The sequence below is a fragment of the Flavobacterium sp. S87F.05.LMB.W.Kidney.N genome, from assembly GCF_004366435.1.
Lineage (GTDB): Bacteria > Bacteroidota > Bacteroidia > Flavobacteriales > Flavobacteriaceae > Flavobacterium.
Genome location: NZ_SODX01000004.1, coordinates 519,043 through 576,713, shown reverse-complemented (window position 1 = coordinate 576,713; position 57,671 = coordinate 519,043). Strand labels below are relative to the sequence as shown.

Below are 57,671 nucleotides of genomic sequence, written 5' to 3'. Positions count from 1 at the left end.
GATTCCGAGTGATAACAGAAGATTTTTTACCATGTTAGGAACTTTAGTTGGAGGAAGGATCGGAATTCCGCGTTCGGCTCTCGCTGCAGCTAAATCGGGGTTAACAATTGCCATTCGCTACAGCGACCAAAGAAGACAATTTGGACCAGAAGGCGGATCTGAAGTACCAATTTTAAATTATAGAATGCATCAACGCAGATTGTTACCCCATTTGGCTAAAACCTATGCAGTTCATTTTGCACTTCAATATCTGACCAATAGATTTTTAAATAGAACAGAAGCCGAAATGCAGGAAATTGAAGCTTTAGCAGCGGGAATGAAATCGTATTCTACTTGGAGTACAAGAGATATTCTGCAAGAATGTCGTGAAGCGTGCGGAGGAAAAGGCTATTTGTCTGAAAATCGAATTGATGCACTTAAAAATGATACCGAAATTTACACGACTTTTGAAGGAGATAATACGGTTTTAATGCAATTGGTTGCCAAAAATCGTTTGTCTGAATTCAGAAAATCGTTTGGAGAAATGGGTTCTTTAGGCATTATTAATTATGTGTATGAAAATGCTAAAACTGCAATTACAGAAAAGAATCCAATTGCAACAAGAAAAACAGACGACGAACATTTATTAGACAGCGAGTTTCATTTACAAGCTTTTGTTCACCGAGAAAAAACAATTCTAGCTTCGGCAGCGAGACGTATTAAAAAATTGGTTGATGGCGGATTAGAAGCGTATGATGCTTTTAATGTCGTACAGCATCAAATGATAGATGTTGCTCAAGCCTATTTAGAAAGAGTAGTTTTAGAACAATTTCAACTTGCAATAAAAGAAATTGAAGATGAGGAATCTAAAACAATTTTAACGAGATTGAATCAATTGTATGCACTTTCGCAGATTGAAAAAAATAAAGCTTGGTATTTAGAAGACGGTTATATGGAAGCGGTAAAAACCAAAGCAGTACGTAAAATGGTTAATCAGCTTTGCTGGGATATTCGTCCAGATGCAGTAGCTTTAGTAAATGCATTTGATATTCCTGAAAGCTGTTTAGCTGCGCCGATTGCAGTATAAAATAAAAAAAGCTTTGTCATGATTTAAATTCAGACAAAGCTTTTTAGTTATCTAAATGAAATCAATTTATTTATAGATAAAGCTAAATGTTATTTTATTTTTTATAGCAAATCTAAAACACCCCTCATATTGTACATTTTTTACTCTAGTAAATAATTCGCATTATATATTTTTGCTTTTCTATATTTGTAATTCCCTTTATATAAAGTCAGCTTGAAAAATTATTTTTTATTTCTCTTAATTCTTATAGTAAACTTTCCGGTTTTTGCATTGGAAAGTACCGATGTTATTTTAAAAGAATTAAATAATGCGATAAAAAATAAGCAGCAGTATGTAAAACTTAAAGAAGAAAGAATTCTGAATTTTAAGAAAATAAAATCGGATAATCTTACGCCCGAACAAGAATATAATTACAACAAAACCTTATATCTTGAATACCAAAAATTAAACTCAGATTCGGCTATTCGATACGTTAAAAAGAATCTTAGAATAGCAGAACAATTGCAAAACAAAGAACTTTTTAATTTAGCACAGCTGCAATTGGTAACGCTTTATTCTTCATCTGGAAAATACCGCGAGTCTGAAGCTCTTCTAAAGAGTATAAACAAAAAGAATCTGGCAGTTTCATTGCTTCCTAATTACTATATTTCGTATCGGGAGTTTTTTGAACATTATGCAGCGAATAGTGATAATCGAGAATACAGAAAACAAATAGGAAAATATCGAGATTCGCTATTAAGTATTTTAAAACCTAATACTCTTGATTATCAAATTAATAGAATTCAGCAAGATATCTTTATTCATAAAAAATTCGAAAAGCCAAAAAAGGAACTGCTTACTTTATTGAATAAAATAAAAGAAGAAGATCCGAAATATGCTATGATTACCTATTTGCTGGGGAAAATTTCAGAAGCAACCCATCAATTAGAAGAAAGAAAGAAATATTACGCGCTTTCTGCCACTTCGGATATTAAAAACGCCAATAAAGACAATGCTTCACTGCAGGAATTAGCATTGGTTTTTTATGAAATTGGTGATGTTGATATGGCGTACAAATTGACACAATCTGCCATTGAAGATGCGCTTTATTGTAATGTTCAATTTAGAACGCTCTTAATGTCAGAAGTATATTCGATCATCAATACTGTTTATTTAGAGCGTGAGGCACAGCGAAAAAGCGAATTACAAATCTATCTGCTTTGCATAAGTCTGCTTTCGTTATTTCTGTTGGTTGCTATTATTTATGTTTACAAACAAATGAAAAAAGTTTCGAGAATTCGAACAGAACTTTACGAAACCAGTCAAAAATTAGCAGAACTAAATAAAGATATTACAGAAACAAACAGTCAGCTTCAGGAAAGTAATCTGCAATTGTCTGAATCTAATTTAGTTAAGGAAGAATATATTGCACATTTCTTTAATCTTTGTTCGACTTACATCAATAAACTGGAAAACTATCGCATTATTCTCAACAAAAAAGCAACTGCGAAACAGTTTGATGAAATTTATAAAATTTTAAAGTCAACTACTTTGGTTGATAATGAGTTAGAAGAATTATACAAGAATTTCGATATTATTTTCCTAAACCTATATCCAACATTTGTAAAAGATTTTAATGCGTTATTAATTCCAGAAGAGCAGATTGTTCTCAAACAAAACGAATTATTAAATACAGAGCTTCGAATTTTTGCACTTATTAGACTCGGAATCACCGATAGTGTAAAAATTGCAGCATTTCTTCGTTACTCTTTAAGTACAATTTACAACTACAGAACCCGAGCTCGAAATAAAGCGGCAGTTTCGCGAAATGATTTCGAAGAAATGGTCATGAAAATTGGTTCAATATCATTGAAAGTATAGATATTTATTTTAAATCTACTACTTTTTTTGATGTGTATTTTTTATTAATATACTGCAAATCAATATTTTAATTTTTTAATTTACTACTTTTTTGTATCCAAAAATGTAACATGTACGATAACGTTTTAGTTTTACCATATGATAAATAAAGTACTTTTATATGAAGTTACTTTTATATTATAAACTAATGCTTTAATAAATACTGTTATGTTTAAAAACGTTAAAACAATTGTTGTTTTACTTTTACTTAGTTCTTTGGGTGTAAATGCCCAAAACAAAGTGCCAGTTTATCTTGATGATAAAAAGCCAATTAATGAGCGTGTAGAAGATGCACTTAAAAGAATGACAACTGAAGAGAAAATTGCCATGATTCATGCGCAGTCTAAATTTAGTTCTCCAGGTGTAAAAAGACTTGGAATTCCAGAAAACTGGATGACTGACGGACCACACGGAATTCGTACAGAAGTAAAATGGGACGAATGGGATCAGGCCGGATGGACAAACGATTCTTGTATTGCTTTCCCAGCTCTTACAGCACTTTCATCAACATGGAACAAAGAATTGGCTTCTTTATATGGAAAATCAATTGGAGAAGAAGCACGTTTCCGTAACAAAAATGTTTTATTAGGCCCAGGTGTAAATATCTACAGAAGCCCATTAAACGGTCGTAACTTCGAATATATGGGAGAAGATCCGTTTTTAGCTTCTAAAATGGTTGTTCCTTACATAAAAGGAGTTCAATCGAACGGAGTTGCCGCTTGTGTAAAACATTTCGCTTTAAATAATCAAGAAACAAATCGTAATTCTGTAAACGTAGTTGTAGACGATCGTGCATTATATGAAATCTATCTTCCAGCTTTTAAAGCGGCAGTTCAAGATGGTGATGCATGGGCAATTATGGGATCTTATAATAAATACAAAGGACAACAGTGCTGCCACAATGAATATCTATTAAATGATATTCTTCGCGGAGAATGGGGCTTCAAAGGAGTTGTAGTTTCAGACTGGGGAGGAGTTCATGATACCAAACAAGCAATTCATAATGGTTTAGACATGGAATTTGGTTCTTGGACAAATGGACTTTCTTGGGGAACTAGTAATGCTTATGACAATTATTATCTAGCAAAACCATATTCTGAAATGATCAGAAAAGGTGAAATTGGAACTAAAGAATTAGACGAAAAAGTACGTCGTATTCTTCGTTTGTCTTTCTTGACTACAATGGATAGAAATCGTCCTTTTGGATCTTTTGGAACAGAAGAACATGCTTTAGCGGGACGTAAAATCGCTGAGGAAGGAATTGTATTATTGCAAAACACAAATAACATTCTGCCAATTAATCTTTCTAAAACAAAAAAGATTGCTGTAATTGGAGAAAATGCCATCAAAATGATGACCGTTGGTGGAGGAAGTTCTTCACTTAAAGCAAGATATGAAATTACTCCTCTTGAAGGATTAAAGAAAAGAATTGGCAACCAAGCTGAAATTGTTTACGCAAGAGGTTATGTTGGTGATCCTACTAGTAATTATAACGGCGTTGTAGCTAAAGTTAGTTTAGAAGAAAAACGCCCGCAGGCAGAGCTAACAGCAGAGGCTTTAAAAGTTGCTAAAGATGCTGATATTGTTCTTTTTATTGGAGGTTTAAATAAAAGTGAAAATCAAGATGATGAAGGACACGATCGTAAACATTTAGAATTGCCTTATGGTCAAGATAAATTGATCAGCGAATTAGCGAAAGTCAATAAAAATATTGTTTTCGTAAATATCTCTGGAAATGCTGTTGCAATGCCTTGGATTAAAGAAGTTCCAGGAGTTGTTCAAGGTTGGTTTTTAGGAACTGAGGCTGGAAATGCCTTAGCAAATGTTTTGGTTGGAGATGTAAATCCGTCTGGAAAACTTTCTTTCACTTTTCCTGTAAAATTAGCTGACAATGGAGCGCACGCTTTAGGAGAATTTCCTGGCGGTGATGAGGTAAAATATAATGAAGGAATTTTTGTTGGATACCGCTGGGTGGATAAGAATAAAATTAAACCTTTATTCTCTTTTGGCCACGGTTTAAGCTACACCACTTTTGGTTACGGAAAAGTGACAGCTGACAAAAAGCAAGTTAACGCAGGAGACAAAATTACATTCTCTGTTAATGTGAAAAACACAGGAAGCAGAGAAGGAGCAGAAGTAGTACAATTGTACATTACAGACCTGAAATCTTCTTTACCGCGTCCGATAAAAGAATTAAAAGGTTTTGAAAAAGTTGCGCTTAAAGCAGGTGAAGAAAAAACAGTAACTTTTACAATTGATAAAACAGCTTTAAGTTTCTTCGACGATAAAAAACATGACTGGGTGGCTGAACCTGGTGATTTTGAGGCAATCATTGGAGCTTCATCAACAGACATAAAATCTAAAGTGAATTTCTCACTTAAATAAGTTTTTTATTTCTAAAAATTGGTTGGTTTGTAAAGCTGCAAGTGTCAAAATTTGCAGCTTTGCTTTTGTCTTAAAAAGTTAGATGTAAAAATGTTAAATGTGAAACGTTATAAGTTTTGCTTTTTTTTAAAAATAAATAATCAAATTATAAATGAAACGAATATTATTATTAACGATTGGTTTTGTATTGTTTCAGAACCTTTCAGCGCAGACTTTGAATAAAATGCAATGGTTTAATGAACCTGAAAAATGGGAAATTAAAAACAATGCATTAATAATGAACGTAACAGCAAACAGCGATTACTGGAGAATTTCGCATTACGGATTTACTGTTGACGATGCACCTTTTTACTATGCTAATTATGGAGGTGAATTTGAAGCCAAAGTAAAACTAACTGGAAATTACATTGCCCGTTTTGACCAAATGGGATTAATGATCCGAGTTGATGAAAAAAACTACATCAAAACTGGAGTTGAATTTGTCGACGGAAAATTTAATATCAGTACTGTGGTTACGCACGACAAAAGCGATTGGAGTGTAACAACTTTAGAAAAAGTGCCTCCTTTCATTTGGATTAAAGCCGTACGACGATTAGATGCTGTCGAAATATTCTATTCTTTTGATGATAAAAATTATATCATGACTAGAAATGCACCTTTGCAAGATAACACGCCAGTTATGGTTGGTTTAATGGCAGCTTCGCCAGACGGAAAAGGTTTTGAAGCCAAATTTGAGAACTTTACGGTAAAACATTTACCAGATCAAAGAAGAACAGAGTGGCTTAAAAATCACCAATAAATTAAATCACAATTTAAAAACTCCAAATTCCAAACTTAATTTTCAAATTTTCAGAGTGCAGAAAATCTAAAATCTGAAATCTAAAATCTTCAATTAAAACCTAACCTAACTGAAACCCAAAACAAATGAGTTCAATTTCATCTGATATAAAACCAAAAAAACATTATGAAATTCTTGATGGATTGCGTGGTGTAGCAGCAATTTTGGTAGTTGCTTTTCATATTTTTGAAGCTTTTAGCGGTGGAAACCGCTTCGTACAAATTATCAATCATGGTTATTTAGCTGTTGACTTCTTTTTTCTTTTATCGGGATTTGTTGTAGCGTATGCTTATGATGACCGCTGGGAAAAAATGGGACAATGGGAATTTTACAAACGCAGATTAATCCGTCTCCAGCCAATGGTAATTATGGGGATGATTATAGGCGCTATATTTTACTATTTTCAAGCATCTGATATACTGTTTCCAATGATTGGAGATATGGCCGTTTGGAAAGTTATTTTAACGATGATAATCGGTTTTACATTATTACCAATCCCGCCTTCATTAGAAATTAGAGGCTGGGGAGAAATGCATCCTTTAAATGGTCCGGCATGGTCACTTTTTTTCGAATATATTGCAAATATCTTGTACGCCTTAATCTTTCGTAAATTTTCGAATAAAGTACTATCAGTTTTTGTATTGATATTTGCCGGACTGTTAATTAATTATACTGTTTTCGGGCCAAAAGGCGACGTAATCGGTGGCTGGTCATTAAATCTGGAGCAGATGAATGTAGGTTTTACACGTTTGCTTTATCCGTTTTTTGCTGGAGTTTTGTTGTGCCGTTTAGGAAAATTAATTCATGTAAAAAATGCTTTTTGGGTTTGCAGTATTCTAATAACTATTGTTTTAGCTTTACCAAGATTTGGAGACGAAAACAGCCTTTGGATAAATGGGTTATATGAATCTTTCTGTATCATTTTAGTTTTTCCAATTATCGTTGCCATTGGCGCAGGAGGCGAAATTAAAAATGAGTTTTCGCTTAAAATCTGCAAACTTCTTGGTGATATTTCGTACCCAATTTACATTACACATTATCCGTTAATTTATTGGTTTACAGCATGGGTTGTAGATAACAAAGTTTCAATGGAAAATGGATATTTAGAGGGTATTGGAGTTTTAATCGCTAGTATTGTCATGGCATTTGTATGTTTGAAATTATATGACGAACCTGTTAGAATGTGGCTTCAGAATAAATTCCAAAAGAAAAAAGTTTTTTAGAGTGGCAAAGAGGCAATGGGATAAAGGCTCAAAGGAAAAACTTTGTCCCTTTGGACCTTTGTTTCTCTGAGCCTTAAATAAAAATATTGAATCTCTTAATTTTGTTAGTTATGATATTCAAAAAGGGGATGAACTTAATTGTTTATCCCTTTTGTCTTTATAAGGAAACAAAATAAAAAAAAGGCTCAAAGGGAAAACTCTGCCCCTTTGAACCTTTGTAACTATGTACCTTTAAAAAAAAAAAACTTATTCTAAAACCAATTGTCCCAAAGCTTCTTTACTAAAACCTTTTAGTTGATCTGTTTTTCCAGCTTTAATTTTAGCAACCCAATTCGGATCAGATAAAAGAGGTCTTCCAACAGCAACTAAATCAAAATCGCCTCTGTCGAAACGTCTGTTTAGTTCTTCTAAAGAAGTTGGCTGTGAACTTTCCCCGGCAAAAGCACCAAAGAAATCACCAGATAATCCAACAGAACCAACAGTAATAGTTGGTGCTCCAGTTACCTTTTTAGCCCATCCAGCAAAATTCAAATCAGATTCTTCGAATTCAGGTTCCCAGAAACGGCGTTGTGAAGCGTGAATAATATCAACACCAGCATCAACAAGAGGAGTAAGCCAAGCTTCTAATTCCTGTGGGTTTTTAGCCAGTTTATAATTGTAATCAGAAGGTTTAAATTGAGAAAAACGCATGATAACAGCAAAATCATTCCCAACTTGTTTTCTAATTTCTTTTACTACTTCAATAGCAAAACGGTTACGTTCCGGCAGTGTTTTTCCACCGTAAATATCTTCACGCAAATTCGTTTCAGCTCTAAAAAACTGGTCAATTAAATAACCGTGTGCACCGTGAATTTCGATAGTGTCAAAACCTAGTCTTTTAGCATCAGCAGCTGCTTTACCAAAAGCCAGGATAGTATCTTCAATGTCCTTTTCTGTCATAGAAACTCCGTTTCTAAAATCAGGACGATTTAATCCAGACGGACCTTCAAAAGGAACTGGAGGAACCCATCCTGATTGATGATTGTCCATAATTCCCATATGCCAGATCTGCGGTCCCATAGAACCTCCAGCTGCGTGAACTTCGTCTATAACTTTTTTCCATCCGTTTAAAGCTAAATCTCCGTAAAAATGCGGCACATTAGCATCGTTTGATGATGAAGGTCTGTCAATTACAGTTCCTTCAGATAATATTAAACCAACTTCGCCTTCAGCTCTTTTTTCATAGTAAGCTGCTACTTCGTCAGTTGGAACTCCGTTTGGAGAAAATGAGCGCGTCATTGGCGCCATTACGATTCGGTTTTTCAGATTTAACGTTTTTAAGTTAAATGGAGAAAACAGGTTGTTTGTACTCATAGTAATTTTACAAATTAGATTGAATTAATTTACTGAGTGCTTCAAAGGCACCTTCGTTGCGTTTATAGTAAGTCCATTGTCCAACACGTTTAGACTCGATAAAGCCGGCGCGCTGTAAAATAGACAAGTATTCAGATACTGTAGATTGTGTCAAACCAGCCTTGGCTTGAATCTGACCAACACAAACACCATGTTCAAATCCTGCATGCTGCAATTGATCAGGAAAATTGATTTCGGGTTCTTTAAGCCATTCCAGCATTTGCAGTCTGGACTTGTTTGACAAAGCTTTAAATATTTCTATCGTTTCCATGCTGCAAATATATCGACTTTTCCCGATATACCAATTAAGTATAATTTATTTTAGGATAATTTTATGATGGAGGAGAAGATTTATGAAGAAGTATTTATATTTGTTTGGAGATTAAAAAACAGCCACAAAAACAAAAACTTAATCAATTATGAAGAAAATATTACTTATTTTAGGATTATTATGTTGTGTTATAACCAGTACAAAAGCTCAGGTTGTTGGAGTTGATGTAGGCGATATTGCTCCAGAAATAGATCTTCCTGATACGAAAGGAAATAACATTGCACTTTCTTCCTTAAGAGGAGAATTGGTTTTAGTAGATTTTTGGGCTTCTTGGTGCGGACCCTGTATTAAAGAACAGCCAACATTACTAAAAATGTATAATGCTTATCCTGATAAATTTACAATCTACAGCGTTTCTATGGATACTAAAAAACCGCTTTGGCTGGGAGCAATTGCAAAAGGAAAATTACCGTGGACACAAGTAAGTGATCTAAAATATTGGACTTCTCCAGTTGTAGGAGATTATATGCTGCAATCTGTTCCCTTGAATTTTTTAGTAGATAAAAACGGAATTATTCTAGCCAAAAATATTCACGGAAAAGCCCTTGAAGATATGGTAAAAAGTATTGTTGAATAATAAAAGATTTTGTTTCAAGTTTCAGGTTTCAAGTTGTGAGGCTTTTAGTTTAACAGTACAGCATAAACTTGAAACTTGAAACAAAGAAAACCTGGGACAAAAAAACATATAAATTATGATTCAAAAAGCACTTGTAATATTGTTTGTTTTGATTGCAGTGAAATCTAATTCGCAAACATTAGAAACAGTTTCAAAACTGAAAGCAGAGTATCAGAAATGTTTAGATAAAGGCAGTGCGATGAGCAATTGTTCTTACGCCTATTACAACCAGTCAGATAGTTTGCTAAATGTTGTGTATAAGAATTTAAAAAATAAAATAAGTCCGAAAGAACAGTCTAAGTTAAAAAAAGAGCAGTTAGACTGGCTCAAAAAGCGCGATCAATATTTTCAGCAGTTATATACAGACACCAAAAAGCAAGGTATTTTTACCGAAGGAACCAGAGATTTTGATATGGTTATTTATGACGAAGAGGCCAATTATGTTTTTGCTCGGGTAAAGGAACTTATTCGAAAAATTTAAAAAAGTATTTTAAGCTAATAACAAAAAAGTTTGCCAATCAAACTTCAAATCGGAATTAATGGAATCAAAATTAAGTATCGCTGAATTCCGAACAAGATTAAAAGACAATACAGAAATTGGTTCTCCAAAAGAACTTTTAGGACAATCGAGAATATTTCCTTTATCTGGACCAATAAAGCCCTTTTATGGATTTTTTGATGATAGAAGTTTTTGTTTAACAGTAAATTCAGCAAAGTCTTCAGCAGTTTTTCTTGTAAAAGGAAACTACGGGAATATTAACAATAGACTTCAAGTAAATTACAATGTTGAACCCATCAGTAAGCTTCATTCCGCTTGGGTGAAATATGCTCCAATTGTTCTGATACTGACAATTAATATATTTTTTCTTTTTTTTGCAAAAGGACTCAGACGTGCCTCTACAATAGTTAATTTGTTTTTACTTTTTATGGCTTTCTATTCCAGATGGAAAGAAGAAAAGAAAAGGAAAAAATTAGAAGAAAAATTTATTCGGATATTTGAAATTAAATAAAACATGTGACGTTTCATTTTTTTTTAGGCGATTTTAAAAAGCAATTCCGAATTGAAAACCAATAGTTAAAGATGCGGGATGATCGTTGCCAAAACGAATAGGAACAGGAATAGCCGCAAAATAACTGCAATTCTCACTTTTTATAATCGTTTTGTTTATTACTGGAGTAATACCATATCGTCCGCTGCTTTCAAAAGCTGCTCTTCCTGCAAATGTATAGCCGTTTCCTAGTGCGACTAAAACACCTGGATGAAATAATAAGTTCGTCACTTTATCACTATTTCCCTGCACTCTAATATTAGGTACAACTTCAAAAGAAAAACCAATTTTCTGATTTTTCCAGATATTAATTCCAGTTGGAAATCCAACAGCATAATAATCTCTAAAATTTACGTTTGTTTGTTCACTGCTAAAGGTCACGATGGGGTGAAGAATTCCAAAATAACCTGTGATTTTTGGATAAGTAGTTTGAGAAAATATATTCAAACTTAAAGCGAATAAAGTGATTGCGAAAAGATGTCTCAATGAAATCATAATAGTTTTATTAATTAAAAAACAAAACTATTGACAATGAAAATCTATAAATAGAACACTATTTACCTTTTGTATCTGGATTACTTTTTAGTGCATTTTTTCTATAAGAAGAAGGGTTTTTTCCAGTTTGTAACTTGAATATTCTGGTGAAATGACTTTGGTCTGAAAATCCAGTCATGTAAGCTATTTCGGTTAAAGTATAAGTTGTATTTTGAATCAGGTTTATGGCTTTTTCAATTCGTAATTTTCGAACATATTCACCGAAATTTAAGTCTTCAAAATACTTAGAAAACTCTCTTGATAAATAAGATGGATTCAATTCTAAATCACTAGAAATTTTCTTTAAGTCAAAAGTAAACTGTGCATCTATTTGATCTTGAATAATATTTTTTAATTCTTTAACCCATGCAGGTGTTTTTTGATTCGATTTTTTCTCAATCAAAAATTTATTATAAACTTCGTGCAGTAAATTTTCGAACGGACTATTTTGCAGATGATTTTGTTTATACAGATATTTCGCCCAGCTGTATAGAGCATCGTAAAGTTTTAATCCAGTTTGGAGTAATTCAATATCATTAGTAATGTTATGCGAAAGTCCAGCTGAAATTGCCCAAAGTCCAGCTGCTTCTTTAGCAAGATCGTGACGATCTGTATCGGCGCCACGAACAATTTTTGCCATAATTAAAACCGCTGGATCAGCAATTTTATACTTTTTTATAATATAATCAAAAGTACATTCTTCATTATAATGCGTGAATTCTACATTCGGGATATCAAACGGAATGGCGTTTATTTCTTTTGCTTTATGCAAAACTTGATCAAACGGGACATAGATAAACTCGGCTTCTGAATCAACAAAATTCAAGATCAGCCAAGGACAGGCAATTCGGTCAATTTTAGGTCTTTCCCTAGTGATCCATTTCATTTAAAAAGTATAAAGCATTATTTTATAAAACAATTAATTTAGTCTGTCCATATGATGCCTCACTCCGCCATAATTCGTTTTCAAAAATTCTCTAATTTGAAATTGTGTCTTGTTACGCGTAACATTTTTCCATTCATTAAAATCAAAAATATGAATTTCGCGTGCATTCGGATTGGTAACAAAAGAAAGTCTTGAAATAGAATATTTATAATATTTTAGTTCGTGCGAAATATGTCTGTCTGGCACAACAACCAATATAGTTTCCCATTTTAGAAAATCCTTTGGTACGTCAGCTCTTTCAGTTAATCCAAGTGCATCAAAAAAAGCAATTATCTTTTGATCATTTAATTTATCTATCTTCTGATCGATGTTTTTAATGGTACTATGCAGCAATTTTTCATCTTTAATAACACTCATAATAGTACAGTTTTTATTGAATTCAAATATAAAATTACATCAAAAGAGAGAAATTTAACAGAGTAATGTCAATAGAATGATTCTAAATTTTTATGATCTACTTTTTAAGTAGAGTTAATTATCTGTAAGTAATTATAAACGATTATATTTTGATAAAATACTATTATTTTAATCGCTTTAAAAAGAATATTTTTATAGCTATTTGCTAACCATTCTTACTAACCACATTATTTATGAAAACTATTTCTATAAGAGGAATCCTGATTTATTGTATGTTTTTAATCTCTTTTCATGCTTTGGCACAAAATAAAACAGGAAGGGAATTAATTTTAATAGATAAAGAATGGAAGTTTTCGTTTGGACATTTATACGATACAAAAAAAGATTTCGGACATGCAGAAGGCTACTTTTCCTATTTAACCAAAACAGGATTTGGCGATGGTCCTGCTGCAAAAGATTTTGATGATCGTGCTTGGAGAAAACTTGATTTACCACACGATTGGGCGGTAGAACAATCCTTTAGCGAAAGTGCCAGTTTCAGTCACGGATTTAAAGCAGCGGGTAAAAACTTTCCCGACAAAAGTATCGGCTGGTACAGGAAAAAAATAACCATTCCAAATGAGGATCTTGGAAAAGTAATTTCATTAAAATTTGACGGTGTTTTTAGAAATTCAAAAGTATTTTTCAACGGGTTTTATTTAGGAACGGAACAAAGCGGTTACAATGGTTTTGAGTATGATGTAACGGCTTATGTTAATTATGGTGGAGAGAATACGATTGTGGTTCGAGCAGATGCTTCGATGGAAGAAGGCTGGTTTTATGAAGGTGCAGGGATCTATAGACACGTTTATCTGCAGAAAACAAATCCGATTCATGTTCTTACAAACGGAACTTATGTAACTTCTGAACTCAAAAATAGCGATGCCTCAGTTACTGCTGATGTAACAATTGAAAATAAAGGAAATTATAAAGGATCAATTGAGATTTCTCAAACCATTTTTAATAAAGAAAATAAACAGGCTGCTACTTTTTCTGAAACTATATTAGCTCCTGAATTTTATAAAACAATCACACATAGCACAAAACTTCATGTCGAAAATCCGCTTTTGTGGGATATTGATTCTCCCAATTTATATCGTTTGGTAACTCAAATCAAACAAGATGGAAAAATTATAGATAGTTATGAAACGCCTTTTGGAATCAGAACTATTGAATTTAATGCAGAAAGTGGATTTTTCTTAAATGGAAAACCATTAAAATTAAAAGGAACAAACAATCATCAAGATCATGCGGGAATAGGGACGGCGCTTCCAGATGAAATTCAGTATTATAGAATTAAAAAACTGAAAGAAATGGGATCTAATGCGTATCGTTGTTCGCATCATCTGCCAACTCCCGAATTACTGAAAGCTTGTGACGAATTGGGAATGCTGGTTATTGATGAAACTCGTTTAATGGGAATCAACGATTATCATTTGAATGATTTGCAGCGAATGATCGAACGTGACCGCAATCATCCGAGTATTTTTTGCTGGTCGGTTGGAAATGAAGAATGGAATATTGAAGGCGGTATAGTTGGGGAAAGAATAACAAATGTGATGCAGGATTTTGCCAAAAGCATCGATCCTACAAGACCTGTGACAGTGGGAATTAGCAGCGGTTTTAAAAGCGGTATTTCTTCTGTAGTAGAAATTATGGGATATAATTATCTCGGAAATGGAGATATTGACGGACACAGAAATCAGTTTAAGCAGCAGTCTGGAATGGGTACAGAGGAAGGTTCGACTTTTGCAACCCGAGGAATTTATTTTACAGATGATGCTAAACACTATCAAAGTGCTTACGATAAAAAACCGCGTCCGACTTTTTACAGTATTGAAGAAGGCTGGAAATTTTATGCCGAGCGACCTTATTTGGCTGGAGTATTTTTTTGGACGGGTTTTGATTACCGCGGAGAACCAACACCTTATGGCTGGCCGTCTGTAACTTCGTATTTCGGAATGATGGATGTCTGCGGTTTTCCAAAAGACAATGTTTTTTATCTGAAATCATGGTGGGGAAAAGAACCTGTTTTACATCTACTACCGCATTGGAATTGGACTGGGATGGAAGGAAAAGAAATTGATGTCTGGGCATATTCAAATTGCGATGAAGTAGAACTTTTTCTAAACAAAAAAAGTCTCGGCAAAAAGAAAATGGAGCAAAACGGACACTTAGAATGGAAGGTAAAATACATTCCCGGAACTCTAGAAGCAATTGGTTATAAAAACGGAAAAAAAATAATAACTGAAATTCAAAAAACTACTGGGAAGGCAGAAAATGTAAAATTGTCTTTAGATAAGGAAAACGTTTTGAAAGGAAATGTATCTGTTGTAACTGTTGAAGTTACAGATAAAAACGGCTTACATATTCCAACAGCAAATGATGAAATCAGCTTTTCTATAAAAGGTGGTAAAATTTTGGGTGTAGGAAACGGCGATCCCACTTCTTTAGAAAGCGATCAATTTATTGATGACATTTCTTTTTCTGCAATAACTAATTTTATGGAACAGAAAGGTGAAAGTTCATCTCTTCCTAAGCAAATGACCAACTATGACGAAAGTAAATGGACAGAAGCTTTTAAAGAACGTGATTATAAAAAACAGGCACCATCGTATATATATAAAGGAGAATTTGAATTGAAAAATAATGCATCTACAAATGTTGTGAGTTTCTTTTACAAGAAAATAGGAGTAGAGACAGTAGTTTTTATTAATGGAAAAAAAGTACAACCTAGCTCAGAAGATCCTCAAAAATATATTTTGAATACAGCTATTTTGAAAGAAGGAAAAAACACAATCCATATTGCTGTAACACCGTTACAAAAAGTAAAAGACTGGGACGTTATGAACACAGATCCTGGAATTATTCAAGTAATTACGCCAGCAGCATCTTGGAAAAGAAAGCTTTTCAACGGATATGCACAAATTATTATCCAGAAAGCCGAAAATGCAAAAGAAGTTGTTTTAACCGCTTCCGCGAAAGATTTACGAGCAGGGAGTTTGAATCTAAAATAAATTCTCTCGCAGATTTTGGAGATTGGCAGATATCAAAAAAATAATTGTAATCTCTTGAATCTGCAAAATCTGCGAGCAAAAAAAACTTAGCGAAACTCTGCATAAATTTTTAAACTTGAAATAAAGAAACCTGAAACCTGAAACAAAATAAATAAAAATATTGTTTGATTTTCATAACTTTGCAAAATGAATAATCAGACAGAAACTCAGAATTGCGATTTTACTTCAGATTTAAAACTAAAAGGTTTTAAAGTATATCAGATAAATGGAGATCAAAGTAAAATTCCCGTTTACAGTCGCAGGGATTTTTATAAAATCTGTATCAATACTAGTAAAAGTATCATACAATACGCTGACCGCGGTATAGAAACCGACGGAACAATTCTGTTTTTTGGAAATCCGATTATTCCATATTCATGGGAAACAGTTTCAGAGGGATATGAAGGTTACGCCTGCGTTTTTACAGAAGAATTTTTGAAAGCAAAAGACCGCTCAGAGACACTACACGAATCACCGTTATTTAAAATAGGAGGAACACCAATTTTTTCTTTAAATGCTGAACAAAAGCTTTTTATAGATTCTTTATTCCAAAAAATGATCAAAGAATATGAAACCGATTATGTTTTTAAAGACGATTTGATGCGCAGTTATATCAATTTGATTATTCACGAATCGATGAAAATGCAGCCTTCAGATAATTTCTTTAAACATAAAAATGCTTCTTCCAGAATTACCTCTTTGTTTTTAGAATTATTAGAAAGACAATTTCCTATAGAAACTAAAAACGAACCTTTAGCATTAAAAACACCGCAGGATTATGCGCAAAGCCTTGCTGTGCATGTTAATCATTTAAATCGTTCGGTAAAAGAAGTTACAGGAAAACCTACAACAGCTCATATTACCGAAAGAATTATAAACGAAGCAAAGGCATTATTACAGCATACGGACTGGAGTATTTCGGACATTGGCTACTCGCTGGGATTTGAATATCCGAGTTATTTTAATAATTACTTTAAAAGGCTTACAGGAACAGTTCCGAAATCTCTTCGAATGTAAATTGTTTCAATTTCATAATTTTTTGTTTGAATATTGTTATTTTCAAAAAGCATTGTTATCCTAATTTTGCCCTTGAAAATAACAGTATTAATCATTTATCAGTTTTAACGACTAAATAAATACTTCATAAAGCGCCTTCTAGCTTTCCAAAATTTAGTTTCCTGATTCTGATAATTCCAAAACAAAGAAATTTATGAAAACATCAGATAATCAATATAATGACGCCATTTTCCCTAAGGGAGATTTAGCACCTTCAGAATATTTTACAGGAAAAGCATGGGTTAAAATGCTCGTTCCAAACGATGAAGTTTTAAATACTGCCGTTGGAAATGTTGTCTTTGAAGCCGGTGCAAGAAACAATTGGCACACACATCCCGGCGGACAAATTCTTATTGTAACACACGGAACAGGATATTATCAGGAAATTGGAAAACCAATTCAGTTATTACAGGTTGGAGACGTTGTAAACATTCAGCCCGAAATAAAACACTGGCACGGCGCGTCTCCCGAAAGTGAATTTACACATATCGCCATCAGTACCAATACAGCAAAAGGAATTGTAGACTGGCTGGAACCCGTTACAGATGAAGAATATAACAGTTATCAATAAAATTAATCTCAAAAAATAACTAAATTTATGTCAACAAATTATTCAGCCGTTATCGAAGAAGGAAAAGTCCCTAGCACATATATGACGGGTGACGTTTCCTATAAAAAACAGAGCAGTGATATTCATCCTGAAAATACTGTTATTAAGGAAGTTACTTTTGAGCCTTGTGCTAGAAGTAATTGGCATAGTAATGCAGGTCTGCATATGCTAATTGCAAAAGAAGGAGCAGGTTATTATCAAGAAAGAGGAAGTGCCGTTCGTAAACTTCAAAAAGACGAAGTAGTTACAATTTTACCAGGAGTAGAACATTGGTACGGAGCAACTCCGTTTGAAAAGTTCTCTTATGTTGCGATTATCACAGAAGTGGATAAAGGCCACGGAGTATGGTTAGAAAAAGTAACTGATGGAGAGTATTTTCTATTAAGCAGTCACTAGGTTAAGGGGCTAAGGTTCTGAGATACTGAGAGTCTAAGTTTTTTATCTTAATAAAGAAAATTTCCCTTGTGTACTTTGCGTAAATCTTAGCGCTCTTTGCGTGTAAACCTGAAACCTGAAACTTCAAACTTGAAACAAAACAAACAAAAAAATATGGGAACAAAAAACATAAAAGCCTTTGGTACCGAAGCAGCCGAAGCACCATTGCATACACTTGATATTAAACGCCGTGAAGTACTTGCCCACGATGTAGAAATTGAAATTTTATACTGCGGAATCTGTCATTCAGACTTACATTCTGCTAGAAACGAATGGCACGGAACTATTTATCCAATTGTTCCAGGTCACGAAATTGTTGGTCGTGTAACTAAGGTTGGTGATCACGTAAAGAATTTTAAAGTTGGACAATTAGCTGGAGTTGGTTGTATGGTTGATTCTTGCAGAGAATGCGAACATTGTAAAGAAGGTTTAGAGCAATTTTGCGACCCAGGAAATACATTGACTTTTAATTCTCCTGACGTTCATTTAGGCGGACAAACTTTTGGAGGTTATTCTCAAAGTATTGTTGTTGATGAAAATTATGTATTGCATATTTCAGATAAATTAGATCTTGCTGGAGTTGCACCTTTACTATGCGCTGGAATCACAACTTATTCTCCCTTAAAACATTGGAAAGTTGGTCCAGGCCAAAAAGTAGGAATCGTTGGAATTGGAGGTTTAGGACATATGGGAATCAAATTGGCAAAAGCTATGGGCGCTCATGTGGTTGTTTTCACTACTTCATTATCTAAAACAGAAGATGCAAAACGTCTTGGAGCAGATGAGGTTGTTTTATCAACAGACGAAGAACAAATGGCACAACATGCTAAAAGCTTAAACTTTATTCTAGACTGCGTTTCTGCAGAACATAATATCGATGCTTACTTAAATTTACTTAAAGTTGACGGAACGCTTACTTTGGTTGGTGCGCCTATGGAGCCGCTTCCTGTAACTTCTTTCAGTCTTCTTTTAGGAAGAAGAAGCTTCGCAGGTTCAAATATTGGCGGTATCGCTGAAACTCAGGAAATGCTTGATTTCTGTGCAGAACATAATATTACTGCAGATATCGAATTAATTGGTGTAAACGAAGTAAATGACGCTTACGAAAGATTATTAAAAGGAGATATCAAATATCGTTTTGTGATTGATATGGCTTCTTTAAAATAAATAAGTTACTAAGATTCTAAGGCGCTAAGTTTTTTTCTTAGAACCTTAGAATCTTAGTCTCTTAGCAACTTAAATAAAATGCAAAACCCCTTAAGCAATTCAACTCTTAAGGGGTTTCTTAAAAATAAATAATAACCAATTAAATTTATTTTACTTTTTGTCTAGGTTTTGTTTCAACAATTTAGCATGTTCTAAATGTGCAGTTAAACCCGCAATATTGTTTGATGCCCAAGTTTTTACGTCTTCGTCGTGAGCATCTTTAGTAGCGTCTTGAAGTTTTTTAATCGCTTTTTCGTGACCATCGATCATCATGTCTGCGAATTTTTTGTCAAAGTCAACTCCTGTTTTTTCATTCAATTTATTGTATTCTTCTTGACCTTCTTCAGTCAAAGAAGTTGGTAATGTAAAGTTTTTAGCTTTTGCTAATGCACTTACTTCAGAAGCAGATTTAGTGTGCTCATCAACAAGCATTTTACCAAATTTTTTCACTTCTGCGTTAGTACTTTTAGTTTGTGCCAGTTTACCTATTTCGATTTCAGCTAGATTAATTTCCGCTTGATCTACTAAGAACTCAGAATCATCTTCTTTGCTGTCAATAGAATCAAATTTAGCCTCGTTTGCATCTTCAGCAACTTCTTTTGGATCTTCTTGTTTGGTTTCGTTTTTACAAGATTGAAGGAATAAAATAATTAATCCTGCTCCTAAAATGGCTTTTCCGGCTAATAGTAACTTTTTCATGATTTTAATAGTTTAATGTTATAATGTAAAATTATTGAGAAGTTACAGCAATGTCTTACAGGATTTTTAGAGATTGTTATATGATTTAAACCTAAAAATTTTCGTACCAAAATTTGGAATTTGTATGTTTGTCATTTTTCTAATAAAATTTAATATGAACATATTCAAAAGAATTTTCGGAACTACTAAAAATGAAGCTAATCTTCAGACGGATTCATCTGACGGAATTACAAATAAAGAGTCTTTGCAGTCAGTAAATCAATTTTTAAGTAAAAGTAATTTGGAACATAATACTCCTGAATTATTTAAACATGAATTATATGATTCATTAAATAGATATTATTCAACTCCAGATTTTAATCCTCACTTAAATTTGACAGACGAAAATGGAGTAACTTACAAAGAACATGAGGCGTTCAATAGCACCTTTGAAGAATGGAAAGAAATTAGATCTGTTTGGGATAGAAGAAGTGTATTATTTTCTCTTTGGGATACTTCAGAAATAACTAAAATTGGTAAGTGGCAAATTATAGAAAGATTCGTAAAAGATAGATACGGAATTAAAGGTATTAATTTTCATGAAAATCATATACAAAAAGAAGATTTTGAAAATATTAGATTAATGGTTTCATTATCTAAACTTTATCGAGTTATGGATTCTTATGAAAATTCTTTAAAATATATAAAATATGCGTATGAGGCAAGACCGGATATAGATATAATAAAAGTTGAATATGCCACAGTTTTACATTTATCAGATAAGGAAGAAGATAAAGTTAAGTCACATAATTTAATGAATGAAGTTATTGAGAATAAAATAAAGAATAGCGATGCTAAGGAAATTCCGCTTTTAAATTATTTCGTATTTTCAAAAGATTATATTGACTCTTCTGTATTTGCTACAATATATCTTAATATTGGGAATTGTGATCTGGAGACTTGGGATAATCTAGCAGAAGAATATTATTGGTGTCCAAATTTTAGATATGAACATGCCGTTTTCTTAAGTAAAGCAGGAGAATCATTTAGAGCAATTGCAAAATTAAATTCTTTAGCAAATGAGTTTCCTTGGTTTGCTAAGGGAGTATTAGCAAATATTGATGCGATAAAACAATTTAGAGATTTAAACGGTGATCCTAGTTTTATGAGTGAAGAGATGAATCAAATGAAAAAATATCTTTCAATGATAAAAAATAATCGTTAGTGATCAATAAACTATATTTTTTTAATTTTTGTGAGTTTATCATAATATGAAGAAAAATATAGTTTCTTGTTTTAAAACCTGAATTAATAGTGGCAATTAAAAAACTAAATCCCAATTCTCCAAGAATTGGGATTTTTTTTTTGAAAATTAAATCAAATCCAACAATTAACAGCTTATAATTAATAATTCACAATTATCCATAACCTTAATTATGAAATTTCTAACGAAAATTCTATAACGAATTTCTTTCACTTTTAAAAGAACTTTGAATTATGAGATTTAGAAAATGTTAAACCTTAAAAATATATAGTCATGCCAGATCCAAGAATTAAAAATGAAGAACAATATGAGGCGCTTGTAAAAAAGGGATATAGCAAAGAAAAATCTGCTAGAATTGCCAATACGCCTCATGCAGGAAAAAAAGGCGGAGAAGCGAAACCTTATGAAGAATGGACGAAAGAAGAACTTCAAAAACAAGCCAGCAAAGTTGGTATAGAAGGAAGATCTTATATGAATAAAAAAAGTCTGATTGATTCTTTAAGAAATAACTAAAAATTGATTAAAACTATCCCAGTGATAAATAATTAAATACCATGAATGCAGCGGCCAAAAAAGAAGTTTTAATGAATCAGTTAATTAAGACTCCACATTTAGTGATTGAAAAATTAGATTTGGAATATATTAATGATCATCAGCTGACAATTGTTCGATGTCGCGAAGGAGAAAATTTCGTTTATAAAAAAAATGGAAGATCTCTAAAAAATAAAAACGAAATAAAAAGAATTAATAGTTTGGTGCTTCCGCCGGCATGGGAAAATGTTCGAATTACAGATGTTACAAACGGACATTTACAGGCTGTTGGAATAGACCTTAAAAATAGAAAGCAATATCGCTATCATCCAAAATGGAATCTGCTTAGAAACCAGACCAAATTTTACAAAATTGCTGAGTTTGGAGCTAAACTTCCAGCTATTAGAAAACAAGTTGATATTGATTTAGAAAATAAAGAATGGTCGAAAGAAAAAGTTATTGCTTTGGTTATTCGTTTGATGGAAGAGACTCATATTAGAATTGGAAATGAAAAATATGCCAAAGACAATAAATCATACGGACTTTCAACTTTAAGAAAACGTCATATTAACATCAATAGAAATTCGCTTCGATTTGAATTTGTCGGCAAAAAAGGCAAGCAGCATACGATTACAACCAGAAACAAACAATTGATAAAACTGGTAAGCCGATGCGAAGAAATTCCAGGCTGGGAAGTTTTTAAATATTACGATAAAAACGGAGAAAGAAAAGTACTTGACAGCCATATGGTAAACGAATATCTGCATAATATTTCAGGTGAATATTTTAGTGCAAAAGACTTTAGAACATGGGCAGCGTCAATTATTTTCTTTGAAAGCTTAATGGAAATTGGAGTTACTTCTGATGAAAAAGAAGCTAAAAAAAATGTGGTTACCGCATTTGATTTAACGGCAGAAGCATTAGGAAACACTAGAAAAGTCTGTAAAGATTATTACGTTCATCCGCTTTTAATTTCGACTTATGAAGACGGTTCAATTCAAAAATATTTTGATTTAGCTAAAAAAAGCCGAAGTACGAGAAAGTATTTTACGAAATCAGAAATTGCATTTTCTGAGTTAATCCAAAATTATGAGATTAATTTAGAATCGTCGTGCAGTTAAAAAATAGAGTTTCAGCATCTCTTAAAAGCTGAAAAGTTTGAAAAACAAACAAAATCATTATTAACTAAAAAACTATTATTATGTTACGTTGGACAGTCACATTTATTATTCTAGCCATAGTGGCGGGAATATTTGGTTTTGGTGGAATCGCCGCTGGAGCCGCAAGTATCGCTAAAATTTTATTCTTTATATTTTTAGTCTTATTCGTTATTTCATTAATCAGCGGAAGAACGAGAGTTTAATAAAAATATCAGTAAATAAAAGAACAAAAAAACGACACAGTTATTTTTATAATGTGTCGTTTTTTGCAGTTTCAATAAAAAAAAATAACAGTCATGGGAACAAAAAGCGGTGCTTACCAAGATGTCTTCATTAAAAGAGATGACGAAATGGTGAGCTTGAAAAATGATGTTACAGATTTTTGTGAAAAATATATAAAACCGGTTCATCCTGAAAATTGGGATTGGTCGGTTCGAGATTTTGATAATCCGGAAAATGATCCTACGGTTGCAGAGGCCAGAGCAATTGCAAATGTAGTTTATAAAGATTTAAGTGACAGCACACAAACTGACGTAGATCTTTCGACTATGAATAATGTGCATGCTATAAAAGCCTATTTGGATCCGAATAGCAAACACGAAGCTTTTAACATGGAAGAATTTGCTTTTGCCTTAAAAGTAGAATTGGAACATGGCAAAATTAAAGATGTCAATGTTACCAATAATCATCCTTTTTTAACGGCCATGATTGCACTTGCACACATGACCGAAAGTCTCACTTATTACAAAAGATTAAAAGTGATGGAAGCAGAGGGAGAAATCTATGAAATCTTAAGAAAATTGGAACATTCGACAATTGAAAAAGAAAAATGGTATAAAGAATTGGGTAAAGCTGAAGAAGAACTCAATGAAGCAAGAGCTGGACTAGCAGAACGTCTGGCTAAAATGGATGATATTCCAGTATTGAAAATTATTGGAGATTAGTTGAATTTTAAACTCAAAAAAAACCGTTAAGTAATTAACGGTTTTTTATTTTTTAGAAGCAGAGAAATTTACAATCGGCGTGGATCGTTTTGCGGATATTCTGGTTCTTCTTCCTGAACATCATCTTCAATATAATCGTTGTCTTCATCGTCTTCGTCTTCGTCGTCAATATCTTCCAAATCGTCTTCGGTTTCATTAAAGTCGTTTTCAAAAGTATCGGCAGGATTATCGAATTCGTCATTTTCTACTTCTTCATCAAGATCTTCTTCAACATATTCGTCCTCATCTTCTTCATCTTCTAAATCATTTTCATCTTCTAAAACAACTTCAAAGACATCGTCATTGTCTTCAAGATCTCTATCGGTATGAAAATCATCATTAAGATCATCTAAATCGTCATCATATGCTTGATCTGGATTTGGTCGGTCTGGATTATATCCATCTCTAACTGTATAACCGCGTTCTGCATCTTCTGCTCGGCTTTTCTGAGTTTCTTTTGTATTTAAGTCATAAAGTTCCTCATTCATTACAGTATTTCTGTCTGAACTATTTGGATTTCCTGGATCTCTAGGAAAAGTACCGTTTGTTTTATCTGTAGTATTCATGATATTTAATTTTAGTAATTTATATATACAAATCTAACCCCTAATGCTCTGCCGTATTTTATAGGATTATTTAATGTAATTGCATAATTAACAGATGCTTAGAATGAAATTTATATTTAAAATAGTATAACCAGTCTGATTCTGCAGGCAGTACTTTTATGATGTTATTAATTATAAAAAATCATTACCATGAAAACTACAGATAGTAAAAACAATACGTCTAAAAAAGAGACAATCGAAAGAGGAGTAACAAAACCAAAATCAAACGCAGCTTCTGGATTAACTGAATTATTTGAAGACAGTTTAAAAGACATTTATTGGGCTGAAAAAGCTTTAACTAAAGCCTTGCCAGTTATGCTTAAAAATGCATCGTCTGTTGAATTGAAATATGCTCTTGACAACCATTTAACAGAGACAGAAGAACAAATTTCACGTTTAGAAGAAGTTTTTAAAATTATAGGTAAAAAAGCCACAGCAAAAAAATGCGACGCGATGGAAGGTTTGATCGAAGAAGCAAAAGGATTGCTTGAAGAAACCGAAATTGGAGTAGTGCGAGATGCGGCAATTATTGCTGCAAGTCAAAAAATTGAGCATTACGAAATTGCAACTTATGGTACTTTAAGACAGTTTGCAGAAACACTTGGTCTGCCAGAAGCGGCAACTTTGCTGGAACAAACTCTTGATGAAGAAAAAGGTGCAGATAAAATACTAACGGAAGTTGCTGTAAATGCTGTAAATCTTGAAGCAGCAGAAATTGAATAAGCCACAAGAATGTACTCAAAGTGCAGTTTTCGGACTGCACTTTTTAGTTTAATTAAAAATAAATTTTATGCCCGAAGGTCCGTCTATAGTAATTTTAAAAGAAGAGGTACAGCAATTTACAGGAAAAAAAGTAATTTCTGTTTCTGGAAATACCAGTATAGATATTTCTCGCCTAAAGGATAAAACCATTCATGATTTTAAAACTTGGGGAAAGCATTTTTTAATATGTTTTGACTCTTTTACGGTCAAGATTCATTTACTGATGTTCGGAACATACAGAATAAACGAACGTAAAATATCACAACCGAGATTGAGTTTAGGTTTTGATGATGGTGAAATAAATTTTTATACCTGTTCCGTAAAAATATTAGAAGGAAATATCAACTCTCATTACGATTGGAGTGTAGATGTGATGAATGATGACTGGAATCCGAAGAAGGCACAAATTAGTCTAGAAAAAATGTCAGACAAAATGATCTGCGATGTTATTCTAGACCAAGACATTTTTTCTGGAGTTGGTAATATTATAAAAAATGAAGTTTTATATCGCTGCTACATTCATCCAGAATCAATTGTTGGAAAAATTCCACCAGAAGAAATGAGTCAGATTATTGCTGAATGCTCAACATACAGCTTTGAATTTTTATACTGGAAAAAGAAATTTGAGCTCAAAAAACATTGGGAAGCTTATACAAAATCAGTTTGTTTAAGATGTAATCTTCCATTTCATAAAAAACAGACAGGAGAACGAAAACGAAGAAGTTTTTTCTGCACTAATTGTCAAAAAAAATATACATGAAAAATAAAGTATTAATAGGATGTTCCAGTTTTTATAACAGCTTTTGGAAGAACATTTTTTATCCGCAAAATCTGCCATCCAAAAATTGGTTTGATTTTTATTGCCAGCATTTTAACACATACGAATTTAATGGTAGTTTTTATAAATTTCCTACTCTTAGAATTTTTCAAAACTGGTACGATAAAACCCCAGAATCTTTTTTGTTTTCTATTAAAGTTCCAAAAGAAATTACGCACATCAAAAAGTTACAGGATTGTGAAGGTCTTTTAAATGATTTTTACAATGTTTGTAAATCTGGTATGAAAGAGAAACTCGCTGTTATTTTATTCCAATTTCCTCCCAGTTATGCTTATAGCAAAGAGAAATTAGAAAATATAATAGGCAGTCTAAATTATGAATTTGAAAATGTGATCGAATTTCGTCACGAAAGCTGGTGGAATGAAGAAGTATGGAATTCGTTCAAAGAAAACAAAATTACGTTTTGCAGCGTTAGTCATCCGGATCTTCCTAAAACAATTTTCAAGGATTTTCCATTGGTTTATGTACGATTTCATGGTGTTCCTAAAATGTTTTATTCCAGTTATTCGACAGAAGAATTAGAAGCAGTAAGCAATAAATTAGATTCGAAAAAAGGATTTGTTTATTTTAATAATACTGCGAGTGAAGCAGGTATATTAAATGCATTAGAATTAAAACGAATGAATACTTAGATATTAATTATAAAAAAATTAGCCACAGAGTAAAGAATCATAGATTTTGAAATCATAGTAATCTTTGCTCTGTGGCTAAATTTTTTTTGTATGAAATAGAATAGAAAACTATAGTTTCAAAGTTCCTTCAATTCCATCATCCATTGTTTTTCCAGTTACAAATGCGGCAGTCATTTTAGCAATAGCTACGATTTTACCGTTTTTATTGTTCCAGTAATATCCATCTTCAGGAACTACTTTAATTACACTTAAATTCGGATCATCTTCGCCGCCTGGCATCCAAACTTTAACAATTGGGTCGTACAATTCTTTAATAGTTTCTCTATCATACTGGATAGTTGCTGTTCCATGAAGGGTTAAAAACTTGTCATGCGGTTCAGCAAAAAATAATTCCACCATTGGATTTAAAGAAATTTCAGCATTATGACTGCTGTTTCTATCTGATAAAAACCAAAGGTTTCCTAAATCATCAATTTTTTGAACAGACATAGGTCTCGACTGCAGTCGGTATTCATTGTAAGTACAAAACATACATGTTTTAATATTCTCTGCAAGATCTTTTATTTTATCTACTGCAAATTCATCTGTAAGGTCTTTATGATCGCCCATAACGTTATATTTTAAGTTTGTATTTGTTTAATTTCATACTAGTAAAATTGGTTATTTTTATCTTTTTAGGCTTATATAATTAAACTTATAAATTATGAGATTTCAATTTATATTTTTGTAAGAATAAATACTCATATTGATTGTTTTGCAAAAATGCTTTATATTTGAGTATTAAAATCATACTCGAAAAATAATGACAAACTATACTATCTTTTATGCTGATGATGACGAAGATGATTTAAGTATTTTTGCTGATGCAGTAGAGTCAATAAATCAAAAAATCACACTTCAGACTTATACTGGAGGAGAAAAATTATTGGATGCTATTTTTAATCCGCCGCCAACACCGCACGTTGTTTTTCTGGATTTAAATATGCCTGGAAAAAACGGTTTTGAAGTTTTAGAAGAAATTAGAAGTTCCGAGGATAAAAAAGATATCCCAGTAGTAATTTATTCTACATCAAGTGAGCCCAGCATTATCGAGAAATGCCGAAATCTTGGAGCGAATTGTTTTATAACCAAGCCCGTTTTAATGAGTGATATTATAAAATCAATAGAGCACGCGATAAGTATAAATTGGAAGCAGTTTGTGCCAAATAAAAGCAATTTTGTTTTCAAATATTGATTTTTAAGACATATCAGGAATATAAATATTAAACACAGAACCTTTGTCTTTTTCGCTGGAAACGGTAATGATACCTTTATGGTTTTCAACGATTTTTTTCACGATAGCAAGACCAATTCCTGTTCCTCTATATTCACTTTCTGTATTCAGGCGCTGAAAAACTTCAAAGATTTTTTCTTTATAGACAAGATCAAAGCCAATTCCATTATCAGCAACTTGCAGATGATGATACATTTTATCTTTAAACTCAGCATTTGGCAGAGAACTTCCTTTTACCAATTCTGACGATATTTCTACTCTTGGAGGAACTCCTTTTCTAGAAAATTTAAGCGCATTTTCTACCAAATTATGAAGCAGCTGTCTAAATTGAAACTGAATCAAGGTTGCTTCTCCTAAATTATGATATTCTACTACTGCATTTTTTTCTTCAATTCGATCAGAGAAATCACTGATGACTTCTTCTGCAATTTCGTCAATATTAACCGTTGTAAAAACGCGTTCTGCAGAATTAGCTCTAGAATAGGCGAGCAGGTCTTGTATTAAATTCTGCATCCTTTTGGCAGAAATCTCAATTCTGGCTAGATATGTTTTAGCATTTGCCGATATGTTTTGTTCATCTAAATCAGATAAACGGCTGGCAAACGTTTGTATTTTTCGCAAAGGTTCCTGAAGGTCATGGCTCGAAATATAAGCAAACGACTGCAGTTCGATATTCATGTTAACAAGATCTCTATTTTTAAGTTCCAGCTGAGTAGTACGTTCAATAATCTGCTCTTCAAGCTGATTGGTGAAGTTTTTTTGATCTTCAATATCTGTACTTGAACCCACCCACATTTGAATATTTTCCTGTTCGTCCAATTGTGCAATAGCGCGGCTCAACTGCCATCTGTATTCACCATCATAACGTTTAAAACGGTGAACGAATAAAAAGTCATTACCTGTTTTTACAGAATGCATCCAGAGTTTAACATTTTCTTCCCGATCGTCAGGATGTACAATTTGAAGCCATCCATTTTTGTCGATTTCCTCTTTAGAGAATCCAGAATACTTGTAAAAAGTTTCATTAAAATAATTTAGATTTCCCAAAGTATCACTAGTCCAAATAAGCTGCGGCATAGAATCGGCAAGAAGTCTAAATTTTGCTTCATTCTTCATCAATATTTCCTGGCTGTTTTTCTCATCAGTAATATCCATCAGAGTCCCGATCATCTTTGAAGGGTCTTTATTTTCATCAAAAAATATCCTGCCGTGCACTTTTATCCAGCTGATAGAATCATCTAATTTTTGGATACGTGCTTCGTATTTATAAATACCTGTTAAAAGTGCCTTTGCAAAAGCTTCTACTAAGATATGCTCGTCTTCGGGAAGCACTCGGCTTCGAATATCCTGATGTACTATTTTTGTTTTTTTTTCAAAGCCAAAAATATCCAGGATTTTATCACTATAAATTAATTTTTTATTCTGAAGATCAAGATCCCAAGTCGCAATTTCTCCAATTTCGGCTGCTAATCTTGCTCTTTCTTCAGCAGTTTCTACTTTTTTTCTTGCTTTAACTTTAGACGTTACATCGTTAACAGTAACCATAACGCCAGAAGCCTGCCCATTTTTTTCAAGAAGCGAAGTATACTCGTAATCCAAGTAGAATTTCTTTAGTTTCCCTTTAATATCAACATAAGCAATCGCTTCGTTCTCTTGAATCGTTTTTCCATTAGCAATAACATCATTTAACAATTCGGGATATTTTTGATTTTCCAATTCTGGGAAAACTTCCAATAAAGGCTTTCCAATTGTATCCTTTTCTTCTTTCTGCCAGATATTGCGCATCATCGAAATATTGGCCATTTCGATAATATGATCTTTACCTCTAAATATTGCCATTGCAATTGGAGAATCCATTACAATATTTCGAAATGCTTTTTCGCTTTCCGTTAATAAATGTCTCGCTTTTACCTCTTCGGTAACTTCGTAGGCAACAATAATAACACCTGTAATCGCATTTTCTTCTTTTAAGGGATAAAATACAAGATTAAAATAACCTAACTCCTGTTTGTTATAACGATTTAAAGTAACAGGAAGTTCGTCTGTATAGTAAGGTACACCTGTTTCAAAAACGTTTTTTAGTAGTGGGAAAACAGTCTCTTTTGCTTCAGGAACAGAATCAAAAATTGGCCTGCCTAATATATCTTCTTCATTTTTATCAATAATATGCAGATAAGTATCATTCGCCATTTCTACAACGAGATCTTTCCCTTTAAAAATTCCAATCCCGAGCGGAAGCTGTTTTACAATATTTCTAAAACGCTTTTCGCTCTCCTCAACAGCAGTGCGGGAAAGGACCTGCAGCGTTACATCATTGGCAATAGCCAGAATACCAGAAATAGTACCATCGGCTTCTTTTAAAGCTTCATAAGTAACATTTATAAAATTAATTACCGGTTTTCCTTTTCGGTTTAGACTTACAGGAAGTTCGTTGGCGGTAAATTTTTCACCAGTAGTATAAACATTTTTCAGAATTTCTTCTAAACCCTGATTGGTAACTTCGGGAAGTGCCTTAAAAACAGGTTTATGGAGAACCTCTTCTTCTTTTCGCTCCCAAATTTCCAGCATCAATTTATTGGCAATTTCTATTGTATAATCTTCACCTCTAAAAATACACATCGCATTTGGAGCTTGAAGAATGTTACTTAAATAGCGTTCGTTGCTTTCTTCAAGCCTTTTACGAATGTTTACTTTATCGGTAGTTTCGTTGCAAATTACAAGAACTCCATTTATTATTCCTTCATCATTTTTTACAGGGCTATAACTGAATGTCCAGTAAACATCTTCGATTTTGCCATTTCTGTAAATCGGAAGCAGCTGATCTTCATGCCAGGTAGCTTCTCCTTCAATAAGTACTTGATCCAGTAAAGGTTTAATAAAATGCCAGATTTCCGGCCATGAATCGGCGCCTTTTTCACCAAGGATTGAGGGATGTTTACCATCGTTTCCAAGACTAGGACGATAGGCATCATTATAAAAACAAATATGATTTGGCCCCCAAAATAAAAACATGGGGAATTTGGAGTTTAATAAAATTCCTAAAGTAGTACGAAGACTTTGCGGCCAAGATGCTTCTGGTCCAACCTCAGTTTTACTCCAATCTTTGGCACGGGTAAGCTGTCCCATTTCGCCTCCATTGGCCAGAAATTCATAATTGTTAGTGTTCATTAAATGTGGTATTTATTCTCTTATTAATAAACAGAGTTTTATTAATTTTTAAATGTAGTAATTCTTGCCTAAAGTTAGGCTTCGTTAAAATTAATAAAAAATAAATATTCAAAAAGTCTCATTTTTGAATGAGGCAAGATTAAAATCGTTTGAGTTAATTTTATCTGGTTTCAATACGGAAATTTGATAAAGAGATTAAAAATAAAAAAGCCATGAAAAGAGAAGATTCAAAACACGAAACCGATTATATTAAAAGATATCAAGAAGAAGGATATACAGTGAATTATTTATTTGAAAATGATCAATTAATAGATTCAGAAACTAAAACAGCATACAAACCAGAAGATATTTTTATTGTAGCCCACCATCGTTATGAAGGTATGAGCGATCCAGATGATATGTCTATCTTGTATGTTATTGAAACAAAAGACAACAGAAAAGGAACCCATTTATTAGGATACGGACCAACAGCTGACTTAGAAGAAGCTGAATTTTTTAAAGATATTCCGAAAGCTAATTATTCTAAAAATGCTGATATAAGCGAATTGACATAAAAAGTAAAAATAGATTGGTATTTTTATTTTGCTGATGAGCAGTTGTTCCAAATTTATTTGGGGCAGCTGCTTTTTTTTTGAGGTTCAAAGGTTCAGAGGTTCAAAGGTGCAAAGGTTAGATGGAAAAGAGAAAAATTGTAGTAAGGGGCAAAGTAAACCTTTTAGCCTAAAAAAAAACCTCTGAACCTTTGCGACTTTGAACCTTTGTCCCTCTAAAAGAAATCTCTGAACCTTTGCAACTTTAAACCTTTAAACCTTTGTCCCTCTCAAAATAATAATTATGAAATATCTCTCCAAAATTGTATAAAGATTTGACAGACAATATAAACGAAATTTGGATTATAGAAATAAGATAAAAACCAAAGTTAGTTTTTGTACGTAAATAACTACTAACCGTTTTATTTAACCAAAATATTATAATGAAAAAACTTTACATAAATACTGGAGGATTTGACGATGTCTTTAACAATCTTAAAGATAGTTTTGGCGGTGATTTATTGATCAGCGCAAACGAATATAAATTAACATTCAAATCGAAATGGGCAACAGGAAGCATTTCAGGAGTTCGTTTTGAAAAAGAAATGACGTACTTAAATTTTGACTTAATGTTCAATCACGATGTCAATTTAAGTATAGAATCAAATCCGTTATCACCGGTATTTTTTGTGTATTGTGAAAAAGGAAATGTAGTGCATAGTTTTGGTGCAAATGGAGAAATAAGATCTTTAAAGAAACAACAGTCTGGTATTATGAGTAATTCCTCAGTAATTAACAGCGTGTTGTATTTTAAAAGCCACCAGCACATTCAATTTTCATTGATTGGAATGCCAACCAATATAGAAAGTAAAGTAACCGATTTCGATTTTACATCGCAGGTAAGAAAAATATTTACTCATGAATCTGGAAATTATATTTACATAGGTCCAGAAAATCAAAAGATAGGCGAGAAGTTCCAAGAACTTAAAACGATTCCACAGCAAGGCACAGTTCGTTATTTATTAATGAAGAGCATTTTGCGTGAAGTTTTAGAACTAGAGATAGCGCAGCATAGTTACAATTATTTAACTACGTTTCAGCCTATTTTAAACTTTGCTGTTAAACAATTAAGCGAAATTAAAAAATTGTCAAATTTGAAAACAATTATGGCGCCTGTATTATTTTTCAAAAGAAACCTGCAGCCTCGAACTTTAAAAGAAAAATACCATTTGACATTCAAACCATACAACCAAAAATTAGCTAGCTAGTAAGCATACCATATTCTTCACTCTCAAAAAAACAGCTTTGTCGAGCTGTTTTTTTCTTTTATAAAATCTTATTCTTTTTCATAATAAATAATAAAATAAACCATAATTAGATTCAAGATCAGCGAAACGCTATTGGTAATAATAATTGCTAAATCGTTTTTCAAAATACCATAAACGACCCATACCGCGATTCCAAAAGTAAGTGTACCAAACATTTTAAGCGAAATTTCTTTTACTTTTTTAGTTTTCCAAACTTTTAAAATCTGCGGAATGGTTGCTATAGTTACGCAAGTTCCAGCAAAAAGACCGATGATGTCTACGTAGTTCATTTTTTTTTTAAGATTCTGAGGTTCTAAGTTGCTGAGGTTCTAAGTTTTTTTTAATTGAAAAACAATTAGAACTTGGTGACTTCTTGTTTTTCCGAGATTAAAACAAATCCCACGTAAAAACTTTGTATGATTAATGATCTTCTAAAGACAGATTTATCCTCCAACCAATTCACCTCCATTGATATGGATAAACTGGCCTGTAATATAACTGCTGTCTTCGCAGGCTAAGAATACATAAGCAGGCGCAACTTCAGAAGGTTGTCCGGCTCTTTCCATCGGATTGTCTTTTCCAAAATCGGATAATTTATCAAAACTGGCGACGATTAAAGGCGTCCAAATAGGACCGGGCGCAACGCCGTTGACACGTATTTTCTTTTTGGCCAGCATGCTCGAAAGTGATCTAGTAAAACTTACAATTGCACCTTTTGTACTCGCGTAATCTGCCAGATGTTCGCTGCCGCGGAAAGCCGTTACAGATGTGGTATTAATTATGGTATCTCCTTCTTTTAAGAACGGAAGAGCTGCTTTTGTAATATAAAAATAAGGGTAAATATTGGTTTCAAAAGTTTTATGCAGCTGAGATGCAGTTATCTTTTCCAATTCATTTTGAGGAAATTGTACCGCAGCATTATTTACTATAATATTAATATCCTTAAAAGTAGTCTGGCATTTTTTAATGGCTGCTTTGCAAAATTTTTCATCTTTCAAATCACCGCTTATCAAAAGGCATTGTTGTCCTTCCTTTTCAACCATTTCTTTAGTTTCACGTGCATCTTTATCTTCCTTTAAATAAACTATGGCAATATTAGCACCTTCTCTGGCAAAATGTACAGCAACACTTCGGCCGATACCGCTGTCGCCTCCAGTGATAAAAGCAGTTTTACCTAGCAATTTACCGCTTCCAACATAATTTTCTCTAATTATTTCTGGTTCAGGTTTCATCATGTGTTCATTACCAGGAAGATTTTGTTTTTGTTCAGGGAATGTTTTTGTCTTTTTCATGATTCTTCTTTTTTTTTTAGGCTATTTTTTGCTTATTAAAAGTAGTGCAGTGTTAGAATTTCCTTTGTCTTAAAAGAAATTTTGTTTGCCCCAAAAGATAAAATAACGTGATCTTGTATGAAAATACGTTCATTCATTTTCAATATTTGAAAAATATAGCATTTATAAGGGCTTAAAGATCATAGTGAAACGGAAACAACAGCATCAAAGGTGGGAATTTTGTAACGAATTTCGATTTAGATAAAAAACCATCTGATATTTTTTTTTATACATTTGAGATTTTACACATAAATTTTAATAGTTAGTTGTGCAATTCAATAAAAAAATAAGAAAATTTTTAAATTTCATTTTAAATTCAACAATTGTGATTCACAATAAATTTAGCTTCAAAACGGAATGGTATTAATTGTAGACGATATAAGGGCCAATATCATTGCCTTAAAGAAAACATTAGAGCTGCATAATATCGATGTCGATAGTGCCGAATCTGGAGAAGAAGCTTTAAAGAAAATATTAAAAACAGATTATTGTCTGATTATTATGGACGTTCAAATGCCGGGACTCGACGGCTTTGAAGTGGTTAAAATTCTCTCTGGAAATAAACGCACAAAAGATATTCCTGTTATATTTCTTTCGGCACTTAATACCGAGAAAAAATATATTTTCAAAGGATATGAAACGGGAGCTGTAGAATATATTACAAAGCCAGTTGATTCTGATTTATTGATTTTAAAAGTAAAAACTTTTATTAAAATCTATGAGCAGCAAAATGAACTTAAAGCCATAAAAGACCTTCTCTCTAAAGAAATTAAAATTAGAAAAGAAGCGCAGGACAATCTTGAAATTAAAATTGCAGAAAGAACAAAAGAATTGGTTCAAAAAAATGAAGAATTAGAACTTCGTAATCACGAATTACAACAGTTTTCATGGGTTGTTTCACACGATTTAAACGAACCTATCCGCAAGATCCAGATTTTTATTAAAATTATAAAAGACCTTTATCTAAAAACCGACGATAAAGCAATCGATTATGTAAATCGAACAATAAAATCGGCCGAAAGGATGCAGACTTTGATTACAGATCTTTTGGCATACTCCAGACTTTCAGCTCAGGTAAAACCAGAAAAAACAGATCTTAATGAGGTTTTACAAGAAGTACTTTCAGATTTCGATTATCTGATAGAAAACAAAAATGCTGAAATAAAAACAAACGAACTTCCTACTGTAGATAGTATTCCGAGCCAGATGCGACAGGTTTTTCAAAATTTGATAGGAAACGCTTTGAAATTTTCTGGAAGTGAGCAAAAACCAGTAATCGAAATTACCTCAGAAATAATACTCGAAAAATCATTTGACAGTGTAACCTCGCCAGATGGAAATTTTTGCAGAATCACGGTAAAAGACAACGGAATTGGGTTTGATGAAATTTATTTAGATAGAATTTTTATTATCTTTCAAAGTTTAAATGACCGCCAAACCTACGAAGGAACTGGAATTGGACTGGCAATTGCCAAGAAAATTATTGAAAAGCATAACGGATTAATTACCGCTAAAAGTAAACAAGGCGAGGGGGCAAGTTTTATAATTATACTTCCTTTAACTAGTAAATAACCAAATAAACAAAATAGTACAGAATCTCTATGGACAGTAATTTTAAAAGAAATTTACTAATCAGTTCGTCAATTTCCCTGCTGATTTTAATGATTAGTTCGACTGCATCTTTTTTAAGTATTAAAAGTCTTCTCGACAGTAATGCCTGGGTTAATCATACACAGGATGTTATTTATAACCTAAATACCGCTTCATCTGTTATTACAGATGCCCAAACCAGTATGCGCGGCTATTTAATAACCGGAAACAAAGATTTCCTGCAGGAACATTATGACGCAGAAAAAGAATCTGCTGTTTATTTTGAAAAGCTGGATGAATTAACCGTCGACAATCCCACACAGCAAAAAAGATTGAACGAATTAAAACCGCTTCGTTCTAACTTTTTTAAATATCTCCACAACCAAGTTGTAAAAAAACAGCTTGGAGGTAAAAATGCCACTTTTGATCTTGAAGAAGGTAAAAAGATGATGGATGAACTTCGCAGTAAATTTAAAAGCGTAGAAAATACGGAGCAGGCCCTTCTAAGAGAACGAATCGGAAATTCTGAACGATACGGAAACTATAGTTTTATTTTAATTATTACAGCATTTATAATTGCAATGATTATTACTGTTGTATTCTTTGCAAGAATTTTAAGAGACCATAATGAAAGAGCCTTACTGCAGAAAGAATTAGAGCGTAAAGATATTGAAACGGCTGAAAGACTTGAAGTTATAAGCAGTATTGCAACACAAATTTCTAATGGAAATTATGATGTGCAGATTGATGATAGAAAATCGGATACTTTAGGAGCATTAGGTTCATCACTTCACGAAATGAAAGACTCGTTAAAAGGTTCTTTCGAATTATTATCTCAGAAAGAGTGGCTGCAGTCTGGTATTGCATCATTAAATGATAAAATGCTGGGCGAAAAAACGATTCAGAAACTATCAAAAGATGTCATCGAATTTTTATGCCAATATACCAACAGCAGTGCTGGGGTTTTGTATGTTATTGATGGTGAAGAATTAACAGTAACTGGTGGTTACAGTTATATTCCGAGTAAAAATCGCGAAAGAATTAAAAAAGGAGAAGGTTTAATTGGCCAGGCCATCGTTTCAGGCAAAATGCTGGAATTAAAATCTTTATCTCCAGAAGATATTCAGATCAATTATGCTTTAGGTGAAATTAAGCCAACGCATGTTGTTGCTGTTCCATTAATGGATTTTAAAGTAGAAGGAGCAGTAGAATTAGCCAGTATTTATGGTTTTTCTTTACTGCAATTGGAATTCTTAAATTTGGTTTCTAATAATATTGGAATCGCTTTAAAAGCAACTCAGAATCGCAAAAGAGTTATGGAACTCTTGGAAGAAACCAAATCGCAGTCTGAAGAACTTCAAATTCAGCATAGCGAATTAGAAGCTATTAATGCAGAATTGGAAGCACAGACTGAAAAATTACAAGCTTCTGAAGAAGAGCTTCGCGTGCAGCAGGAAGAATTGGAACAAACCAATGAAGAATTATCTGAAAGAAGCGTTTTATTGGAAGAAAAAAATACTGAAATTCAGAAAAAATCAGAAGCTTTAGAATTAACGACACGTTACAAATCGGAGTTTTTGGCGAATATGTCGCACGAATTAAGAACTCCTCTAAATTCTATTTTATTGTTGAGCCGCTTGTTGTCTGAAAATAACAACAAAACAATGAACAAAGAAGAAATCGAATTTGCACAGGTAATTCAGAGTTCTGGAAACAGCTTATTGGGATTAATTGACGAAATCCTTGATTTATCTAAGATTGAGGCAGGAAAAATGGATTTAGAATTTTTAGAGGTTTCAACAAAAGAAATTACAGATAACCTGCATAATTTATTCTATCTGGTTGCCAAAGAAAAAGGAATTAATTTTGAGATTATAGACAAAGACGCACCAATTGTTATTAAAACTGACAAAATGCGTTTAGAACAAATCCTGAAAAACCTTATCTCTAACGCTATTAAGTTTACCGAAAAAGGAATAGTTTCTCTTGAAATTAAAGTAGACAGCGATGATGATAAAATTATTTGCTTTATTGTAAAAGATACCGGAATCGGAATTCCGCTAGAAAAACAACCATTAATTTTTGAAGCTTTCCAGCAAGCCGATGGTTCAACGAAACGTAAATATGGCGGAACTGGTCTAGGATTATCAATCAGCCGAGAATTAGCCAAATTATTAAGAGGAGAAATTATTCTGCATAGTAAAGTAAATGAAGGAAGTACATTTACACTATGCCTTCCGGTATTAGGTTTTGCAATTAATAAAGTTTCTGTCAACAAAATTCCAGAGGCTGAATTAATAGAAGAAGAAACAGAAGATCAAGAGCCAAAACCAAGATATATTAGTGAAGTTGTTCCTGCAGAAATTGAAGACGACCGTGATTCTATTGTTGAAGGTGATAAAGTAATTCTAATTGTAGAAGACGATATCAATTTTGCAAAATCATTATTGGCTTTCACACAGAAAAAAGGATATAAAGGAGTTGTTGCCGTAAGAGGAGATTATGCCTTGAATTTTGCTTTAATTTACCGACCAATCGGAATTTTATTGGATATTGAACTTCCAATTAAGAGCGGCTGGGAAGTTTTAGAAGAATTGAAAAATCATTCTCATACCAAACACATTTCGGTACACATCATGTCTTCTCACAAACTAAAACAAGAAAGTTTGTTAAAAGGAGCTGTGGACTTCTTAGACAAACCAGTTGCTTTTGACAGAATTCCAGAAGTTTTTATGCGCATTGAGCATATCATCAATAACGAATCGCAGAAAGTTTTAATTATTGAAGATAACCCACAGCATGCCAAAGCACTAGCTTATTTCTTAGAGACATACAATATCAATTCTGAAATTAAAAGTGATGTTTCTGAAGGATTAACTATTTTAAACAAAGAAGATGTTGACTGTGTAATTCTAGATATGGGAATTCCAGATAAACAAGCTTACGAAATTCTAGACGGAGTGAAGAAAAACCCAGGTTTAGAAAATCTTCCGGTAATTGTTTTTACAGGGAAAAGTTTGTCGATCAAAGAAGAATTGAAAATTAGAAAATATGCCGATTCAATTATTGTAAAAACCGCACATTCATATCAAAGAATGCTTGATGAGGTTTCGCTTTTCCTTCATCTAGTAGAAAGCAAGAAAAAAGAAGGAAGTGATAAAAAAGAAAGTGCTAAAAAACTGAATTCATTAAATAATATTTTATATGAAAAGAAAGTATTAATTGTTGATGATGATGTTCGTAATATCTATTCACTTTCTAAGGCTTTAGAAGCTTTTAGAATGAATGTTATTACAGCTTTTGATGGAAAAGAGGCTATTAAAATTTTAGATGAGAATCCAGATACAGATGTTGTATTATTAGATATGATGATGCCAAATATGGATGGTTATGAAACAGCAGAAAAGATAAGAAGTAACCCTAAATTTCTTAACTTAGCAGTAATAGCTGTAACAGCCAAAGCAATGACCGGCGATAGAGAAAAATGTATCAAAGCGGGAGCTTCAGATTACATTACAAAACCTGTCGATGTAGATCAGCTGTTATCACTGCTTCGAGTTTGGTTATATGATAAAATCTAATCTTTAAAAATACTGTAAATGGAGAAGAAAAAAGTATTAATTGTAGATGACGATTCTAGAAATATTTTTGCTTTAGTGAATACTTTAAAAGCAAAATCTTTTGACTGTTTGTCTTGTTTAAGCGCAGAAGAAGCTTTGAAAATATTATCAAATGACAATTCTATAGATGCCGTTTTGATGGATATGATGATGCCAGAAATGGATGGTTATGAAGCAATTCCGCTGATAAAAGCAATTCCGTCACAAGAATCTACTTTTGTCGTGGCAGTAACTGCCCAGGCAATGAATGGAGATAGAGAAAAATGTTTAGAGGCTGGAGCTGATGCCTACATCTCAAAACCCGTAGATGTTGATAAATTACTTCAAATCTTGGGTGAAATTTAAATGAAATTATGATTGAAGATATTGAATTAGAAACTCTTATAAATGAAATTTACGAATATTATGGTTTTGATTTTGGAAGTTATTCCAGAGCCTCACTTAAAAGACGCGTAAACAGGGTTTTTTATTTGGATGGCTTTAAACATTTTCATGAATTTTTGTCAAAAGTTCGAAGAGATCCGGAGTATTGTAAAAGAATGATTGATGAAATAACGGTTAATGTTACAGAAATGTTTCGTGATCCGTCTTTCTATATGGCACTTCGAAAAGAAGTTCTCCCGCTCTTAGGAACTAAGCCGTTTATAAGAATATGGCATGCAGGATGTTCTACAGGCGAAGAAGTGTATTCTATGGCTATTATGTTGAAAGAAGCAGGTTTACTGCATAAATCAATATTGTATGCAACAGATATCAATGCAACCGTTTTAGAAACAGCAAAAAGCGGTATTTTTCCGTTGAGAATGATAAAAGACTACGCCGATAATTATCGAGATTCTGGAGGGCAGGAAGATTTTTCGGATTATTATATTGCAAATTATGGTTTTGCGAAGTTTAATGAAAACCTTTCTGAAAAAATGGTTTTCTCTCAGCATAATTTAGTGTCAGACACTTCTTTTAATGAATTTGACCTTATTTTATGCAGAAATGTTTTAATTTATTTTGATAATAATCTACAGAAAAGAGTTATAAGCCTTTTTGATGATAGTCTGGCTCCACTAGGTTTTCTGGCACTCGGGACAAAAGAAACAATCAAATATTCTATCTCTCAAACCAAATACAAACAATTTGATAAAGAGAAAATATGGAGGAAAATAAAATAATAAATCATTATAAAGTAGTTATAATTGGAGGCTCTGCAGGAAGTTTACAAGCACTATTACAGATTTTGCCATTTATCGAAGATTCTATTTCTTTTGCCTTGGTAATCGTTGTACATAGAAAAAGTACAGACGAGCAAACCTTGGAAGATTTAATTGCTTTGAGATCCAAAATAAAAGTAAAAGAAGTAGAGGACAAGGTAAAATTAAGAACTGGATTCATTTACATTGCACCTTCAAATTATCATTTGTTGTTTGAAAAAGACGAAACTCTTTCGTTAGATACTTCAGAAAAAATAAATTACAGCAGACCAAGTATTGATGTTTCTTTTGAATCTGCAGCCGAAATATATGGCCCAGATTTAATCGGAATACTGCTTTCTGGTTCAAATTCTGATGGAACTGTTGGATTAAAAGCCATTCAGGCGGCGGGCGGTAAAATTGTGATTCAAAACCCGTTGTCTGCAGATATGCCTTTTATGCCTAACAACGCCATTTTACACACAACGCCAGATTTTGTTTTAAGTACCGAAGAAATCTTAGAATTCATAAAACAAATAAATAAACTTTAGTTTTTGTCTTCCGGCAGTATAACCTTATTCATTTCGGCATTTTTTTCTGCTCTTCTTTGTGCTGCTTTTCCTTTTCCAATAGGGATTCCAGCTGTCAGGTACAAAGATCTGTTGTAGACATTTGGTCCGTCACCTTTCATAACAGGAACCAATCCGTAGTAATATTGAATTGTTATATTTAATCCGTTGCCAATATTCATATGATAGCCGGTTCCCAAAGCAATTCCAGCATCTATAACACGAATCTCGTCTCTGATTTTTTTCTTATAAGTAACATCGTTTTTATTAATCTCGTTGGTAAACTCATCAAAAGCCGAAGCCAGAAGTCCAAATTGAGGTCCGGTTTTAAGATAAATTCTATTTTTGAATTGGTATTTAATTAAAATCGGCACATTAAAATAGCGTATTTCACGATTGACACTTCCACCTTCAAAAGTATTATCCAAGTTAACATCATCTAAAGAGTAAACAGGAAGGTGGTGCGCACCCATTGGCGATTTAACAATAACACCTGTATTAATCATCCATGCGGGATTTTTTTTCGATCTAAAATCAAAATAAAAACCCAGATTAAAACCAGGATTAGTTCCAGAACTTTCGAGCCCAGAAATATCAGAAAGGTTGAGTCCGCCTTCTAGACCAAATTCTAAAAAAGGCGAATTTAGTTTATCTCCAAAAATTAAGGAAATTAAAACTTGAGACCGCGCTTGAGCAATGGAGAAAAGCATAAAAAGCAATAATAAACCTTTTTTCATATTCTAAGATTAAAGTCCAAAACGGTATTGAAGACCTCCTAAAACCTGTGTACGACTTCCTAAAAATCCTGTTTCAAGTCTAAGCATTATATGTTTGTTATACTGAAACTGCGTTCCAACAATAAAATTCCACATATCTTTTGGTGACTTTTGGAGTGAATATTGAATTGTCGAAGAATCTGCAGTACTTAAAGCTCCGTCTAGAGTAGTTAAAAAAGTACCTGCTCTTTCTAATGCACGGTTTGCTGTATTATGTTTAGCAACATTTACTGGATTTGCCTGTTGGGCCGGAGTTAATCCATTCCACCAATTATCCACTTTTGTTTGGTTTTCAGATACTTTTGTCAAACCGTCATCAACTTTGGTCTGAGCATTGCTAAGATCAAAAATATCCGATAAAGCTATATTTCCTTTTGTTCCTCCTTCAATATGAACTCTAAAACCGCCAACCCATACAGCGATATTTCTTTCGGGTTTACGAAGTTTAAAAGTTTTACCTAATCTTGGACCAAATATGTAAGAGAAAGCCGGTTTGTCCAGCGCATCCACATCGCTCCAGGACATATTCATATCCAGTGCCAGCCAGCCTCCGCCAATACCAATGGTTGGAGTCATACCAATTCCGAATGTGGTAGCGTCAAAATTTGCTTTTGTATTAAAACTTGCAATCTGAGACCAATTATTATCAGCGTCAGGAATCCAAATTCCAGCATTGATTTTAGTTGTTGGTTTTGCTTTACCAAAAATTCCGTAAATATTTAAGAAAGGAAGCAGCCAAATATCTGGTCTAATAGTTATAGCACCTGCTTCTACAGAAGATTTATCAAAGCGAACAATTTCGTCTAAGTTGTAAAGTGGACCGTTATTGAACCCAACCTCCAGATTTTTTATGACGATTTCAGAATCCTGCCAAAAGTAATTTACAGATAATCCGGCAGAGTAAGGTAAATTATAACCTTTTTGGGCCACCTTCTGACCCCAAATTGGTAAAGAATAAGGATATTCCACTACTTTAAGACTGTCTTTAAGCTGTTGGTTTTTCTCTCCTACGATTTTGTCGGTATAAACCTGACCAAAAAATTGAATACTTGATAATAAGAAAAAGGCTGATATTAATCTTTTACATTTCATTTATTAGGGGTATTAGATAATTAATAAAACTGCGTAAAATAAAATATGACTTGTGTATTCTTAAAATATAATTTGGGCTGTAATTTTACTTTTATTTGTTTTCGGCGTAGATTTTTGAATAAAAAATATGTTATTTCATGTTAAAGTTAACTAAATTTTCTTTTGCCGAAAATAAATTTTAAAGAAATATGATTAAAAGTCAATTGATTATGTTTTTTTTCAAAACGGAATTAAATAAAGTATTATTTTTACACTCATGAGATGGATAGCAATTGTAATGTCAATTTATTTGATGGCACTTTCAAATATGCCCTGCGCAGATATGGAAGTAAATAGCGCTATGCATAAAACAGCTCAGTTTTCATCTGAGGATAATCATTCTCATGACAAACACAATGATTTGTGCTCTCCATTTTGCACCTGCAATTGCTGCAGTGCACAAGTTTTAAGCTATCAATCAGTTTTAAGTCTTGAATTTCCTGCCGCATACAATCTTATTTCTATTCCTTTACCCAATTATCGTTCTGTTTTTGCTTCTAATTTCTACGGAAGCATATGGCAGCCCCCTCAAATAGCATAATGATGCCTGTTTCCGAAAATTCGGAATTCGGGTTAGAGAGTTGTGGACTTACCACAGGTTTATAAGACATATTCTTGTCTCATTTCTCATGTCATTATTTTATTATTCAAATGCTAGATAAAATCATTCAATTTAGTATACGAAACAAATTCGTTATACTATTATTTACCCTTGTTTTAATAGCTTGGGGAAGCTATTCACTTAAAAATTTACGGCTAGATGCTTTGCCCGATGTAACCAATAATCAAGTGCAGATTATTACAACAGCCCCAACTTTGGCAAGTCAGGAAGTGGAGCAGTTAATTACGTATCCGTTAGAACGAGCGGTCAAAACCGTTCCAGATATTATCGAACTCCGCAGTATTTCCCGTTTTGGACTATCTGTTGTAACCGTTGTTTTTGAAGACGACGTTGATATTTACTGGGCACGCGAACAAATTTTCCAGCGTTTAAAACAAGCCGAAGAAAATATTCCAGATTATGTAGATTCTCCAGAATTAGCACCAATTTCAACTGGTTTGGGAGAAATTTACCAATATGATGTTTACGCTAAAAAAGGGTATGAAAACAAATACAGCGCCGTCGAATTAAGAACCATTCAGGATTGGATTATTATTCCGCAATTGCAGGGAGTCCGTGGTGTTGCTGAAGTAAGTGCCTGGGGCGGAAAACTAAAACAATACGAAATTGCCGTTAACCCTAACATGCTGAATAGTTTAGGAGTTACGATTACTGAAATTTTTGAGGCATTAGAAAAGAACAATCAAAATACCGGCGGGGCTTATATTGAGAAAGATCAATATACTTATTTCATCCGTGGCGTCGGAATGGCAAAAGGGGTTAAAGACCTTGAAAATGTAGTAGTGAAAAACCGAAACGGTTCACCAGTTTTGGTGCGTAATGTGGCGCAGGTTCGCGAAGGTGTTGCATTGCGCTACGGCGCTTCTACAAAAGACGGAAAAGGCGAAATCGTTTCGGGTTTGGTATTAATGCTAAAAGGAGAAAACTCAAGCGCTGTTGTCAACAGGATTCACGACAAAATGGCTCAAATTAATGAAAGTCTTCCCGAAGGAGTTGTTGCAGAAGCCTTTATCGACCGAGGAAAACTCGTTGATAATTCTATTAAAACAGTTGCAAAGAATTTGCTAGAAGGTGCTTTAATCGTAATTTTTGTACTGATTTTATTTTTAGGAAATCTTCGCGCAGGACTTATTGTAGCATCTGTAATTCCGCTGGCAATGTTATTTGCGGTGATTTTAATGAATGCCTTTGGTGTAAGCGGAAATTTAATGAGTTTGGGGGCAATAGATTTCGGAATCATTGTCGATGGTGCCGTTATTATTGTAGAAGCAACCATGCATCATCTTCAGAAAATCAAAAATAAAAAGGAATTGACGCAGGAAGAAATGGATGATGAAGTGTATAATTCGGCTTCAAAAATCAGGAATAGCGCTGCTTTTGGAGAAATCATTATTTTGATCGTTTATCTGCCCATTTTAGCCTTGATTGGAACTGAAGGAAAAATGTTTAAACCAATGGCAATGACGGTTAGTTTTGCCATTATTGGAGCTTTTATACTTTCATTGACTTACATCCCGATGATGAGTGCTTTATTTCTGTCTAAAAAAACAGAGCACAAATCCAATTTTAGTGATAGAATGATTGCGTGGCTCGAAAATCGTTATACGCCTTTACTTAATAAGGCTTTAAAATTTAAAAGAGTTGTTCTTACAACTGCACTGGCATTATTTGCTTTAGCATTTATTATTTTCCAAAATATGGGAGGCGAATTTATCCCGACAATTGAAGAAGGTGATCTAGCAATAAATGCTACGATTATGACAGGAAGTTCGCTGACGCAGATGGTAGAAACTGCAACCAAATATGAACAGCTACTAAAAGCAAGATTTCCTGAAATAAAAACTATCGTAACCAAAATTGGAAGCGGTGAAATCCCAACCGACCCTATGCCGATTGAAAGCGGTGATTTGATTATTGTTTTGAAAGACAAAAAAGAATGGAGGAGCAAATATCGTAATTGGGAAGAATTGGCAAATGCGATGAAAGAAGAAATGGAAGTGATTCCCGGAGCGAATATTGAAATTTCTCAGCCCATTCAAATGCGTTTTAACGAATTAATGACCGGAAGCCGATCTGATATCGCCATCAAGATTTTTGGCGACGATTTAGAGATTCTAGACGCGAAAGCGGCAGAATTAATTTCGAAAATAAAAAGTATTGAGGGAATAGGAGATTTAAAGGCCGATAAAGTTACAGGACTGCCTCAGATTACCGTTAAATACGATTATGACAAAATTGCACTCTACGGACTCAATATTTCAGATATCAATCAAATCATTCGTTCTTCTTTTGCGGGAGAAAGTGCTGGAAAAATCTACGACGAAAGCAAAAGATTTGATGTCGTGGTGAGAATGGATGAAAACAACCGAGCCGATATTACAGATGTCAGCAATTTGTTTATTCCGCTTCCAAACGGCCAGCAGGTACCGCTTTCTCAAGTCGCTTCAGTTGAATACGAACAAGGACCAGTGCAGGTCATCCGCGAAGACGGAAAAAGAAGAATTACAGTTGGATTGAATGTTCGCGGAAGAGATATTAAAAGTGTAGTTGAAGAAATTCAAGCAAAACTCGATAAAAACTTCAAGCTTCCAGTAGGATATTACGTAACGTATGGCGGACAGTTTGAGAATTTAATCGAAGCCACACAAAGACTTTCTGTTGCTTTGCCAATTGCGTTAGGGCTGATTTTGGTATTGCTTTATTTTACATTCAAAAGTATCAAACAAGCCCTTTTAATTTTTACCGCAATTCCGTTATCTGCGATCGGAGGAGTTTTTGCGCTTTCGCTGAGAGGAATGCCTTTTAGTATTTCTGCCGGAATTGGTTTTATTGCCTTGTTCGGAATCGCAGTGCTGAACGGAATCGTATTGATTTCGTATTTCAATCAATTGAAATCAGAGGGAATTTTAGATCCGTTTCAAAGAGTTTTTATCGGAACCAAAACAAGATTACGTCCCGTTTTGATGACGGCTGCCGTGGCTTCTTTAGGATTTCTGCCAATGGCATTATCGACAAGCGGCGGGGCAGAAGTGCAGAAACCTTTAGCAACAGTAGTAATCGGCGGCTTATTCTCAGCAACAATATTGACATTAATCGTTTTACCGATTTTGTATTTAATGCTGGAAAGTGGTTTTAAACGCAAAGAACGCTAAGGTTTACGCAAAGCACAAAAGAAAAATTTTAAAGAAATGAAAAAATTACCATACAATCTAAGAAAAATAACCTTTGCGAACTTCGCGCATCCCTTGCGATCTTTGCGGTTAATTGCATTCCTTTTAGCAAGCACGCTAATATCAGCGCAAACCAAAATATCTTTAGAAAAAGCAATAGAACTTGCCAAATCAAACAACATCGACTTAAAAATTGCTGATAAAGAAATTGAAAAACAAACCGTTTTAAAGAAAACTGCTTTTCAACCAGATCCGTTACAAGTGCAGTATCAGGGCGGGCAATTCAATAGCGTTGATTTTGATCATAATGTTTCTGTACAGCAGTTTTTTCCGTTGGGAAACATTACCAAAGCCAATAGGCAATTACAGGAAGAACTCGCAAAATTGGCTGAAAAACGAAAAGCTTTATCTTCTTATGAAGTCGAAAAAGCAGTAACTCTGGCGTATTATCAATATTTGTATGGAGTTTCAATTCAGAAATTAAACTCAGAATTAAATGAAATTTACACCAAATTTTTAAAAAACGCCGAACTCCGTTTTAAAACGGGAGAAAGCGGTAATATCGAAGTGATTAGCGCCAAAGCCAAAGTAAAAGAAATCGAAACCCAAAAAGCACAGCTAGAATACGATTTGGCGATTTACCAGAAACAGCTTCAGTTTTTTGTTCAGACCAATGAAAACATTATTCCAGATGAAAATACAGCTTTACAATATACTTTCGTAGAAAATCAAGAAACCTCGAAAGCAGAACTTCTGATGACCGATTTCTATCAACAGCAAATTTCGGTTTATCAAAAAGAAGCTGGGACTTTTAAAGCTTTGCGAACTCCGAAAGTAGGTTTAGGATATTTTGCGCAAACCATTAATACAGAATCGTTGTTTCAAGGTTTTACAGCAGGATTACAGATTCCGTTGTTTGGAGGTGTTAACACAACCAAAGCGAAAGCGGCTGAAATCAGTATTTCGCAGTCCCAAATGGCTTTGGATAAAAATAAAATGATTTTAAATCTGCAAAAAGAAGAATTACAGAATAATTTTAAAAAGCACCAGAAAAGCTTAGCTTATTATCAAAATGAGGGTTTGCAGTATGCCAATCAGATTATTGATACAGCACAAAAAAGTTATGCCAATGGCGATATGAGTTACTGGTCGTATATCAGTTTTTTAAATCAGGCGATTGATATTAAAAAACAATTTGCAGAAGCGACACACAGCTACAATCAAAGCGCCATCGAACTCCAATTTCCAACCATCAAAAACAATTAAAATGAAAATAAATTTAACCGCAAAGATCGCAGAGATTTTATCGCAGAGTCCGCAAAGAAAGTTAGCCTACAGCTTACTGCTTATAGCTTACTGCGGCATTTTAAATTCTTGCAATGAAAAAAAGACAGAGGAAATACACGAAGAAGAAAAATCACAAACGGAAGTTGCTTTAACCGAATCTCAATATAAAACTGTGGGTATTGAAACAGGATTTGTAGAAAACAGAAACCTGAATAAAATCATCAAAGCCAATGGCTTCACGACAGTTCCACCGCAAAATTCCGCTGAAGTTTCGACTTTAATTGGCGGAACGGTAAAAGATATTTATGTTTTGGAAGGAACATTCGTGAACAAAGGAAAAGTTTTGGCAACCATTCAAAATCTCGAAGTGATTGAAATGCAGGAAGATTATCATTCGGCTTCTGCCAATGTCGAATATTTGCAGTTAGAATACAACCGCCAGAAAACCTTGAGCGATGAAAATGTAAATCCGAGAAAGGTATTTCAGGAAGTAAAAGCAAAATTAGCGGCCGAAAGAGCGCGTGCGCAGGCAGCCAAAAACAAATTAGAAGCTTTGCATGTTTCCACAAAAGGAAGTTCGTCTTTAGTTCCAATTGTGGCTCCGATAAATGGTTACGTTGGAAAAATCAATATTGCGAAAGGCGCTTTTGCCAATACTGGAGTTTCGCTTTTTGAAGTGGTTGACAACAGCCAGATGCATTTAGATTTGAATGTTTACGAGAAAGATTTGGGTTCTATTTCGATTGGTCAGATAATTGATTTTGTATTAACGAATCAGTCGAATAAATCCATTAAAGGAAAGATATTCGGAATCAATAAATCTTTTTCTAACGAAAGTAAAACCGTTGCCGTTCACGCCAAAATCGATCCAGCCGATGCCAAAGGTTTGATTCCTGGAATGTATGTTTCTGCTAATATCAATATTACAAATGCAACCGTTCCTGCATTACCAAAAGATGCTGTAGTTCGAAATGCAGATAAGTATTTTGTTTTTGTACAAGAAGAATCGCATACTAAAGAAAAACACAAGCATACCGAAGGCGAAAAAGAAGAATCTCATGAAAAAGAAATTCATTTTAAAGCAGTTGAAGTAATGCCAGGAACAACAGATTTAGGTTTCACAGAAGTAAAATTTGTAGATAAAATTGATTCAGAAGCAAAAATAGTTACTAAAGGGGCTTTTTATCTGCTTTCTGCCATGAAGGGCGGTGGAGAGCATGAACATTGATTGTTTTAAGATTCTGAGATGCTAAGTTTTTTTAATGCTGAGATTTGGTAGCAAAGTAGCAGAGTCTCCAATTTTCATTTAATATTAAATTGAATTGCCTACAGCTTTAGATGGAGGCAATTCAAAATATAAAACTTAGTGCCTTAGCGCCTTTGTGGCAACAAACAAAATGCTTAAATTTAGAACATTAATTTATTCAAAGGTTAAACTTGCAGCCTGAAACAAATAAACTTGAAACTTTCCCATGATACATCAAGATAAAGAAGTTAAAAATATAAAAAGTAAACCCAAAACTGCCTGCTGTTGTTCGCATGACGAACCCGAGCATTCTGATAATGATGGGCACGACCACGACCACGACGGACACGATCATGAACATAATGTAGAAGGCAGCGGGTTTAAATTGTTTTTACCTGCCATAGTTTCATTCGTTATATTATTAATCGGAATTGCCTTTGATAATTACTTTCCACAAAGTTGGTTTACAGGATATGTGAGAACTATTTGGTACGCCATTGCTTATCTTCCAGTTGGGCTTCCTGTTTTGAAAGAAGCTTATGAAAGTATCGTAAAAGGAGATGTTTTTTCAGAATTTTTCTTAATGTGTATTGCCACAATTGGTGCGTTTGCTATAGGAGAATATCCAGAAGGTGTTGCCGTGATGTTATTTTATACGATTGGAGAAACCTTTCAAGGAATGGCAGTTAATCGGGCTAAATCTAGTATTAAAAGTTTATTAGACCAACGTCCCGATGAGGTAAATATTATTGAAAATAATACTGCAGTAAAAGTTAAGGCAAAAGACGTTCAGATTGGCGCTGTTATTCAGCTGAAAGCGGGAGAAAAATTAGGTTTAGATGGCGAATTACTATCAGACTCAGCTTCGTTCAATACAGCAGCTTTAACGGGAGAAAGCAAACCCGACACTAAAAAGAAAGGCGAAACAGTTCTGGCCGGAATGATAAACGGAAACACAATTGCAGAAGTAAAAGTTACGACTGCTTATAATGACAGCAAATTGTCTAAAATTCTAGAATTGGTGCAGAACGCTACTACAAAAAAAGCCCCTGCAGAATTATTTATTAGAAAGTTTGCTAAAATCTATACGCCTATTGTAGTGTATTTGGCAATCGCTATTTGTCTGGTTCCAATGCTTTTTGTAGACAATTATGTTTTTAGCGATTGGCTGTATAGAGCCTTGGTTTTTCTGGTAATTTCTTGTCCTTGTGCTTTGGTAATCAGTATTCCGTTGGGTTATTTTGGAGGAATCGGTGCTGCCAGTAAAAACGGAATTTTGTTTAAAGGCAGTAATTTTCTAGACAGTATTTCCACGATTCAAAATGTTGTTGTTGATAAAACCGGAACCATGACCGAAGGTGTTTTTAAAGTGCAGGAAGTCATTATAAAACCTGAATTTGATAAAGAAGAAATCCTGAAGCTGGTCAATGCTTTAGAAAGCCGAAGTACACATCCCGTTGCAACTGCAATTCATAATTATGCGGGACAAATTGATACTTCAGTTGAATTGAAAGATATTGAAGAAATCTCGGGACACGGATTAAAAGCTTCATATAATGGAAAAGAACTGCACGTAGGGAATTTTAAGCTTCTGGATAAGTTTTCTATTGCTTACGACATTGATCCGACATCAATAGTGTACACTACAATTGCAATTGCTTACGACCAGAAATTTGCGGGCTATTTAACCATTGCCGATGAAATAAAAGAAGATGCCCAAGAAACGGTTACCAAACTAAAAACTTTAGGAGTTAAACTAACCATGTTGAGCGGCGATAAAACCAATGTAGTACAATTTGTTGCAGATAAACTCGGAATTGTAAAAGCTTTTGGGGATTTGCTTCCAGAAGATAAAGTCAATAAAGTAAACGAAATTAAAGCCAGAAACGAAACTATTGCTTTTGTCGGTGATGGAGTAAATGATGCACCCGTAATTGCCTTGAGCACAGTCGGAATTGCAATGGGAGGTTTAGGAAGCGACGCCGCAATTGAAACCGCAGATGTTGTCATTCAGGACGATAAACCGAGCAAAATTGCAATGGCCATAAACATTGGGAAGCAAACCAAAAAAATCGTCTGGCAGAACATCACTTTAGCTTTCGTCGTAAAAGCTTTTGTTTTAATTCTCGGCGCAGGCGGACTGGCAACAATGTGGGAAGCTGTTTTTGCTGATGTTGGAGTAGCCTTACTAGCAATTTTGAATGCTGTTAGAATTCAGAAGATGAAGTTTTAATTTGTACCAAAAATAAAAGCCCAGTTCCCAAAGAAAATGGACTGATTAGATTTACAGATTTAGGACAATTTACAAACTAACTAAATTATTTCGGCATTTCTGGCACCATAATTCTTCTGGTTGGCGTACTCAAAGTTTCAATAAAAGCTAAAAGATCACTTATTTCTTCTTTGCTTAAATTTAGTTTCTTAAGTGCAGGATCTACTTTCGGAATTAGTGAATCTCTTGGAGTTCCCAGATATTTTTTCTGAACGGGAGAAGGATTTCCTCCATTATACAATTCTACCACATCTAAAAGAGTTGGAAAATGCCCGTGATGCATCCACGGTTTTGTGTTTACCACTTCGCGAAGCGTTGGCGTTCTGAATTTGCCAATGTCTTTTACATCTTTCGTTACATTATAACGTCCGAAATCTTCATTTTTTGTTCCGAATAAAGTCTGACCGTCATTATGAAACTGATTGTCGCTGAAATAAGGCGTATTATGGCAGTTGATGCATTGCGCTTTGGTTCTGAATAAATGCATTCCCTTAACCTGAGAATCAGTATAAGTCTCTGATTTTCCGCTCACAAAATGATCAAATTTACTTTTCGGACTATTAATTGATCTTTCGAAAGTCGCAATTGCGTACTGAATTCGTTCCAAAGTCACTTTTTTATCTCCAAAAGCGGCGGCAAACAGTTGATTATAACCTTTAATCTTGGCAATTTTATCTACGGCAATCGTTAGTTTTTCATTCATTTCTAGCGGATCTGAAACAGGAAACTGCGCCTGATCTTCTAAACTATTAGCGCGTCCGTCCCAAAATAAGGATGTGGCATACGCCGAGTTTAAAATTGTCATCGAATTACGTTTTCCCGTTTGGCGATCATGCCCGAAAGAACGCGTCAAATTATCCGTCCAGCCCAATTCCGGATTATGACAGGAAGCGCAAGCAATTTGTCCGCTTCGCGATAACCTCGGATCAAAAAACAAGATCTTTCCCAAACTTTCTTTTTCCTTAGAATACGGATTATAAGCTGGATAAGGAACCGCAGGAAGTACTCCAATATCCTGAAATTTAGTTTTATCGATACTTTCATGCAATTCCGCAGCAGGCCATTTGGAAGCATCACCGCCAGAATAAATTTTTCGTAATTCCTGAACATCAATATAATCTGGTTCTTCAACGCTTTTATAAGCCGACAAACCCAACAGTAATAGGAGAGGGAAGATTAGTTTTTTCAATTTGCTTTGTTTTTTATGTTTTTGTTTTTTTGTTTTTTTTGTTTCAGGTTTCAGGTTTCACGTTCTGCAGCAACCTGAAACCTGAAACTTTTTTTTTACCCGCCAAAAGCTTTGGTAAAGTTTAAAACTTTGACAAAGCTCTATCGCGATCAACCATCAACCATCAACCATCAACCATCAACCATCAACAATTAACAATTAACAATTAACCATCAACAATTAAAGAGTTACTTCTTTCGGGCATTCAATATTTAAAGGAGTTGGTTTGGTATAAACTCTATTATTGTACATTCTGTATTGCGTAGAAACAGTTCCTCCGAAAAGTTTCTCGTTTGTTAGTTTTAGTTCAAATGAAATTTCGTATAAACCGTTGCTGATTTCTTTGTAGGTTCCATCTCCAGAAATGGCAATTTGATACGTGTTTGCTGCACTTGATCCGATTGTAATATCCTGCGGAATTACGAGAACTGTTCCTTCTGTTTTGCTGTTTCCGTTTGCTGGGAAAAACTCTAACGCTGAGGTGATATTAAATCCAGGAGAAACTGCAGCCGAATTACTTTCATTTGAAAACCATCTTTTTAAGCCAAAAGAATTAACTGTATTAGTCCCAGTTGAAACATTAAATCCGATTTTGAAAGCGTCGTGGTATACATCGTCATTTGGATTTGCTGTTCCTTTATCGCTGTATAAAATAGCATTTTCGTTGTCTTTTGTTACAATAACCGGAAAAGTTAAAGCGTTAAAAGTCTGCCATGTACAGTTTCCATTATTATTGAACCAATGTTCGCCGTATGTCAAATAAAAAGCATTGGTTGGATCTGTAAATTTTGATGCGGGATACGCCTGAATATCTCTTGGCGATTTTATAGGTTTTACAATAGTAAGATTAATACTTCCGGTGGCGTTATAATTTGGAATATTTACTAATGTAATTTTTGATTCATAGCGGGCATCATCATTTTGAATATCTTCAAGCAGTGTTAAATGATAATTGATGGAACTTCTGTTGTCACCAAAATCGTCATGCGTTAATGAATATTCAAAACCATTTTGGAATTTGAAAATAGATGCATTTTCTATTTCAGAAGGGAAAAATCCGTTAGGGAAATTTACTTTAAAATCGATTGTTTCTCCAACTTCTCCTTTAACAACTAATTGATTAACAGGAAATGTATAGTTTGTAGTAATTGCGGCCAGATCAATTTTAAAAGTATCATTTAGATATTCTGTATTTAGATTTCCAATATGAATTTCTGGATCTGAAACAGTTTCCAATTTTAAAGTAATACTCTGATTTGCAGCCCATCTTTTATCAAAAGAAACGGCGATAGTATCGGTTAGTTTAGTTCCTTGAAAAGTTAACTGATTAACTGGATTTACTGTAAAACTTTCGTTATCACCTGTTGATGATACTGCACTAAAATTGGCAGTAACCGTATTTTTTAAGTTACGAGTAGTTAATGCAACTGGCACTTTCAATGTTTTTACTGAAGTATTTACGTAATTAGACACAGGAACTAAACTTCCGTTTACAGTTGGATATTCTACAGGTGTGTTATCGCTTTTTACCAAGAAATTGAATCTTAAAAACGGATCAATTTCAGAACCTAATTTATAGTCATCTTTTGAACAGGAAATAAATAGTACTCCTATGAACAATATGCTAAATATCTTAATACGAGTCATTTTGTTGTAAGTTAGGGTTGAGATTAGTGTTGAATGTTGGTATTGGCAATACAAATTTTAAAGAAGGATATGTCAAGCTGCAGCTAGTTGAAATACAGCCGTCATTTCTTGAAATATTCTTATGATTGCGAACAAGATCAAAAAATAAATGACCTTCAAAGCAAAGTTCTTTTCTTCTTTCTAATAAAATATTTTCTTTAAGATTCACCGTACTAGTTAATAATGCAGCATTTGCACGGGCGCGGATAATGTTGATATCTGCCATAGCGATATCCGCTCTGTTGGTTTCATAAGCAGCTTCGGCACGTATTAAATACATCTCACTCAATCTGAATGCAACATAACCCGCATTATTTTGGAATTTTCTAGTGAAGTTATAATTTACAGGAGCTAAAACGCCATTTACTAAAGTCTGCAATGGCTGCGTCAGGAATAATTGTTTTCTTAAATCCGAATTTTCATAGAGATTAACCAAATCATCAGATGCGACATATTTATTATAGCTTGTTGCCGATGTATATCCAAAATAGCTTGCCATAGAACTACCAGCAACACCCTCAGAATCTTTTGGAATTGAAAATTCTAATAAAATTTCAGATACAGGAAGATCTGTTTTTGCCCATTCGCCAAGATAATTGTCTTTTTCTACTAGGTTAACTTCAGAATTTGTAATGACATCATTTGCAGTTTCATAAGCGTTTGTCCAGTCGTTTTTTTGTAAATATACTCTCGCCAGTAAAGCCTTAGTACTGTTAACATTAAAGTAAGAATATGCAGGTCCGTTAAGTAACGAACTTGAAGAGTAATTACTAATAGCCTCTTTTAAATCGTTCATAATTAAATTGTAAGTATTAGCAGCAGTTTCTCTGGCCGGGTATTGTATTCCTTCTTTAATTGATTTTGTGTTGTAAACAATTCCTAAATGAGAAGCATCTGGAGTATAATTATAATCTTGGCTGTAAACAATCGCTAAAAGAAAATGTGCATAAGCTCGAATTGTCATAGCCTCGGCCGTAATTTGATTTTTTTCTTCTTCTGTAGCATCTTTTAGGGCAGGTGTGTACTCTAAAATTAAGTTGGCTTGATTTATAATATCATAGCTCCCATCATAAAATGATTTGAAGTTACTGGTTAGCGCTAGATCTTCAAAAGAATAAACCTGTTCAAGATTTCCCGGCGGCGAAATTTGACCTCTACTGGTTCCTGAAGCTGTTGGTGTAAATTTTATATTTCCTCCTTGTAAATCGGCATAAACAGCAAAACGTTCGCCTCTTACATTGGCTTCAAGTTCTGTATAAAGACCTGTTAAGGCAGTAATTACACCTTGTTTATTCTGCAAAAGCTCATCAATAGAAGTTTGTGTTCCAGGTTCTTGCTCCAAAAAATCACTACAGCTTTGTAATGAGAAAATCAGAAAAAATAATGTGATGTATTTTGAATATTTCATTTCTTTAAAATTTTGCATTAAGTCCCAGAGAAATTGTTCTTGCCTGAGGATAAATAAAACTATATTCACGTATTCCGTTCATTCCTTTCGGACTTTTTGCTTTGTACCAATATGCCACATTTGAAGCATCTGCAAAAACAGCAAGCGAATCCAGAAAAGTATTTTTCAGGGGCACATTATAACTCAAATTAATATTGCTGATTCTAACATACGTACCATCATAAACATATTTGCTTAAGTTAGAAAGAATAGGAGAGGATGTAACTGCTGACTGCGAAACAATATCTCCAGGATTTCTCCAGTGATCTGCTGCATTTACAGAAAGATTTCTATTTAGAGTATTGGAATATTTATCGATGTAAACATCAGAAATAAAAACATCTCCTCCAAGTTGAAAATCTCCTCTAACCGATAATGTCAGATTATTGTAAAATGTGAAGTTGTTGTAAAAACCTCCATATGCATCTGCCTGAGTATCTCCAATCGGCACCCAGTCTGCAACGGTATGAGTATCATTGTATGTTTTTGTATCGTAAATTTGTCCATTCTTTTCGACAAGATCTCTTCCAGTTGCAGGATCAACACCAACCCATTTTATTCCCCATAATGTTGTCGTGCTGTAGCCAATTTTTTGTGCTAAAGCAATATTTCCTAAAGCATAATCACTTCCTAAACCTTTTAGATCGGTTACTTTACTGTCTACTGTAGAAATATTGAAAGTAGTTGTCCATTTAAATGGCTCGCTTTTGATCCATTTAATTCTGGTAGTAAGCTCGAAACCTTTGTTGTACATACTAGAGGCATTTAATTGAACAGAATTATATCCAGTTTCTGTAGGAATATCTCTAGTCGTAATTAAATCACTTTTATTATCATAATAATATTCAAGTGTTAATTCGATTCTTTTAAAAATGTTAAAGTCAAAACCAACATTAAATTTTGTATTTTTCTCCCAGCTTAAATTGCCGTTTGGCGCGGCTCCCGTAGTTGCTCCAGAGTTACCATTATAATCGTTTTGACTAATATTATATAAACCTTTTGATCTGTATGAACCAATTCTTGAGTTACCTGTAGAACCGTAACTTGCTTTAAATTTTAAGAAATCAATCCAAGTGTTTGATTGTAAAAAGTTCTCATTACTTGTAATCCAGCTTAAACCAGCACCTCCGTTGAGGGCAACATTAGTATCATCTCCAAAAACCGAGCTCTCGTCGCGTCTTAAATTGGCTAGAACATAATAACGTTTTTTATAGTTGTAATTTACCTGAGATAAAAAGGAAACTCTAGAATTATAACTGATTTCATTTCGATACGTCTGACCGCTTTTCGATTCGTCAACTAAAGGCGTTGCTAAATTATCGTCCCTAACCGCATCGGTCACTTTATTAATCTGATCTGGATTTACGAATCCAACTCCAGATTTATAATTAAAATCTGTTCTGTCTTCAGACAATTCAAAACCTGCAATACCATCAATTTCGTGGTTTTCAGACAATTGTTTATTAAATAAAACTTGTCCCTGCCAGTTCCATTTAGTTGAATTTCTTTGATTTAAAAGTCTACGTCCCCATGCTGGATAAAGAATTCCGTTAAGTGTAAAAGTTCCATTGAACTGACCACTTTCGTTTGCAGCAGAAAAGTAACGATCTTGCTCTTTATCAGTGTAGTCCATTCCAAAAAGTGTAGAAAATTTAACTGCTTTACTTAACTGATAAGCTAAATTTATACTTCCTAAAAGACCATATGTCTGTGTTTCATTTTTATTTTGTTCAATAGCTGCCAGCG

At 33.7% G+C, this 57,671-nt stretch carries 49 protein-coding genes and 1 pseudogene (2 of these 50 only partly in view); 33 read left to right on the top strand and 17 right to left on the bottom strand.

Translation table 11 applies throughout. The features are described 5' to 3' along the window. From EDB96_RS15070 to EDB96_RS15050, 5 genes are all read left to right on the top strand, one after another. Positions 1 to 1,066, top strand: the final stretch of a protein-coding gene (locus EDB96_RS15070) for an acyl-CoA dehydrogenase (RefSeq protein ID WP_134141717.1). The gene continues 1,193 nt to the left of window position 1, outside the view; the window shows 1,066 of its 2,259 coding nt (coding positions 1,194–2,259); the start codon falls outside the window, past its left edge; its stop codon occupies positions 1,064 to 1,066. A 213-nt stretch (positions 1,067 to 1,279) separates the two neighbouring features. Beyond that, positions 1,280 to 2,926, top strand: a complete 1,647-nt coding sequence (locus tag EDB96_RS15065) for a DUF6377 domain-containing protein (RefSeq protein ID WP_134141715.1) — start codon at positions 1,280 to 1,282, stop codon at positions 2,924 to 2,926. A 207-nt stretch (positions 2,927 to 3,133) separates the two neighbouring features. Further along, entirely contained in the window at positions 3,134 to 5,350 is a 2,217-nt protein-coding gene (locus EDB96_RS15060; RefSeq protein ID WP_134141714.1) for a glycoside hydrolase family 3 C-terminal domain-containing protein, read from the top strand. A 151-nt stretch (positions 5,351 to 5,501) separates the two neighbouring features. Next, positions 5,502 to 6,149, top strand: coding sequence for a DUF1349 domain-containing protein (locus EDB96_RS15055; protein ID WP_134141713.1), 648 nt, complete (start codon positions 5,502 to 5,504; stop codon positions 6,147 to 6,149). Positions 6,150 to 6,274: 125 nt separating this feature from the next. Further along, on the top strand, positions 6,275 to 7,411 hold the full coding sequence (locus EDB96_RS15050; protein WP_134141712.1) for an acyltransferase family protein: 1,137 nt from the start codon (positions 6,275 to 6,277) through the stop codon (positions 7,409 to 7,411). A 246-nt stretch (positions 7,412 to 7,657) separates the two neighbouring features. Here EDB96_RS15050 and EDB96_RS15045 read toward each other — a convergent pair whose 3' ends face one another. Further along, the gene (locus tag EDB96_RS15045) at positions 7,658 to 8,764 is read right to left on the bottom strand and encodes an NADH:flavin oxidoreductase (protein ID WP_134141710.1); all 1,107 of its coding nucleotides are present in this window, start codon (positions 8,762 to 8,764) and stop codon (positions 7,658 to 7,660) included. 7 nt (positions 8,765 to 8,771) lie between these two features. Next, positions 8,772 to 9,074 (bottom strand): ArsR/SmtB family transcription factor, encoded by a 303-nt coding sequence (locus EDB96_RS15040; RefSeq protein WP_057118383.1) that lies wholly within the window; start codon positions 9,072 to 9,074, stop codon positions 8,772 to 8,774. Between the two features lie 148 nt (positions 9,075 to 9,222). Here EDB96_RS15040 and EDB96_RS15035 point away from each other — a divergent pair, with 148 nt between their 5' ends. The 3 genes from EDB96_RS15035 to EDB96_RS15025 all read left to right on the top strand — a co-directional run bounded on the left by EDB96_RS15035 (position 9,223) and on the right by EDB96_RS15025 (position 10,760). Then, complete coding sequence (locus EDB96_RS15035) at positions 9,223 to 9,711, top strand: TlpA family protein disulfide reductase (RefSeq protein ID WP_134141709.1); 489 nt, start codon at positions 9,223 to 9,225, stop codon at positions 9,709 to 9,711. Between the two features lie 115 nt (positions 9,712 to 9,826). Further along, on the top strand, positions 9,827 to 10,231 hold the full coding sequence (locus tag EDB96_RS15030) for a lysozyme inhibitor LprI family protein (protein WP_057118381.1): 405 nt from the start codon (positions 9,827 to 9,829) through the stop codon (positions 10,229 to 10,231). Between the two features lie 58 nt (positions 10,232 to 10,289). Continuing rightward, positions 10,290 to 10,760 carry a hypothetical protein gene (locus EDB96_RS15025; protein WP_134141708.1) on the top strand — a complete coding sequence of 157 codons (471 nt, stop codon included), beginning with the start codon at positions 10,290 to 10,292 and terminating at the stop codon, positions 10,758 to 10,760. A gap of 33 nt (positions 10,761 to 10,793) precedes the next feature. On the opposite strand, the gene EDB96_RS15020 is transcribed toward EDB96_RS15025, so the two are convergent. The 3 genes from EDB96_RS15020 to EDB96_RS15010 are packed head-to-tail and all read right to left on the bottom strand — an operon-like array spanning position 10,794 to position 12,636. Further along, positions 10,794 to 11,294: a hypothetical protein gene (locus EDB96_RS15020; protein ID WP_057118379.1), complete on the bottom strand. Its 501-nt coding sequence runs from the start codon at positions 11,292 to 11,294 to the stop codon at positions 10,794 to 10,796. 58 nt (positions 11,295 to 11,352) lie between these two features. Beyond that, positions 11,353 to 12,219 (bottom strand): chromate resistance protein ChrB domain-containing protein, encoded by an 867-nt coding sequence (locus EDB96_RS15015; RefSeq protein ID WP_134141707.1) that lies wholly within the window; start codon positions 12,217 to 12,219, stop codon positions 11,353 to 11,355. 33 nt (positions 12,220 to 12,252) lie between these two features. After that, positions 12,253 to 12,636, bottom strand: a complete 384-nt coding sequence (locus EDB96_RS15010; RefSeq protein ID WP_134141706.1) for a hypothetical protein — start codon at positions 12,634 to 12,636, stop codon at positions 12,253 to 12,255. Between the two features lie 233 nt (positions 12,637 to 12,869). On the opposite strand from EDB96_RS15010, the gene galA reads away from it, so the two are divergent. The 5 genes from galA to EDB96_RS14985 all read left to right on the top strand — a co-directional run bounded on the left by galA (position 12,870) and on the right by EDB96_RS14985 (position 18,999). After that, on the top strand, positions 12,870 to 15,692 hold the full coding sequence (gene galA / locus EDB96_RS15005) for a beta-galactosidase GalA (protein ID WP_134141704.1): 2,823 nt from the start codon (positions 12,870 to 12,872) through the stop codon (positions 15,690 to 15,692). 186 nt (positions 15,693 to 15,878) lie between these two features. Continuing rightward, on the top strand, positions 15,879 to 16,748 hold the full coding sequence (locus EDB96_RS15000; protein WP_057118375.1) for a helix-turn-helix domain-containing protein: 870 nt from the start codon (positions 15,879 to 15,881) through the stop codon (positions 16,746 to 16,748). Positions 16,749 to 16,941: 193 nt separating this feature from the next. Beyond that, positions 16,942 to 17,358, top strand: a complete 417-nt coding sequence (locus EDB96_RS14995) for a cupin domain-containing protein (protein ID WP_134141703.1) — start codon at positions 16,942 to 16,944, stop codon at positions 17,356 to 17,358. A gap of 27 nt (positions 17,359 to 17,385) precedes the next feature. Continuing rightward, the gene (locus tag EDB96_RS14990) at positions 17,386 to 17,793 is read left to right on the top strand and encodes a cupin domain-containing protein (RefSeq protein WP_134141702.1); all 408 of its coding nucleotides are present in this window, start codon (positions 17,386 to 17,388) and stop codon (positions 17,791 to 17,793) included. Positions 17,794 to 17,946: 153 nt separating this feature from the next. After that, positions 17,947 to 18,999, top strand: coding sequence for an NAD(P)-dependent alcohol dehydrogenase (locus EDB96_RS14985; protein ID WP_134141700.1), 1,053 nt, complete (start codon positions 17,947 to 17,949; stop codon positions 18,997 to 18,999). Positions 19,000 to 19,149: 150 nt separating this feature from the next. Here EDB96_RS14985 and EDB96_RS14980 read toward each other — a convergent pair whose 3' ends face one another. Continuing rightward, positions 19,150 to 19,737: a DUF4142 domain-containing protein gene (locus EDB96_RS14980; protein ID WP_057118371.1), complete on the bottom strand. Its 588-nt coding sequence runs from the start codon at positions 19,735 to 19,737 to the stop codon at positions 19,150 to 19,152. A 154-nt stretch (positions 19,738 to 19,891) separates the two neighbouring features. Here EDB96_RS14980 and EDB96_RS14975 point away from each other — a divergent pair, with 154 nt between their 5' ends. The 5 genes from EDB96_RS14975 (at position 19,892) to EDB96_RS14955 (ending at position 23,615) form a co-directional block, all read left to right on the top strand. Further along, a complete protein-coding gene (locus EDB96_RS14975; protein ID WP_134141699.1) occupies positions 19,892 to 20,941 on the top strand; it encodes a hypothetical protein in 1,050 nt (349 codons plus the stop codon). 312 nt (positions 20,942 to 21,253) lie between these two features. Beyond that, a complete protein-coding gene (locus EDB96_RS14970; RefSeq protein WP_057118369.1) occupies positions 21,254 to 21,493 on the top strand; it encodes a hypothetical protein in 240 nt (79 codons plus the stop codon). Between the two features lie 41 nt (positions 21,494 to 21,534). Beyond that, positions 21,535 to 22,632: a DNA topoisomerase IB gene (locus EDB96_RS14965; RefSeq protein WP_134141698.1), complete on the top strand. Its 1,098-nt coding sequence runs from the start codon at positions 21,535 to 21,537 to the stop codon at positions 22,630 to 22,632. 80 nt (positions 22,633 to 22,712) lie between these two features. Continuing rightward, positions 22,713 to 22,874, top strand: coding sequence for a DUF1328 domain-containing protein (locus EDB96_RS14960; RefSeq protein ID WP_082586828.1), 162 nt, complete (start codon positions 22,713 to 22,715; stop codon positions 22,872 to 22,874). A 93-nt stretch (positions 22,875 to 22,967) separates the two neighbouring features. Further along, positions 22,968 to 23,615, top strand: a complete 648-nt coding sequence (locus EDB96_RS14955; protein ID WP_134141697.1) for a DUF5661 family protein — start codon at positions 22,968 to 22,970, stop codon at positions 23,613 to 23,615. A 68-nt stretch (positions 23,616 to 23,683) separates the two neighbouring features. On the opposite strand, the gene EDB96_RS14950 is transcribed toward EDB96_RS14955, so the two are convergent. Next, entirely contained in the window at positions 23,684 to 24,220 is a 537-nt protein-coding gene (locus EDB96_RS14950; protein WP_134141695.1) for a hypothetical protein, read from the bottom strand. Between the two features lie 189 nt (positions 24,221 to 24,409). Here EDB96_RS14950 and EDB96_RS14945 point away from each other — a divergent pair, with 189 nt between their 5' ends. The 3 genes from EDB96_RS14945 (at position 24,410) to EDB96_RS14935 (ending at position 26,491) form a co-directional block, all read left to right on the top strand. Beyond that, the gene (locus EDB96_RS14945; protein WP_134141694.1) at positions 24,410 to 24,982 is read left to right on the top strand and encodes a ferritin-like domain-containing protein; all 573 of its coding nucleotides are present in this window, start codon (positions 24,410 to 24,412) and stop codon (positions 24,980 to 24,982) included. A 67-nt stretch (positions 24,983 to 25,049) separates the two neighbouring features. Further along, positions 25,050 to 25,781, top strand: coding sequence for a DNA-formamidopyrimidine glycosylase family protein (locus EDB96_RS14940; protein WP_134141692.1), 732 nt, complete (start codon positions 25,050 to 25,052; stop codon positions 25,779 to 25,781). Continuing rightward, complete coding sequence (locus EDB96_RS14935; protein WP_057118363.1) at positions 25,778 to 26,491, top strand: DUF72 domain-containing protein; 714 nt, start codon at positions 25,778 to 25,780, stop codon at positions 26,489 to 26,491. Before EDB96_RS14940 ends, EDB96_RS14935 begins: the two co-directional genes overlap by 4 nt. 108 nt (positions 26,492 to 26,599) lie before the next feature. On the opposite strand, the gene EDB96_RS14930 is transcribed toward EDB96_RS14935, so the two are convergent. Then, positions 26,600 to 27,100 carry a pyridoxamine 5'-phosphate oxidase family protein gene (locus EDB96_RS14930; RefSeq protein WP_134141691.1) on the bottom strand — a complete coding sequence of 167 codons (501 nt, stop codon included), beginning with the start codon at positions 27,098 to 27,100 and terminating at the stop codon, positions 26,600 to 26,602. Positions 27,101 to 27,293: 193 nt separating this feature from the next. Between EDB96_RS14930 and EDB96_RS14925 the strand changes: the two genes are divergently transcribed. Continuing rightward, positions 27,294 to 27,725: a response regulator gene (locus EDB96_RS14925; protein ID WP_134141690.1), complete on the top strand. Its 432-nt coding sequence runs from the start codon at positions 27,294 to 27,296 to the stop codon at positions 27,723 to 27,725. Positions 27,726 to 27,728: 3 nt separating this feature from the next. On the opposite strand, the gene EDB96_RS14920 is transcribed toward EDB96_RS14925, so the two are convergent. After that, positions 27,729 to 30,932, bottom strand: coding sequence for a PAS domain S-box protein (locus tag EDB96_RS14920; RefSeq protein WP_134141688.1), 3,204 nt, complete (start codon positions 30,930 to 30,932; stop codon positions 27,729 to 27,731). Between the two features lie 212 nt (positions 30,933 to 31,144). Between EDB96_RS14920 and EDB96_RS14915 the strand changes: the two genes are divergently transcribed. Both EDB96_RS14915 and EDB96_RS14910 read left to right on the top strand, forming a co-directional pair. Next, complete coding sequence (locus tag EDB96_RS14915) at positions 31,145 to 31,486, top strand: hypothetical protein (RefSeq protein WP_057118359.1); 342 nt, start codon at positions 31,145 to 31,147, stop codon at positions 31,484 to 31,486. A gap of 419 nt (positions 31,487 to 31,905) precedes the next feature. Further along, complete coding sequence (locus EDB96_RS14910) at positions 31,906 to 32,730, top strand: hypothetical protein (protein WP_134141686.1); 825 nt, start codon at positions 31,906 to 31,908, stop codon at positions 32,728 to 32,730. Positions 32,731 to 32,798: 68 nt separating this feature from the next. On the opposite strand, the gene EDB96_RS14905 is transcribed toward EDB96_RS14910, so the two are convergent. Together EDB96_RS14905 and EDB96_RS14900 are read right to left on the bottom strand one after the other, a co-directional pair. Next, positions 32,799 to 33,059, bottom strand: a complete 261-nt coding sequence (locus EDB96_RS14905) for a SemiSWEET family sugar transporter (RefSeq protein ID WP_057118357.1) — start codon at positions 33,057 to 33,059, stop codon at positions 32,799 to 32,801. A 153-nt stretch (positions 33,060 to 33,212) separates the two neighbouring features. Beyond that, the gene (locus EDB96_RS14900; protein WP_134141685.1) at positions 33,213 to 34,061 is read right to left on the bottom strand and encodes an SDR family oxidoreductase; all 849 of its coding nucleotides are present in this window, start codon (positions 34,059 to 34,061) and stop codon (positions 33,213 to 33,215) included. 396 nt (positions 34,062 to 34,457) lie between these two features. Here EDB96_RS14900 and EDB96_RS14895 point away from each other — a divergent pair, with 396 nt between their 5' ends. Genes EDB96_RS14895 through EDB96_RS14875 form a run of 5 tightly spaced genes read left to right on the top strand, consistent with a single transcriptional unit; the run spans position 34,458 to position 41,042 of the window. Beyond that, positions 34,458 to 35,672 (top strand): response regulator, encoded by a 1,215-nt coding sequence (locus EDB96_RS14895; RefSeq protein ID WP_057118355.1) that lies wholly within the window; start codon positions 34,458 to 34,460, stop codon positions 35,670 to 35,672. A 29-nt stretch (positions 35,673 to 35,701) separates the two neighbouring features. Further along, positions 35,702 to 39,271: a response regulator gene (locus tag EDB96_RS14890; RefSeq protein WP_134141684.1), complete on the top strand. Its 3,570-nt coding sequence runs from the start codon at positions 35,702 to 35,704 to the stop codon at positions 39,269 to 39,271. A gap of 18 nt (positions 39,272 to 39,289) precedes the next feature. Further along, a complete protein-coding gene (locus EDB96_RS14885) occupies positions 39,290 to 39,655 on the top strand; it encodes a response regulator (RefSeq protein WP_057118353.1) in 366 nt (121 codons plus the stop codon). An 8-nt stretch (positions 39,656 to 39,663) separates the two neighbouring features. Beyond that, positions 39,664 to 40,473: a CheR family methyltransferase gene (locus tag EDB96_RS14880; RefSeq protein ID WP_057118352.1), complete on the top strand. Its 810-nt coding sequence runs from the start codon at positions 39,664 to 39,666 to the stop codon at positions 40,471 to 40,473. After that, positions 40,455 to 41,042 carry a chemotaxis protein CheB gene (locus EDB96_RS14875; RefSeq protein WP_057118351.1) on the top strand — a complete coding sequence of 196 codons (588 nt, stop codon included), beginning with the start codon at positions 40,455 to 40,457 and terminating at the stop codon, positions 41,040 to 41,042. The genes EDB96_RS14880 and EDB96_RS14875 overlap by 19 nt, the downstream gene beginning before the upstream one ends. Here EDB96_RS14875 and EDB96_RS14870 read toward each other — a convergent pair. Then, entirely contained in the window at positions 41,039 to 41,797 is a 759-nt protein-coding gene (locus tag EDB96_RS14870) for a porin family protein (RefSeq protein ID WP_134141682.1), read from the bottom strand. The genes EDB96_RS14875 and EDB96_RS14870 overlap by 4 nt on opposite strands. Positions 41,798 to 41,806: 9 nt before the next feature. After that, positions 41,807 to 42,928: a hypothetical protein gene (locus EDB96_RS14865; RefSeq protein WP_057118349.1), complete on the bottom strand. Its 1,122-nt coding sequence runs from the start codon at positions 42,926 to 42,928 to the stop codon at positions 41,807 to 41,809. Positions 42,929 to 43,184: 256 nt separating this feature from the next. On the opposite strand from EDB96_RS14865, the gene EDB96_RS14860 reads away from it, so the two are divergent. From EDB96_RS14860 to EDB96_RS14845, 4 genes and pseudogenes are all read left to right on the top strand, one after another. Beyond that, positions 43,185 to 43,508, top strand: a complete 324-nt coding sequence (locus EDB96_RS14860; RefSeq protein ID WP_241774389.1) for a DUF6660 family protein — start codon at positions 43,185 to 43,187, stop codon at positions 43,506 to 43,508. Between the two features lie 110 nt (positions 43,509 to 43,618). Next, positions 43,619 to 48,025, top strand: a pseudogene (locus EDB96_RS14855) (CusA/CzcA family heavy metal efflux RND transporter). A 1-nt stretch (position 48,026) separates the two neighbouring features. Next, positions 48,027 to 49,274: an efflux RND transporter periplasmic adaptor subunit gene (locus EDB96_RS14850; RefSeq protein WP_134141681.1), complete on the top strand. Its 1,248-nt coding sequence runs from the start codon at positions 48,027 to 48,029 to the stop codon at positions 49,272 to 49,274. A gap of 244 nt (positions 49,275 to 49,518) precedes the next feature. Then, the gene (locus EDB96_RS14845) at positions 49,519 to 51,525 is read left to right on the top strand and encodes a heavy metal translocating P-type ATPase (RefSeq protein WP_134141680.1); all 2,007 of its coding nucleotides are present in this window, start codon (positions 49,519 to 49,521) and stop codon (positions 51,523 to 51,525) included. 85 nt (positions 51,526 to 51,610) lie between these two features. Here EDB96_RS14845 and EDB96_RS14840 read toward each other — a convergent pair whose 3' ends face one another. The 4 genes from EDB96_RS14840 to EDB96_RS14825 form a co-directional block, all read right to left on the bottom strand. Continuing rightward, positions 51,611 to 52,753, bottom strand: coding sequence for a cytochrome-c peroxidase (locus EDB96_RS14840; RefSeq protein WP_134141678.1), 1,143 nt, complete (start codon positions 52,751 to 52,753; stop codon positions 51,611 to 51,613). 219 nt (positions 52,754 to 52,972) lie between these two features. Further along, the gene (locus tag EDB96_RS14835; protein ID WP_134141677.1) at positions 52,973 to 54,439 is read right to left on the bottom strand and encodes a hypothetical protein; all 1,467 of its coding nucleotides are present in this window, start codon (positions 54,437 to 54,439) and stop codon (positions 52,973 to 52,975) included. Further along, positions 54,426 to 55,886 carry a RagB/SusD family nutrient uptake outer membrane protein gene (locus EDB96_RS14830; RefSeq protein ID WP_243839352.1) on the bottom strand — a complete coding sequence of 487 codons (1,461 nt, stop codon included), beginning with the start codon at positions 55,884 to 55,886 and terminating at the stop codon, positions 54,426 to 54,428. Before EDB96_RS14830 ends, EDB96_RS14835 begins: the two co-directional genes overlap by 14 nt. Positions 55,887 to 55,890: 4 nt before the next feature. Further along, positions 55,891 to 57,671: the 3' portion of a SusC/RagA family TonB-linked outer membrane protein gene (locus EDB96_RS14825; RefSeq protein ID WP_134141675.1), read on the bottom strand. It continues 1,579 nt past the right edge of the window; 1,781 of the gene's 3,360 nt are visible here — the last part of the coding sequence; its start codon lies beyond the right edge, outside the window; the stop codon is at positions 55,891 to 55,893.

Bases quoted from the DNA above. Each gene is read 5' to 3' on its own strand.
- EDB96_RS14990 (WP_134141702.1), top strand. From the start codon at position 17,386: ATGTCAACAAATTATTCAGCCGTTATCGAAGAAGGAAAAGTCCCTAGC.
- EDB96_RS14845 (WP_134141680.1), top strand. From the start codon at position 49,519: ATGATACATCAAGATAAAGAAGTTAAAAATATAAAAAGTAAACCCAAA.
- EDB96_RS14885 (WP_057118353.1), top strand. From the start codon at position 39,290: ATGGAGAAGAAAAAAGTATTAATTGTAGATGACGATTCTAGAAATATT.
- EDB96_RS14860 (WP_241774389.1), top strand. From the start codon at position 43,185: ATGAGATGGATAGCAATTGTAATGTCAATTTATTTGATGGCACTTTCA.
- EDB96_RS14945 (WP_134141694.1), top strand. From the start codon at position 24,410: ATGAAAACTACAGATAGTAAAAACAATACGTCTAAAAAAGAGACAATC.
- EDB96_RS14900 (WP_134141685.1), bottom strand. From the start codon at position 34,061: ATGAAAAAGACAAAAACATTCCCTGAACAAAAACAAAATCTTCCTGGT.
- EDB96_RS14980 (WP_057118371.1), bottom strand. From the start codon at position 19,737: ATGAAAAAGTTACTATTAGCCGGAAAAGCCATTTTAGGAGCAGGATTA.
- EDB96_RS14895 (WP_057118355.1), top strand. From the start codon at position 34,458: ATGGTATTAATTGTAGACGATATAAGGGCCAATATCATTGCCTTAAAG.
- EDB96_RS14850 (WP_134141681.1), top strand. From the start codon at position 48,027: ATGAAAATAAATTTAACCGCAAAGATCGCAGAGATTTTATCGCAGAGT.
- EDB96_RS14875 (WP_057118351.1), top strand. From the start codon at position 40,455: ATGGAGGAAAATAAAATAATAAATCATTATAAAGTAGTTATAATTGGA.
- EDB96_RS14870 (WP_134141682.1), bottom strand. From the start codon at position 41,797: ATGAAAAAAGGTTTATTATTGCTTTTTATGCTTTTCTCCATTGCTCAA.
- EDB96_RS14965 (WP_134141698.1), top strand. From the start codon at position 21,535: ATGAATGCAGCGGCCAAAAAAGAAGTTTTAATGAATCAGTTAATTAAG.
- EDB96_RS14955 (WP_134141697.1), top strand. From the start codon at position 22,968: ATGGGAACAAAAAGCGGTGCTTACCAAGATGTCTTCATTAAAAGAGAT.
- EDB96_RS15035 (WP_134141709.1), top strand. From the start codon at position 9,223: ATGAAGAAAATATTACTTATTTTAGGATTATTATGTTGTGTTATAACC.
- EDB96_RS14940 (WP_134141692.1), top strand. From the start codon at position 25,050: ATGCCCGAAGGTCCGTCTATAGTAATTTTAAAAGAAGAGGTACAGCAA.
- EDB96_RS14880 (WP_057118352.1), top strand. From the start codon at position 39,664: ATGATTGAAGATATTGAATTAGAAACTCTTATAAATGAAATTTACGAA.
- EDB96_RS15000 (WP_057118375.1), top strand. From the start codon at position 15,879: ATGAATAATCAGACAGAAACTCAGAATTGCGATTTTACTTCAGATTTA.
- EDB96_RS14935 (WP_057118363.1), top strand. From the start codon at position 25,778: ATGAAAAATAAAGTATTAATAGGATGTTCCAGTTTTTATAACAGCTTT.
- EDB96_RS14890 (WP_134141684.1), top strand. From the start codon at position 35,702: ATGGACAGTAATTTTAAAAGAAATTTACTAATCAGTTCGTCAATTTCC.
- EDB96_RS15040 (WP_057118383.1), bottom strand. From the start codon at position 9,074: ATGGAAACGATAGAAATATTTAAAGCTTTGTCAAACAAGTCCAGACTG.
- EDB96_RS15060 (WP_134141714.1), top strand. From the start codon at position 3,134: ATGTTTAAAAACGTTAAAACAATTGTTGTTTTACTTTTACTTAGTTCT.
- EDB96_RS14950 (WP_134141695.1), bottom strand. From the start codon at position 24,220: ATGAATACTACAGATAAAACAAACGGTACTTTTCCTAGAGATCCAGGA.
- EDB96_RS14975 (WP_134141699.1), top strand. From the start codon at position 19,892: ATGAACATATTCAAAAGAATTTTCGGAACTACTAAAAATGAAGCTAAT.
- EDB96_RS14915 (WP_057118359.1), top strand. From the start codon at position 31,145: ATGAAAAGAGAAGATTCAAAACACGAAACCGATTATATTAAAAGATAT.
- EDB96_RS14995 (WP_134141703.1), top strand. From the start codon at position 16,942: ATGAAAACATCAGATAATCAATATAATGACGCCATTTTCCCTAAGGGA.
- EDB96_RS15050 (WP_134141712.1), top strand. From the start codon at position 6,275: ATGAGTTCAATTTCATCTGATATAAAACCAAAAAAACATTATGAAATT.
- EDB96_RS14930 (WP_134141691.1), bottom strand. From the start codon at position 27,100: ATGGGCGATCATAAAGACCTTACAGATGAATTTGCAGTAGATAAAATA.
- EDB96_RS15055 (WP_134141713.1), top strand. From the start codon at position 5,502: ATGAAACGAATATTATTATTAACGATTGGTTTTGTATTGTTTCAGAAC.
- EDB96_RS14970 (WP_057118369.1), top strand. From the start codon at position 21,254: ATGCCAGATCCAAGAATTAAAAATGAAGAACAATATGAGGCGCTTGTA.
- EDB96_RS15045 (WP_134141710.1), bottom strand. From the start codon at position 8,764: ATGAGTACAAACAACCTGTTTTCTCCATTTAACTTAAAAACGTTAAAT.
- galA (WP_134141704.1), top strand. From the start codon at position 12,870: ATGAAAACTATTTCTATAAGAGGAATCCTGATTTATTGTATGTTTTTA.
- EDB96_RS14910 (WP_134141686.1), top strand. From the start codon at position 31,906: ATGAAAAAACTTTACATAAATACTGGAGGATTTGACGATGTCTTTAAC.
- EDB96_RS14960 (WP_082586828.1), top strand. From the start codon at position 22,713: ATGTTACGTTGGACAGTCACATTTATTATTCTAGCCATAGTGGCGGGA.
- EDB96_RS14830 (WP_243839352.1), bottom strand. From the start codon at position 55,886: ATGAAATATTCAAAATACATCACATTATTTTTTCTGATTTTCTCATTA.
- EDB96_RS14925 (WP_134141690.1), top strand. From the start codon at position 27,294: ATGACAAACTATACTATCTTTTATGCTGATGATGACGAAGATGATTTA.
- EDB96_RS15010 (WP_134141706.1), bottom strand. From the start codon at position 12,636: ATGAGTGTTATTAAAGATGAAAAATTGCTGCATAGTACCATTAAAAAC.
- EDB96_RS15030 (WP_057118381.1), top strand. From the start codon at position 9,827: ATGATTCAAAAAGCACTTGTAATATTGTTTGTTTTGATTGCAGTGAAA.
- EDB96_RS14905 (WP_057118357.1), bottom strand. From the start codon at position 33,059: ATGAACTACGTAGACATCATCGGTCTTTTTGCTGGAACTTGCGTAACT.
- EDB96_RS15020 (WP_057118379.1), bottom strand. From the start codon at position 11,294: ATGATTTCATTGAGACATCTTTTCGCAATCACTTTATTCGCTTTAAGT.
- EDB96_RS14835 (WP_134141677.1), bottom strand. From the start codon at position 54,439: ATGACTCGTATTAAGATATTTAGCATATTGTTCATAGGAGTACTATTT.
- EDB96_RS14865 (WP_057118349.1), bottom strand. From the start codon at position 42,928: ATGAAATGTAAAAGATTAATATCAGCCTTTTTCTTATTATCAAGTATT.
- EDB96_RS15025 (WP_134141708.1), top strand. From the start codon at position 10,290: ATGGAATCAAAATTAAGTATCGCTGAATTCCGAACAAGATTAAAAGAC.
- EDB96_RS15015 (WP_134141707.1), bottom strand. From the start codon at position 12,219: ATGAAATGGATCACTAGGGAAAGACCTAAAATTGACCGAATTGCCTGT.
- EDB96_RS14985 (WP_134141700.1), top strand. From the start codon at position 17,947: ATGGGAACAAAAAACATAAAAGCCTTTGGTACCGAAGCAGCCGAAGCA.
- EDB96_RS14920 (WP_134141688.1), bottom strand. From the start codon at position 30,932: ATGAACACTAACAATTATGAATTTCTGGCCAATGGAGGCGAAATGGGA.